This window comes from Paracoccus haeundaensis (genome assembly GCF_006239215.1).
Lineage (GTDB): Bacteria > Pseudomonadota > Alphaproteobacteria > Rhodobacterales > Rhodobacteraceae > Paracoccus > Paracoccus marcusii.
Genome location: NZ_VDDC01000008.1, coordinates 1 through 57671 on the forward strand (window position 1 = coordinate 1; position 57671 = coordinate 57671).

Sequence of the window (57671 nt, forward strand, 5' to 3'; positions counted from 1 at the left end):
TCAAAGTCCAAAGTCGCCGGCCCCGTCCCTACGGCCCTTGATGGAGAGAGCGGGCCGGGCCCGGCTCGCCGCCTCGCCGCCTCGCTGCACGGCAAGCGACATTTCTAAATGGCGGAACACGCGACATTTTAACTTGGTGACAACATGATAGTTCGGCTGTCCTGGTAGCGACCGGACAGCCTAGGCAGTTTCGCGGAATGTCCGTGCATCAAGCGTGACGTCAATATCAAGACCATTGAGTGCTTCGAGACAGGAGCTCCACAGGGTTCGGTCGGCGCTGCGGCGACTGAGCTGGGCATGATCCCCCGACCGTCAGACAGCAGATCCGTCTGTTGGAGGCGCCTTTCAGCATCCGGCTGTTCCCACGCGATCGACGCAAACGGATCCTGACGCATGATGCCGGGCAACTGGGCCAAGCGACGCTGAGCGATAGCGTCGAACCAACTACGCCCTGTCCCATACCTGGGGTCTACGGTCGGCACTGGACGGCACGGCAGAGGCTGCTCGGGCGGTGCACCCCCGCACAGCGAAGGTCGAAGATGGACACGGCAACTGGGCCAAGCTGGCTGCACGGTTCTTAATCCATGTCGATCCAGGCGCTGCATCTGCCCGTGTCATTCGTACCGCGATAGGACTGATCTTTTTGTTCAAGCGAGCCAGCGGCGAAAGGATTGCCTCGACGTGAAGACCAGGTGCGATTATCATCCGGCAGCCGTTAGATTGGTCGGATACCCGGCCCCCTGCCCTAATACGCAGAAATCATGCTCTTAGGCATCCTTTCCCCGGTGGCAAGACCAGCCTGACGTACCAGGTCGCCGTCGCCAGCATCCACGTTTTCGGCGCGCCTTGAACGAACTGTCGTAACTGTTAGAACGGTATGGCAAGTCCGGTCAGCAGGGACGTCTGCGGATCAAAGCTGTCCTTCACGATCATCTGTGCCGATCATCGGCGCATGGCATCAGGACCAAATCGACCGTCACCCAATCATGCCTGCCTTCATGCCATCTCAGGCGCTGTGCCGGATGACCAATTCGCCGGTGAACTTGCGGTCCAGGTTCCTTGAATCCGCGCTTTCCAGGACGTCGACAAGGTAACCGGCCATCTCGGCAAGCGGCTGACGGTATGTGGTCAACTGATAGTGCGGGCTGGCGGCCTGCGGTACGTCGTCGAAGCCGACGACCGCGATGTCCTGGGGAACGCGCAGTCCCAGCCTGTAGCGGATCGTGTCGATGGCACCCAAGGCCAGGGCATCGTTCTCGCAGACGATCACGTCGGGCAGATCGGCGCCCTTGCGGCCGTGCAATGTCCGGAACGCGATCTCGGCCGACAGGATGGGATCATAGCGCGGCACCGAAACCGTCTCGGGGACGTGGCCGAACCGGTCCTGCCAGACCAGGGCGAAGGTCTCCTTGCGCAACAGATGCGCCGACGCCGTATTGGGTCCGGCGACATACAGCGGGCGGCGATATCCCTTGGCAATCACGTAATGCGCAATCTCCTTGGTCGCGATCTCGTCGTCCACGGCAATGGAGATCGTGTCGGGGTTGCGGGAGGTCCGGGCAAAGATGATCAGCTTCTTGAAGCGATGCGCCCGATGGGCCGCTGCCAGCACGTCGTCGTCGAACTGGATGCCAATCAGGATCGTGGCGTCCACCCGCCGCTGGCTGGCATTGATCAGCGCCGGGGTCGTGTCCTCGCGGTCAAGCGTGTTGACCAGCAGCGTGTCCAGGCCCCGTCCCCGCAGCGCCCGGGTCAGGCAATCCATCATCACCAGCTTGTGCGGGTTGGCAAAGTCATCGACCAGCAGCGCCACAAGGTTCGACCGCGTCGATGCCAGGGCCGACGCGCTGAGATCGGGGATATAGCCAAGCGCCTGCGCGGCGGACATCACTTTCTCTCGGCTTTTGGCCGAGATCGAGGCGTCCTTCTTGAAGGCGCGGTTGACCGTCCAGCGCGACACGCCGGCGGCGATCGCGACATCGTCCGCGGTCACACTGTCGAACCGGTCGGGCTTGCTCATGGCTGGCTCCTGTCATGATCGGTGGCCTGTCCTGTCGATAGCTATACGGCAGCCAAAAGGCTACCACAGCAAGAAAAGCACGCGCGTGCAAAAAATGCTTGCACGCGCGTGCAATCAGTGTACCCATGATGACGCAGCGGCAGGGAGAGGCCGCGAACGCGATGGGGGGATTCGGATGCTGAAGGTGGGTTTGCTGGGTGCCGGCAGGATCGGACAGGTTCACGCGGTGAACATCGCGGGCCATACCCGCTCCACCCTGGTGGCGGTGTCGGACATCCACGCAGAGGCCGCCAGCACCCTTGCCGCCGCGCATGGCGCCGAGGCCCGCAGCTCCGACGCGATCCTGAACGATCCCGGGATCGACGCCGTGCTGATCGCGACCTCGACCGACACGCATTCGGATTTGATCGAGGCTGCGGCCCGGTCGGGCAAGGCCGTGCTGTGCGAAAAGCCCGTGGATCTGTCGCTGGACCGGGCACAGCGCTGTCTGGAGGCCGTGGCGGACCGGGCGGCAACCGTGATGATCGGTTTCAACCGCCGATTTGACCCGAATTTCGCGGCGCTCAAGGCGTCGCTGCTGAAGGGCGATATCGGCAAGCCGGAACTGCTGTCGATCACCTCCTTCGATCCGGCGCCGCCGCCGGTCGATTACATCAAGGTGTCCGGCGGGCTGTTCCGCGACATGATGATCCATGACTTCGACATGGCCAATTTCCTGATGGGCGATGCGCCCGTGTCCGTCAGCGCGGTGGGCAGCAGCATCGTCGACCCCCGCATCGGCGCGGCGGGCGACGTGGACACCGCAGTCGTGACGCTGCGCTATGGCGACGGGCGCATCGCGGTCATCAAGAACAGCCGCCGGGCCGTCTATGGATACGACCAGCGGGTCGAACTGCTGGGCTCGACGGGTCTGCTGCAGGCCGGGAACATGCTGGAGAACACGGTCGTCCGTTCGACGGTGGACGGGGTGGTGTCGGGAAAGCCCACCTATTTCTTCCTGGAACGCTACATGCCCGCCTATGCCGCGGAATGGGACGCCTTCGTCGGCGCCGTCCTGGACGGGCGGCCGCAGTCGGTGACGCTTGCCGACGGCATCGCCGCGCTGGCCCTGGCCGAGGCTGCCACCCGCGCCGCCCGGACCGGAGAGACCGTCCCCCTTCAGGGCTGACAGTTCCGGGCCCGCCGCGGCCGCGAGGACGGCGTGACGGGCCTTCAAGCGATCCGGCAGGGGAGATGCCGGGAATGACGGGGGGTCGCCTGCGTCCCTTCGAATGATCAACAGGGAGGAAAGACATGACCAAACTGACAGCCTCGGCCGCCGTGGCGGCGCTGCTGGCCCTTGCCGCGCCCGCGATGGCGCAGAACATCATCGTGGTGGCCCATGGCCAGGCCAACGACCCCTTCTGGTCGGTCGTCAAGAACGGTGCCGCCAAGGCGGGCGAACATACCGGCGCGACGGTCGATTTCCGGTCGCCCGAGGTCTTTGACATGGTCGCCATGGGCCAGCTGATCGATGCCGCCGTGAACCAGCAGCCCGACGGGCTGGTCGTGTCGATCCCCGATGCCGATGCGCTTGGGCCCTCGATCCAGCGCGCGGTCGAGGCGGGCATCCCGGTAATCTCGATGAACTCCGGCTCGGACGTGGCGGCCGATCTGGGCGCGCTGCTGCATGTGGGACAGTCGGAATACGACGCCGGCGTGGCCGCGGGGCAGCGGCTGGCCGAAATGGGCGGGACCAAGGGCATCTGTGTCAACCAAGAGGTCGGCAACGTCAGTCTGGACCAGCGCTGCGACGGCTTTGCCGAGGGCTTCGGCCATCCGGTGACGGTCGTGCCCACGGCCAACGACCCGACCGAGGTGCAGTCCAAGGTCCGCGCCGCGCTGGAATCCGACCCCGAGGTCGACACGGTCCTGGGCCTGGGCGCCAGCCTGGTCGGAGAGCCCGCCGTCGCCGCCGCCGAGGCGCTTGGCCGTGACGACGTGATGATCGCCAGCTTCGATCTGTCGGCGGGCTTCCTGCAGGCGGTGGCCGACGGCAAGGCCGCCTTCGCCATCGACCAGCAGCAGTTCCTGCAGGGGTATCTGCCGGTCGCCTTCCTGGCGCTGAATGCCCAGTACGGCCTGATGCCGGGCGGTGACGTGCCCTCGGGGCCGAACCTGGTGACCCAGGACAGCGCCGCCCAGGTGATCGAGCTGTCCGCCCAGGGCATCCGCTAAGCCTATCGGCGGGCGCGCCATCCGCGCCCGCCCCGCTTTGCCAGCAGGGGGACCCCCGATGACCGAGATCGCATCGCAAGACGAACGGATCGCCACGGAATCCATGATGACGCGCCTGATGAAGCGCCCCGAACTGGGGGCCATCGGCGGCCTGATCCTGGTGACGATCTTCTTTCTGACCACCGCCAGCCCGTCGATGTTCACGCTGGCGGGCATCATGAACTTCCTGACGCCCGCGGCCCAGCTGGGCATCCTTGGCATCGCCGCCGCACTGCTGATGATCGGGGGCGAATTCGACCTGTCGATCGGCTCGATGGTTGCCTTCGCGGGGATGATCTTCGGCGTGCTGGTCGTCAATCTGGGCCTGCCGCTGATCCTTGCGATCCCGCTGACGATAGCCTTCGCGGCCGCGACCGGCGCGGTGAACGGGGCCATCGTTCTGCGCACCGGGCTGCCCAGCTTCATCGTGACGCTGGCCTTCCTGTTCATCCTGCGCGGCGCGTCGCTGGTGGGACTGAAGCTCTTCACCAACGGCTCGACCCAGCTGCGTGGCGTGCGCGAGGCGGTGGCGGGCGACTGGCTGACGCCGATCTTCTCGGGCGACGCCTTTCCGGGCCTGTTCCGCTGGCTGGGCGATCGGGGGATCATCGCGACGCTGAACAACGGCGTGCCTTCGGTCCCCGGCATCCCGGTCGAGATCCTGTGGTTCCTGGGCGTGGCGGGGCTGGCGACCTTCGTGCTGCTGCGCACGGCGGCGGGGAACTGGATCTTCGCCACCGGCGGTGACAAGACCGCGGCCTCCAATTCCGGCGTGCCGGTGCGCCGCGTCAAGATCACGCTGTTCATCCTGACCGCCCTGGCCGCGACGCTGGTCGCCATCATCACCGTGATCGACACCGGATCGACCGACGCGCGCCGCGGCTTCATGAAGGAATTCGAGGCGATCATCGCCGCCGTCATCGGGGGCTGCCTGCTGACGGGGGGCTACGGCTCTGCCATCGGGGCGTTCTTCGGGGCGATCATCTTCGGCATGGTCACCATCGGGCTGACCTATACCGGGTTCGACCAGGACTGGTTCCAGGTCTTCCTGGGGGCGATGCTGCTGTTGGCCGTCGTCTTCAACAACGCCATCCGCAAGCGCGTGACGGGGGAACGCTGATGTCCGATCCGATCATCCACATGCAGGGCATCAAGAAGCGCTTCGGCAACGTGATCGCCCTGAACGGCGTCACCTTCGACGTGCGGCCCGGCGAATGCCACTGCCTTCTGGGCGACAACGGCGCGGGGAAATCGACCTTCATCAAGACCATGTCGGGCGTCCACAAGCCGACCGAGGGCACGATCACCTTCGAAGGCCGTCCGATGCAGTTCGACAGCCCCCGCGACGCGATGGAGGCGGGCATCGCCACCGTCTTCCAGGACCTGGCCATGATCCCGCTGATGAGCGTCACGCGCAACTTCTTCATGGGCCGCGAACCCACGAAGGGCCGCTTCATCAAGCGGTTCGACCTGGAGACCGCGAACCGCATCACCATGGAGAAGATGCGCCAGATGGGCATCAACCTGCGTGCGCCCGATCAGGCGGTGGGCACCCTGTCGGGCGGGGAACGCCAGACGGTCGCCATCGCGCGGGCCGTCCATTTCGGCGCCAAGGTGCTGATCCTGGACGAACCGACCAGCGCGCTTGGCGTGCGCCAGACCTCGAACGTGCTGGCGACCATCGCGCGGGTCAGGGCGCAGGGGGTGGGCGTGGTCTTCATCAGCCACAACGTGCGCCACGCGCTGGCGGTGGGCGACCGCTTCACGGTGCTGAACCGGGGCCAGACCCTGGGGACCGCCGACAAGGGCCAGATCGACGCCGCCGAACTGCAGGACCTGATGGCCGGCGGGCAGGAGCTCGCCAAGCTGGAAGGCAGCCTGGGGGGGACGGTCTGATGACGCTTGGCGTGGCCCTGATCGGCACCGGCTTCATGGGCAAGTGCCATGCGATGGCCTGGCGCAACGTGGCGACCGCCTTCGGTGGTACGCCCCCCCGGCTGCAGGTTCTGGCCGATGCGGCGGCGCCCGACGATCTGGCCCGGGCCTGGGGCTTTGCCCGCGCCACGGCCGATTGGCAGGCCGCTGTCGCCGACCCGGGCGTCGATGTGGTCAGCATCACCACGCCCAACGGTCTGCACCGCGCGATGGCGGAAGCGGCACTGCGCGCGGGCAAGCATGTCTGGCTGGAAAAGCCCATGGCCCTGACGCTGGCGGATGCGCAGGCCATGGCCGATCTGGCCGCCGCGCATCCGGGTCAGGTGACGCTGCTGGGCTACAACTATCTGCGCAGCCCGGCCTTTCAGGCGGCGCGCGCGTTGGTGGCGGATGGGGTGATCGGACAGCCATTGGCCTTCCGCGGCGTCTATGACGAGGATTATTCGGCCGACCCCACCCTGCCCTGGTCCTGGCGCATGACGCATCAGGGCGGGGGCTTGGGCGCGCTTGGCGATCTGGGCTGCCATCTGGTCAGCGTCATGGTCGCGCTGATGGGGCCCGTGGCCGAGCTGACCGCCATGACCCAGATCGCCGTGCCCACGCGTCCATCCCCCGAAGGCCCCCGCGCGGTCGAGAACGAGGACAGTGCCCTGGCGCTGATCCGCTTTGCCAGCGGCGCGCAGGGGTCATTCGCCACGTCCCGCGTGGCGCGGGGCCGCAAATGCCGCCTGCAATGGGAGATCCACGGATCAAACGGCACGCTGGTCTTCGACCAGGAGAACATGAACGAGCTGTGGGTCCACCGGGCGGGCGACGCGGGTTTCACCCGCCATCTGACCGGCCCGGACCAGCCTGATTTCGCGGCCTTCTGCCCCGCGCCCGGCCATGGGTTCGGCTTCAACGAACAGAAGGTCGTGGAATGCCGCGACCTGATCCGCGCGATCGGCGGCGGCGCGCCCTGCGGGCCCGACTTTGCGGCGGGTCTGACCATCGAACGCATCATACACGCCATGGCGACCAGCAACGGTCGCCCGGTGACGCTGGAGGCTGCGCATGAAGACGCTTGACGTGATTACCATCGGCCGTTCCTCGGTCGATCTCTATGGCCAGCAGATCGGCGGGCGTCTGGAGGACATGGGATCCTTTGCCAAATATATCGGCGGCTCGCCCACCAACATCGCCTGCGGGACGGCGCGGTTGGGGCTGCGGTCGGCGGTCATCACGCGCGTGGGCGACGAGCACATGGGCCGTTTCATCCGCGAACAGCTGGTCCGCGAGGGGGTCGATGTGCGCGGCGTGGCGACCGACCCCGCGCGGCTGACCGCGCTGGTGATCCTGGGCATCCGCGACGAGGACAGCTTTCCGCTGATCTTCTATCGCGAGAACTGCGCCGACATGGCGCTGTCCGAGGATGACATCGACGAGGACCTCATCGCCCAGGCCCGCTGCGTGCTGGCGACCGGAACCCACCTGTCGAACCCCAGGACCGAGGCCGCGGTGATGCGCGCGCTGGACATAGCGCGGGCCCATGGCGCAAGGACCGCGCTGGACATCGACTATCGCCCGAACCTGTGGGGCGTGGCGGGGCACGGCGAGGGCGAGAGCCGCTTTGTCGAAAGCGCCGCCGTGACGGCCAAGCTGGCGGCGACCCTGCACCTGTTCGACCTGATCGTCGGCACCGAGGAGGAATTTCACATCGCCGGCGGCACAACCGACACGCTTGCGGCGCTGCGCGCGGTCCGCGCGGTGTCCGACGCGACGCTGGTCTGCAAGCGCGGCGCCAAGGGGGCGGTGGCCTTCACCGGCGAGGTCCCCGACAGTCTGGATGACGGAGAGGCGGGACCGGGCTTCCCGATCGAGGTCTTCAACGTGCTGGGCGCGGGCGACGGGTTCTTTTCGGGCCTGCTGAAGGGATGGCTGGACGGCGAAAGCTGGCCCCGCGCATTGGAATACGCCAATGCCTGCGGCGCCTTCGCGGTCAGCCGCCACGGCTGCACCCCCGCCTATCCCAGCCTGGAGGAGCTGCAATTTTTCCTTCAGCGCGGGGTGACGCGGCCTGATCTGCGGAACGACGCGGCACTGGAACAGATCCACTGGGCCACGAACCGCCAGGGGCGGATGGGCGGCGACTGGTCCACGATGCGCGTGTTTGCCTTCGACCACCGGATGCAGCTGGAGGAGATGGACGGATACACCCCCGCCGGGGGCGGCGCCTTCAAGCGGCTGTGCCTTGACGCGGCGCTGCAGGTGCAGGACGGCCAAGGCGGCTATGGCATCCTGTGCGACGGTCGCATCGGGCGCGCGGCGCTGCATGCGGCCTCGGGCACCGGCCTCTGGATCGGGCGGCCCGCCGAATGGCCGGGCTCGCGCCCGCTGACGCTGGAGCCGGAACTGGGCCCGGATTGCGGGGGCCTGGGCGAATGGGCGCGCGAAAATGTCGTCAAGGTGCTGTGCTTCTGCCATCCCAATGACGATGCCGCCCTGCGGGCCGAGCAGGAGGCGACGGTCGGTCGGCTGTACGCCGCGGCGCGTCGCAACGGGCTGGAGTTCCTGCTGGAGATCATTCCGTCGAAGGTCGGTCCGGTCGATGACGCGACGACCGCGACGCTGATCGCACAATTCTATGCGGCGGGTATCTATCCCGACTGGTGGAAGCTGGAACCCCTGACCAGCCATGCGGCCTGGGCCAAGGCCATCGACGCCATCGAGGCGCATGACCGCCACACCCGCGGCATCGTGGTTCTGGGCCTGGACGCGCCCGAGGCCGAGCTGGCGGCAAGCTTCAGGATCGCGGCGGGCTTTGACCTGGTACGCGGATTTGCGGTCGGGCGGACGATCTTTGGCCAGGTGGCGCGTGACTGGTTCGCGGGGCGCATCGACGACGCGGCGGCCGTCACAGAGATGGCCGCCCGCTATCGGCGGCTGTGCACGGTCTGGGACCACGCCCGCGCCGCCGCGCAGGTGGCGGCATGAGCGTGGGTGCCGCGGGGGCGTTGGACAACATGGAAGGCAGGGGCGGGCGGATGCAGCAGACGGTTCGATTGACGGCGGCGCAGGCGATGGTGCGCTGGCTTTCGGTGCAGATGACCGAGGACGGAGAGCGGTTCATCGACGGTGTCTGGGCGATCTTCGGGCATGGCAACGTGGCCGGCCTGGGCGAGGCGCTGCATGGGATCGGCGACGATCTTCCGACCTGGCGCGGCCAGAACGAACAGACCATGGCCCATGCCGCCATCGCCTTTGCCAAGGGCCATGCCCGTCGGCGGGCGCAGGCGGTGACGGCCTCGATCGGGCCGGGGGCCACGAACATGGTGACCGCCGCGGCCCTGGCGCATGTGAACCGCCTGCCGCTGCTGCTGATCCCGGGCGACGTCTATGCCTCGCGCCGCCCCGACCCGGTGCTGCAGCAGGTCGAGGATTTCGGCGACGGCACGATCAGTGCGAATGACTGCTTTCGCCCGGTCGTGCGCTATTTCGATCGCATCACCCGGCCCGAGCACCTGCTGACCGCCCTGCCCCGCGCGCTGCAGGTGATGACCGATCCGGTCGACTGCGGACCGGTCTGCCTGGCCTTCTGCCAGGACGTGCAGGCCGAGGGCCATGACTGGCCCGAGGCGTTCTTTGCGCCCCGCGTCTGGCGCATCCGGCGCCCCGCGCCCGACGGGGCCGAGCTTGCCGATGCGGCGGCGATGATCCGGGCGGCCAAGGCACCGGTGATGATCTGCGGCGGGGGCGTGATCTATTCCGGCGCCGAGTATGCGCTGGACGCTTTTGCCACCCGGTTCAACATCCCGGTGGTCGAGACGCAGGCCGGCAAGTCGGCCCTGGCGCAGGATCATCCGATGAATTTCGGTGCCGCCGGGGTCGACGGTTCGGTCGCGGCGAATGCGGCCCTCCGCGCCGCGGACCTGGTCGTCGCCGTCGGCACGCGCCTGCAGGATTTCACCACGGGTTCGCGCACCCTGTTCCCGCAGGCGCGGCTGCTGGGGATCAATGTCGCGGCCCATGACGCGGCCAAGCAGGGCGGGGTCGGCCTGGTGGCCGATGCGCGCGTGGCGCTGCAGGCGCTGTCCTCCGAGCTGGGCGATCTACGCTTTGAGGCCGCCGATCCGCAGGCGCGTGCCGGCTGGCTGGCGGCGGTCGATGCCCATTGCGGCAGGCCGGCCGACGGGCTGCCGACCGACGCGCAGGTGATCGGCGCCGTGCAGGCGGCCGCGCCCGACGGCATCGCCATGTGCGCCGCCGGCACCATGCCCGGCGCGCTGAAGCTGCTGTGGCAGGCCAGCCGCCACGGGTATCACATGGAATACGGCTATTCCTGCATGGGCTACGAGATCGCCGGGGCGATGGGCCTCAAGCTGGCCCGCCCCGCACGCGAGGTGCTGTGTTTCGTCGGCGACGGCAGCTACATGATGGCCAACAGCGAGCTGGCCACGGCGGTCATGCGGCGCGTGCCCTTCACGGTGATCCTGACCGACAACTGCGGCTATGGCTGCATCAACCGCCTGCAGGCGCATACGGGCGGGGCGGCGTTCAACAACCTGTACGCCGATTGCCGGGTCGAGGCGCAGCCGCAGATCGACTATGTCGCCCATGCGGCCAGCATGGGGGCCCATGCGGTCAGGGCGCGCGATCTGGCCGATCTGCAGGATCAGATCGCGGCCGCGCGCGGTCGCGAGATTCCTACCGTCATCGTCATCGAGACCACCGCCCGGCCCGGCCCTGGCGACGGGCTGGAGGGCGCAGGCCAGTTCTGGGACGTGGCGGTCCCGGCGGTCGGGGGCACGGAGACGCTGAAACAGGCCCATGCGCGCTATCTGGAACAGATCGCGCATCAGGCCACGATCAACTGAAGGCAGGACCATGATCCTCTATGGCACCAACCCCATTGCCTGGGCGAATGACGACGACACGTCCATCGGCGCCCATATCCCGACCGAGCAGATCCTGCGCCAGGCGGGCCCCGAGATCGGCTTTGACGGGATCGAGAACGGTCACCGCTGGCCCGACGATCCGCAGGCGCTGAAATCACTGCTGGCGGAATACGGGCTGCGCTTCATCTCGGGGTGGTATTCGACCGAACTGCTGACGCGTTCGGTCGAGGACGAGATCGCCGCCGTCCAGCCGCATCTGGCCAAGCTGAAGGCGAACGGCTGCCGCGTCTGCATCGTCTGCGAATGCTCGAACACGGTGCATGGACGCGCCGATGTCGCGGTGAACGACCGCCCCCGGCTGAGTGCCGAGGAGATGGCGGCGTTCGGCGCACGGATCGAGGCCTTTGCCGCCTATCTGGCCGGCGAGGGCGTCACGCTGGCCTATCACCATCACATGGGCACCGTGGTCGAGAGCCCGGAGGAGATCGACGCCTTCATGGCCGCGACCGGTCCCGCGACGCATCTTTTGTTCGATGCCGGCCACTGCACCTTCGGCGGTGGCGACCCCGAGGCGGTGCTGCGCCGTCACGCCGCCCGCGTCGCGCATTTCCACGCCAAGAACATCCGCCGCCCGGTGACCGATCGCGTGCGGTCGGAAGGGCTGTCCTTTCTGCAGGCGGTGATGGCGGGGGCCTTCACCGTGCCGGGCGACCCCGAGGGGGCGATCGATTTCGTGCCGTTGCTGCGCATCCTGGCCGAGGCGAATTACGACGGCTGGCTGGTGATCGAGGCTGAGCAAGACCCCGTCAAGCGCGACCCGCTGCACTATCAGGCGATGGGGCTGAGGGCGCTGCGGGCGGCAGCGGCGGAGGCCGGGCTGGACCGGGGCGACAGCGCCGCGGGGCGCGGCTGAGGGGGCCAGCCCCCATCAAGTTCCGGGATTCCCCCGGGGTTTTTGGACAAAGAAGAAGCGGATGCGGACGCAGAAGGAGGCAAAGATGGCGGACCTGTTGAGGCGGCCGTTCGGGACGCATGGCGAGGTGCATCGCATCACGCCGGAGAGCGCCGGGTGGCGCTATGTCGGCTTTGCCCTGCACCGTCTGCGTGCCGGAGAGCGCGTGGCGGAGGCGACGCAGGCGCGCGAGGTGATCGTGGTTATGGTCGAGGGCCGCGCGTCCGTTCGGGCCGCGGGGCAGGACTGGGGCGTCCTGGGCGACCGGATGGATGTCTTCGAGAGGACGCCGCCGCATTGCTTCTACGTTCCGAACGGACAGGACTGGGCGGCCGAGGCGGTGACCGACTGCGTCATCGCGGTCTGTTCCGCGCCCGGTCATGGCGGACACGCGGCACGGCGGATCGGGCCGGACGGCATCACGCTGACGCAGCGGGGCGAGGGCAGCAACACCCGCTGGATCAACAACATCGCCATGGAGGCCGAGGACTGGTGCGACAGCCTGCTGGTCACCGAGGTCTTCACCCCCGCCGGCAACTGGTCGTCCTATCCCAGCCACCGTCACGACGAGGACGATTTCCCCCGCATCACCTATCTGGAGGAGACCTATTACCACCGCCTGAAGCCCGCCCAGGGCTGGGCGGTGCAGCGGGTCTATACCGACGACGGCAGCCTGGACGAGGTGATGGCGGTGCGTGACCATGACGTCGTCCTGGTCCCCCGCGGCCACCATCCCTGCGGCGCCCCCCACGGGTTCGAACTGTATTACCTGAATGTCATGGCCGGGCCCCGCCGCAACTGGCGTTTCGTCCCTGCCCCGGAAATGGAGCAGGTCGGATGACCGCCCCCCGCAGCGTTGATCCGCGCCCCCGCCCCTTTCAGCTGGCTGCCTGTGCCGAGATGCTGTGGCCGGACCGGCCCATCGAATGGCGCGCCGCACGCCTGACCGAAATGGGGCTGGGCGTCGGTCTGTGGAACTGGGACAGCCACGACCTGGACAAGCTGGCCGGGGTCGGGGCGCGCTATACCATCATGAACGGCTATCTGCGCGGCCGTCTTGCGGATGCCGAAGGGGCGGCGATGCTGCTGGCATCGGCCGGGGAGGCGATAGAGGTCGGCAAGCGGCTTGGCGTGGCGCGGCTGAACCTGCACGGGACGGGCCTGGGCGATCACGGCATCCCCCTGTCCCGGCACGAGGTCGTCAGCGGCGCGATGTGGCTGCAGGCGCGCGACACGTTGAACCGCATCTGCGATCTGGCCGAACGGGAGGGTGTCGTCTTCACGCTGGAGAACCTGAACCAGCGCGACCATCCGGGCTGCCCGTTCGCATCGACGGGCGACGTGCTTGCGCTGGTCTCGTCCATCGACCGGCCCCAGCTGCGCATCAACCTGGATCTGTATCACACCCAGATCGGAGAGGGCGACCTGATCCGCTGGTGCGAACGCTGCCTGCCCTGGATCGGAGAGATCCAGGTCGCCGACAATCCGGGCCGCTTCGAACCCGGCACCGGAGAGATTGGCTTTGCTGCGATCGCGTCCGCGCTGGTGCGGATGGGCTATGACGGGCCCATCGGGATGGAGGCGTTCGCGCAAGGCGACAGCGACGCCGCCGTCGCAGCCTTTGTCAGCGCGTTCACGCCCGCACCCGCCGTATCCGTGGCCTGACGATCGTCGGGATCGAACTTGGTCGGGGACGCGCCGGCCTGGCCTAGGCCGGCGGTCTGCACCCACTCGTCCGGCGAAGCCAGCCGACCGTGACGTTCGCTTCGATCAGCGTGACCAGTGGCCCTGGGGCGACGTGCAGGTCCTTGAGCAATCATGTACCGATACGCTTGGACAGCGGCTCGCCCCTGGCGCCGGTTGGCAAGGCCCGCGGGCGCGGGCCTCGTGGATGGACGACAGCGCGTCCGGGTCAGGTCAGTGCGACAGGTCGATCAGGATCTTCAGCTGCGTGCCGGCCGGGTCCAGAAGCCGGTCGAACCCTTCGGTGATCGCCTCGTCCAGGCCGATCCGCCGTGTCACCACCTTGGCGGCGGGAAGCGCGCCGGACGCGATCATGCCCGCCACGCGCGGCCAGTAATGCTTGGGATAGGCCCAGCTGCCCCGCAGGTCGACATCCTTGAAGGTGACCGCGAACCAGTCCAGCGGGTTGTCATGCGGATGCAGGCCGGTCTGCACGACCACCCCCTGCTTGCGCACCGCGTCCAGGCAGGCCTTCAGCGCATGTTCGTTGCCCACGCATTCGATCGCCACGTCACAGCCCACGCCGCCCTCGGTCGCCGCGCGGACCGCGTCGCCGACCGACGCCTTGGTCGGGTTCAGCGTGACCACGTCGGGCAGCAGGTCGCGCACCAGCGCCAGCCGCGTCTCGTTCGGATCGGACACGAACAGCCGCACGGCGCCCGCCGCCCGCGCGGCCATCAGCGTCAGCACACCGATGGGCCCCGCCCCCGTCACCAGAACGGACGACCCGGCAAAGACCCCGCCCCGGTCGCAGGCATAGACCGCGACGGCCGTGGGCTCGATCAGGGCCACGGCCTCGTCGGGCAGATCGTCGGGGATCCTGACCACGTTGTAGTCGTTCAGCAGCGCCCGTTCCGCCATGCCGCCCGAATGCCAGGACAGACCCGCCAGGGCCAGCTGGTCGGACAGGTGGAACAGCCCACGATCGGCATAGTAATCGCCCGACCGGGGCATGATCAGCGGCTGGACGGACACGCGGTCGCCGGGGGCGACGTGGGTGACGCCCGCACCTACGGCCTCGACCACGCCGCCGAATTCGTGGCCCAGAACCTGCGGGCCGTGGGCGCCGGTGAAGGCATGCGGCTCTTTCGGGACGAAGATCGGGCCATAGGCGTATTCGTGCAGGTCGGTGCCGCAGATGCCGCAAAAGGTGTTGCGGATCACGACCTGACCCGCGGCGGGGTCGGCAGGGGCGTCGATCTCCTCGATGCGCAGGTCGCGGGCGGCGTGGAAACGCAGGGCTTTCATGGGATGCTCCGTTGAGAAAGGGGATCAGCGATAGACCAGGCCGCCGTCCATGATGACGCATTGACCGGTCATGTAGTCGCTGTCGGGGCTGGCCAGATAGGATACCAGGCGGGCCACGTCCTCGGCGGTCTGCGACCGGCCCAGGGCGATGCCGCCCACGAAGGCGTCGAAGGTCTCGCCAACCTTGGCGCCGGTGACTTCGGCAAAGCGGGCGTCGATCTGGGTCCACATGTCGGTGCCCACGACGCCGGGGCAATAGGCGTTCACGGTGATGCCCTGGGCCGCGAATTCCTTGGCCGCCACCTGGGTCAGGGCACGGACCGCGAACTTGGTCCCGCAATAGGCGCCCAGCATGGCATAGCCCTCGTGTGCCGCGATGGAGGCGGCCGAGACGATCTTGCCCGTCCGCCCCTTGGCCTTGAACTGCGCGGCGGCGGCCTGGATGCCCCACAGGACACCCTTGACGTTGACGGCGTGGATGCGGTCCATCTCGGCCTCGGTGATGTCGGCGATGGGCTGGACCTGCGCGATGCCCGCATTGTTGATCATCACGTCGAATCCGCCCAGATCGGCCTCGGTGCGGGCGACGGCGTCGATGACGGCGGCGCGGTCGGTGACATCCAATCGGATCGTCGCCACGGGGCCGTCGATGGTGGCTGCGGCACGGTCCAGCGCGTCCTGGTCCAGATCGGCCAGCGCCACGGCCAGCCCGTCGCGCGACAGGCGCTGTGCGATGGCCAGCCCGATCCCTCTGGCGGCGCCGGTGACCAGCGCCACCCTGTTGTCGGTGGTCATGATGTCTCTCCTTGGGAAAAGGCGGCCCGGCCGGGTGCCGGGCCGGCGCCGGTCAGGACAGGTGGTGAACCTGCTGCAGCCCGTGGACGGGGGTCTCGATCCCCTCGGCCCGCGCCTTCAGCTGCAGCGCCAGATACAGCGAGTAATGCCGCGACTGGTGCAGGTTTCCGCCATGGAACCACAGGCCGGGCTGTTGGGTCGGCTTCCACATGTTGCGCTGTTCGCCCTCCCAGGGACCGGGGTCCTTGGTGGTGCCCGAGCCCAGGCCCCAGACCTTGCCCACCTTGTCGGCCACGTCCTGCCCGATCAGGTCTGCGGCCCACCCGTTCATCGACCCGTATCCGGTCGCATAGACGATCAGGTCGGCGGGCAACTCCTCTCCGGTGTCCAGCAGGACGCCGTTCTCGGTGATCTCGACCAATTGGCCGTGGGCCAGCTTGATCTTGCCGTCGATGATCAGCTGGCTGGCGCCCACGTCGATGTAGTATCCCGATCCGCGGCGCAGGTATTTCATGAACAGGCCGCTGTCATCGTCGCCGAAGTCCAGCTTGAACCCCGCCTTCTCCAGCCCCGCATAGAAATCGGCGTCGCGTTCGCGGATCTGGTTGTACAGCGGGATCTGCCACTGGTGCATGATCCTGTAGGGCAGCGACGCAAAGATCAGGTCGGCCTTTTCGGTCGTCATGCCGCCCGCGACGGCCTCCTCGGAGTAAAGCGCGCCCAGACCGATCTCCATCAGGCTGTCGGATTTCACGATATGGGTCGAGGATCGCTGGATCATCGTGACATCGGCGTCATGTTCCCAAAGCGCAGCGGCGATGTCATGGGCAGAATTGTTCGACCCCACGATGACGACCTTCTTGCCGGCATAGGCATCGGGGCCGGGATGCTTGGACGAATGGTGCTGTTCGCCCTTGAAGCGGTCCATGCCGGGAAAGTTCGGGACGTTCGCCTTGCCCGACATGCCGGTGGCCAGGACCAGCTCCTTCGGGTGCAGGGTGACCTGTTCCCCGTCGCGGTCCACCACGACCGTCCATTCGCCCCTGGCCTCGTCATAGCGGGCCGACCTGCAGGTGCTGCGGGTCCAGTAGTTCAGCTCCATCACCCGCGTGTACATCTCCAGCCAGTCGCCGATCTTGTCCTTGGGGGCAAAGACGGGCCAGGTGTCGGGGAACTTCAGATAGGGCAGATGGTCGTACCAGACCGGGTCGTGCAGGCACAGCGACTTGTAGCGGCGCCGCCAGCTGTCGCCGGGCCGGTCGTTGGTGTCGATGATGATCGCGGGCACACCCAGATGCCGCAGCCGCGCGCCAAGCGCGATGCCCCCTTGCCCGCCGCCGATGATCAGCGTGTGGGGCTGGCGCGAATATCCCAGCTCGGCCGCCTCGGCCTCGCGCTCCTCGCGCCAGCTGGGGCGGTTCTTGCCGGCGCCGTGCTTGGCGCCCATCGGGCGGGACGGGCCCTTGGCCTCCTCATGGCCCTTCAGCTCCTGCAGGGCGGTCAGCAGCGTCCAGATGCGCCCGTCGCGCAGGCGGACCAGGCCATAGCCGCGGCCCACCTTCGTCTCGAAGGTGAACCAGGCGGTGACGACGCCGTCCTCCTCTCCGACGGGCTCGGCGGGATCGACCCGCCAGCCGGTCGGGGCAATGTGGCCCAGTTGCGCCCGCAGCATGTCTGCCACCTGGTCCGGCCCCTCCAGCGTGCGGATGTTCCAGGTAAAGCTGACCAGGTCGCGCCAGTGGCAATCGGTTACGAACAGCGCCTTGGCGCGGTCGATGTCGCCCGACTCCAGCGCCTGGCCCAGATCGTCCAGCACCGCCTGCGCGCGCTGTTCGGCTGTGGTGTCCAGCATGATGGTTCCTCCCTCAAATCGGTCTCCCGAAGCGGAGGGTGCAGGCCGTCACCCGGTCCCGCACAGCAAAATCGACCGCCGCGGCGCGGCAATCGCATGCCGCGGTGCAACACCGTTGCATGCGCAACGCGCGCGCAACATCACCCCAGGGCGCGCAACCGGCGCAGGACCGTGGACCGGTTGACCCCCAGCCTGCGTGCCGCCAGCGCCATGTTCCCCCCGCAGGCCGCCAGCACCTGTTGCAGGTCATCCTCCGGCACCCCGGCGGATGCCGCGGCCTCCAGCAGCGGCGGCGGCAGATCGTGGCTGTCGATCACCCGCCCCTCGGCCAGCAGGGCCGCGGCCTGAAGGGTGGACGCCAGCTCGCGCAGGTTGCCGGGCCAGCGCCGCGCCTTGAGGTCGGCCCGCGCCCGCGCCGACAGCCGCAGCCCGTCGGCGGATGCCGCGCGCAGCAGGCGGTCCAGCAACCAGTCCAGATCCTGGCGCAGATGCAGCGGCGGCAGGTCCAGCGCGGCCCCCGCGATGCGGAAGAACAGGTCCGCTCGGAACCGCCCGTCGCGCACATGCTGGCCCAGATCGCAGCGCGTCGTGGCGATCACGCGCAGCTTGCACCCGGCCAGCGACCGCAGCAGCACCGCCTGCGCGGCCGTATCCAGATCCTCGACCCCCTTGAGGAACAGCGTGCCCTGCCCGTCCGCGGGCAGCGGCGCATGCCCCTGTCCGCAGCCCGCACAGTCGAAGACGTGAAAGGGCGCGGCATCCGTTCGGCACATGTGGATGGCGCGGGCCAGCCGCTCCTTGCCTGTGCCGGTCTCGCCGCGGATCAGCAGCGGCACCGCGCTGTCCGCCAGGCGCGCGGCACGTTCCAGCAGCGCCTGCATCGCGGGGTCGGGACCGGCAAGGCTGGACAGCCCGCCGGGCAGCAGCGGCTGGCCGCGCGGCTTGCGGGCGGCCTGGGGCGCGATGGCATGACCGAACAGCGCCCGGCCGTCGCGCAGGCGGATCACCCGATCCTCGGTCGGGCGGCCGCGCATCAGGTCGGGCAGGTCGTCCACCGACAGGTCAGTCACCTGGTCCAGCCGCTGGCCCAGCAGCGCGGTTCCCGGCGACAGCGCGGCTTGGGCCGCATGGGTCAGGCCGATGATCCGCCCCGCCCCGTCCAGCGCGATCGCGGCCTCGGGGTCCACCTCCAGGAATTCCGGGCTGGAGGACAGGCGCAGCACCCAATCGCTGCGCGTCATCGCCATCAGGTTCGCCATCTCGACCCGCCGGGCCGAGGTGCGCACCAGGTTCATCGCCAGGTTCTGGCTGGCCTTGGGCTGGGGCGACCGCAGCAGCGACACGTCCAGCACCGCCGCCAGCTGACCCGAGGTGTCAAAGATCGGCGCCGCCGTGCAGGACAGCGGCGTGTGATGCAGGTCGAAATGGTCGCTTTGATGGATCGTCACCGCCTCTCCGGTATAAAGGCAGGCCCCGACGCCGCAGGTCCCGGCCAGATGCTCGGACCAGTCCGACCCCAGATACAGGCCCGCCGCGCGCAGGTCGTCCTGGAACCGCGTGTCGCCGAAGAAGTCCACCGTCACGCCCTTGGCATCGGCCAGCAGCAGGACATAGTTCTGCCCCGCCACTTGCCGGAACAGCGCGCCCAGTCCCGACCGTGCGATGGCGATCAGGCGTTCGGACTGTTCGCGATGGCTGCGCAGCTCCGTCTCGGTGACGATATGCGCCGGAGAGGGCTTGGACGGGTCCAGGCCGTAACGTTCGATGCAGCGTCGCCAGCTGGCCTGCACGACGCTGTCGCGCCCGGTCGCTTGTCCCTGCAGCACGCGGTCGATCTCGTCGACATGGTCGATGTCGCGCATGGCCCTCCCTCGCCTTGCGGCAGCCCTCCCGATCAACGCACAGCACGGCCGCGCTGTCCATACGACCTAAGACAGGCGCGCGACTGCCGCCGGACGATTTTGTTCTCGGCTGCAGTTGCGGTCGAACCGACTAAGGATGCATCAGTGTGGAACTTTGATTCAACAAAGACCCCCGTGACACAAGTCACGTGTCCCTCCAGGCCCTGCCCGGCGTCCTGAACAAGACCGTCAAGTTGACCGCAGCCATTACGTTGCTTCCGGCGTATGCGGCCTGCAGCTTTGCGATGGCGGGCACGGGGATCCCGGCGACGGCGACCCCGAACATCCTCGCCATCTTCGAGGATGCGATTATGGCCCCGTTGATCATCTGCGCGCTGCTGCTCGTCGACTGCTTCGAGGACACAGAACCGGCGATCCTGATCCTTCCCCATCCTACAGTTCACCGCGCAGAAGGTCAGCCAAGACGCCTTGGACCTCAGCGTTATCGTGGTATTCCATTACGACATGACCACGCCGACCAAATCGGCCTGCTTGTCGGCGCCAGCGTTGTCTGCGTCTAGGGGGATACTGCCGTTCACGCACGTGTGCTGTCGCATCTGCCGCTTTTGACGGTGCTGGCGCTGGTCAACTATCTGCCTAGGTGCCCGTCTTCCAAAGCGACAATGGTGCTGCCGCCCCGACCCAGGACCTGACCGACCGATCACCCGCAGGGTGACCGATGACCGGCTGCACCGACACGGCCCCCAGCCCCCTTAGGCATCCTGCTGCGCGGCGAAGTCCAGGACATAGCACGTGCCCGGCTGCGCGTCCCGCCATTCGGACCGGCCGCGCAGCTGGCGCCCCATTCCCGCGATCAGCGTCATGCCCAGGCTGCTGGCCTCGGCCGCGTCGAAACCGGCCGGCAGGCCCCGGCCCCGGTCGCAGACCGTCAGCCGCAGCTGGCCCGGATCGATGACGCGGATGGTGACCTGAACGGACCCACCAGCCTTGGAATAGGCATATTTGAACGCGTTCGTCACCAGCTCGTTCGCCAGCAGGGCCAACGGGATCGCCTGGTCGGTGACCAGCTTGACCGGCGCAAAGTCGCATTCCAGGGACAGCCCCGGCGCGGCCGACTCGCGCAGCTGGGTGCACAGCGCGCCCATGAACGGGGCAAGGTCGACCATGTGGACCTCGTTGGCGCGCCACAGTTGGTCGTGCACCTGCGCGATGGTCATGACGCGCCCCTGGGCGTCGTCCAGAACCCGCGCCAGCCCCGGGTCCGAGATCGCGTGACGCTGCATGCCCAGCAGGCCCGCGACCATCGCAAGGCTGTTCTTGACGCGGTGGCTGATCTCTCGGGTCAGGATCTCCTGATGGGTCAGGGCGTCCTGCAGCCGGGCTTCGCTGGCGCGCAGCGCCTCCTCGACCCGGTGCCGTTCCAGCGCCACCCCGATCAGGTTGGCGAAACCCTGCAGGAAGGCCAGGTCGGCCGGGCTGAACCACCCCTCGTTCGGGCTGTCCACCTCCAGAACGCCGTACCGGTCGCCGTCGCCCTGGATCAGCACGTTGATCGCGCGCCGGATGCCGTGTTCCGCCAGCAGGCTGGGCGTGCGGAACCGCGTTTCCTTGGACAGGTGGTTCGAGATGACCGGCTCTCCGGTCTGGAAGGCATAGCCCGTCGGGCTTTCCGCGTCGGCACCGACGCGGGCATGCCCCACGACCCCGTCCCTCCAGCCGACGCCGGACTTGACCAGAAAGCGGCCCTCGGCAGGCAGGTATTCCATCACCTTGCAGAACTGGCTGTTCAGGCCAAGCGCGCAGACGCGCGACGCCTCCTGCAGCATATCGGTCACGTCGCGGGCGCGCAGCGCGTATTCCCCGAAGGCGGCCGTCAGCTTCTGCTGGCGCAGGCGATAGGCCAACTCCTCGGCGACATCGCCGCATTTGGCAGGCGCGGCGGCCCGGGAGATCCGGTGGTCCTCGTCCATGGCGTTCCCTCTCTCTGTTCCGGCCCGATCTGCTGAACGGTCCGGCAGCGCATGCGGTGAACAGGGCGGTCATGCAGGCTGATGGCCCTGCCCCGCCGGTGCAACGCATCAAGGCATAACACCCTGCCGCCCAAATGGCTGCATCCGATCGTCCCCGGCCCGGTCGCTGGACACCTCAGGACCCCGGCGCGTCCTGTCCGGTCAGGACCTCTGCCAGCAGCGGGTTGGGAAAGCGGCGCTGCAGCGTCACGGCATAGAACGTCTCGCTGATGCCTCCCAGCTGCGCGGCCTCGATCAGGGTGCCGGCCTGCAATTCGTCCCGCACGACGATGGGCGGGATCACGGCCAGACCGGCACCGTCGCGCGCCAGAAGACGCAGCATCGCCATGTCGTCCGCTTCGGCGGCGATCAGCGGCACGATGCCCGACCGGGCCATCAGCGCGTCGAAATCGGCACGCAGGGCGGTTTCCGGCACCGGCAGGACCAGCGGTTCCGACCGCAGCAATTCGTCCGGCGACCGGCCGCTGCCCACCAGGCGGGGCAGTCCGATCAGGCCGACGGGCTGGTCGGCAAGCCGGTGCACCAGCCACAGGCTGGCCGCATCGCGCGCCGGGGCGTGGTTCGTCAGCACCACGTCCAGCGACAGGCCCTCCAAGCCGCGCAGCAGCTCGGCCTGCATCCCTGACCGCAGCACCACCTCGACATCCGGGCGTCCGATCAGCGGGCGCAGGAACTGCATCTGGAAATTCCGCGACAGCGTCGCAAGCGCCCCGATCCGCAGCGCGCGGCGACCGCGCCCCGTCTCGCGCAGGGTGGCGGACAGGTCGTCCGCGGTCCGAAAGATCGCTTCGGCATGATCCAGCGCGATGCGGCCGGCCTCGGTCAGGACCAAGCCGCGGCCGCGCCGTTCGAACAGGTCGTGGCCCAGGGCCGCTTCCAGCACGCGCACCTGAGATGACAGGGCCGATTGCGACAGGTTCAGCCGCCGCGCGGCGCCCGTCAGCGTGCCGTCCAGCGCGACGGCCCGGAACAAGCGCAGGTGATGAAGGTTCAGCATTGTTCTACCTGACAGAACGTTTTGCCGCAGAATATGTAATTTTCAGAAGCATGGCCAGAAGCTATCCGACAGGGACCCTTCCATCGGAGCCCGCGCCATGATCCTGCCGCTAACATTCTTCGGACCCCTCATGCTTGTTGCCGCCGCGGTGCCGACCCGTACCCGATCCGTTCCCCGCCTGGCCGAGGCCGCGGGCCTTGCCGCCCTGGCGCTGGCGCTGATCGGCACGGTGCAGCTTCTGCTGACCGGGCCGCAATCGCTGACGCTGGCGCCGGGCATCCGCCTTGGGCTAGACGCGGTCGGTGCGACAATTTCCGTGCTGGTCGCCTTCGTGGGCTGGATCGTCCTGCGCTATTGCCGCAGCTATCTGGTGGGCGAGGCACGCGCCGCGCGGGCGCAGGGCGGCATCCTGGTCGCGTTGGCCGCCGTGCTTGTCCTGGCGATGGCGGGCGATCTGATCCTGATCGCGCTGTGCCTTGGCGCCATCGGCATCGCGATGCGCGACCTGCTGCTGTTCTATCCGGACCGTCCGGCCGCACGACGCGCCGCGGCCAAGTTCACCTGGGTGTGGTGCGCGGGCGATGCGGTGCTGGTCGTGGCGGTGGTCCTGACCTGGGTGGCGTTCGGCACGACCGATCTGGCATCGATCAATGCGGCCGCGACGGCCGGCCCGCTGCCCCTGGCCGCGAAGGGCGCGGTGGCCGCCCTGGTCCTGGTCGCGCTGCTCAAGACGGCGGCCTTTCCCGTGCAGGGCTGGCTGACCGAGGTGATGGAGGCGCCGACCCCCGTCTCGGCGCTGCTGCACGCGGGGATCATCAACGCCGGCGGTCTGCTGCTGATCCGCACCGCCGATCTGGTACAGGCGGTCCCCGGCGCCATGGCGGCGCTGGTCCTGCTGGGCGGCCTGTCGGCGCTGTTGGGCGCGATGGTCATGCTGACGCAAAGCGCGGTCAAGACGGCGCTGGCCTGGTCCACCGTCGCCCAGATGGGGTTCCTGCTGCTGCAATGCGGGCTGGGCCTGTGGACACTTGCGCTGCTGCATGTCGTGGCCCATTCGCTGTACAAGGCCCATGCCTTCCTGGCGTCGGGACAGGCGGTCCGGGCGGTGGCGGCGGCCCGGCGGCCCGGACCGGTCGCGGTGCCCGGCGCGGGTGCGGTGGCGCGCGCCTTCGGGATGGCGCTGGTCCTCTACGCGGTCGTCGCGTTGGTCTTCTGGGCGATCGGCGCGACCAAGTCGGCGCAGGCGCTGGCCCTTGGCGCGATCCTGATCTTCGGCACGGCCTATCTGGTGGCCCAGGGCCTGGCCGATGCCGCACCACGCGCGCTGACGCAGCGCACGGCGGTGGCCTCGCTTGCGACGGCCACGGGATATTTCGGCTTTCACCTTCTGGCGGACAGGCTGTGGGGGTCGTCTCTGCCGCTGCCGCCGGTTCCTGGCGCGTTGGAATGGGCTCTGATCGCGCTGGTGCTGGTCTCGTTCGGGCTGATCGCGGTCGCACAGGCCCTGTTCCCGCTGTGGATGCACCATCCGGCGACGGCCGCCCTGCGCGTCCACCTGGCCAACGGGCTGTACATCAACGCCCTCTTCGACCGGATGATCGGCGGATTTCGCATCGCCCGGCCCAACTGATCCCCGACATCGTCCCCTGCGGAGGCTTTCATGTTCCTTGACCGTTCCAACCTGATGACCGATCACGCCGCCGGCCTGCTGGGCGCCGCGACGGCCGCCGCGGCCGCGATCCCGCCGGCCTTTCCCCTGGCGGCGACCGTGGCCGTCAGCCCGTTCCTGGGCCAGACCGACGACGACCTGCCCCAGGCCGCCGCCCGGCTGACCCGCGTCGCGGGCCTGTCGCCGATCCGTCCGCGCGAAGACTTCTGCGCCCTGGTCGCCGCCGGTCGCATCAGCGACGACGACCTGGCGGCGGCGTTGATCGCCTGCGCCTCGCCGCTGAAGCCGGTGGATCTGGCCACGCTAAAGCTGCGCCTGAACGCCCCGGCCCCCGCGCCCAGGGCGCTGCCGACGCTGGCCGATCTGGCCGCACGCCGCCACGGCATCGACTGGCCCCAGATCATCGCCCGCAGCATCGGGCTGTGGGCCGCGGGCCGGTTCGATCAGGGGCAGGCGCTGTGGACGCCCGCCCCCGGCCTGGGCGCTTTTGCGGCGTGGCGGGAATGGGCGGTCAACGACCTGACCCCCGAAATTGCCGGATTGCGGGGGTTCTGCGCGCATGTCGCCGCCGCGCCCGACACGCCCGACCGGGCCATCCTGCGCGCCGCGGCCAGCCTGGGCCTGACGCCCGATGCCGCCCCGACGGCGTTTCACCGGCTGCTGGTCGATCTGGGGGGCTGGGCGCAGCATGCGCGCTGGCTGTCCTGGCAGGCCGAACAGGCGGGCGGCACCGACACCACGCTGACCGACCTGCTGGCGATCCGCCTGATCTGGGAGGAGGCGCTGTTGGCCCATGCCCCCGATCTGGCCGAGGGCTGGGCAGGCATCGTCCGGGACCATGCCCGGCCCCTGGAACCGTCGCCCGACCAGGTGGTCGACGCGATCCTGCAGGAGGCATCCGAACGCGCCTATCAGCGCGGGCTGATCGCGCAACTGTCCGCACCGCGCCCGGCCGCCGCACGTCCCGCCCTGCAGGCGGTGTTCTGCATCGACGTGCGGTCCGAGGTGTTCCGGCGCGCGCTGGAACGGGTCGCCCCCGATGCGGAAACCTTGGGCTTTGCCGGGTTCTTCGGCCTGCCGCTGGCCTATCGGCCGCGGGGCAGCGACCTGGCCGAGGCGCATCTGCCCGTGCTGCTGGCCCCGTCGCTGTCGGCCCGCGACCGCACCACCGACGACGCCGAGGCGCATGCCCGCATCGTGGCCCGCACCGCCCGGGCCTGGGGCCGGTTCCGGCAGGCGGCCGTGTCCTCCTTTGCCTTCGTCGAGGCGGCCGGCCCGCTATACGGGATGAAGCTGCTGCAGGGCGCGCTTGGCCGGGCCAAGACACCCACCGCCACCGCGGCACCGCACCTGTCCGCGCCGATGGACCCCGCCGAAAAGGGGGCAATGGTGGCCGGCGTGCTACGCGCGATGGGGTTGGTGGGGGGGCAGGCGCGGGTCGTCCTGCTGGTCGGGCATGGTGCGTCGGTGACGAACAATCCCCATGAAAGCGCCTATCACTGCGGCGCCTGCGGCGGGCGCAGTGGAGAGGTCTCGGCCCGTGTGCTGGCGGGTCTGCTGAACGATCCCGACACCCGTGCCGCCCTGCCCGCCCACGGCATCGCGCTGCCCGACGACACGCTGTTCGTGGCCGCCCTGCACGACACCACGACCGACCGCGTGACGCTTTTTGCCGACGACGCCCCGGCCGGCCACGCGCCCGACCTGGCCCGCACGACGGACTGGCTGGCCGCCGCAGGCGCCCTGACCCGGGCCGAGCGGGCGCAGCGCCTGCCCGGCGCGACGCCCGCGACCATCGCCGCCCGCGCGACCAATTGGGCCGAAACACGCCCCGAATGGGGGCTTGCCGGCTGCGCGGCCTTCATCGCCGCACCGCGCGCCACCACGCGCGGCCTGGACCTTGGCGGGCGCGTCTTCCTGCACAGCTATGACCGAGCGCTGGACCCTGACTTCAAGGTGCTGGAGCTGGTCCTGACGGCCCCGGTCGTCGTGGCCAGCTGGATCAGCCTGCAATATTACGGATCGACCGTGGCGGCCCCGCTGTTCGGCGGCGGCAACAAGCTGATCCACAACGTGACCGGCGGCATCGGCGTCGTCGAGGGCAATGGCGGGCGGCTGCGCGCGGGTCTGCCATGGCAGGCGGTCCATGACGGCACCCGCCCCGTGCACGATCCCCTGCGGCTGACGGTGATGCTGGACGCGCCGACATCGGCCATCGATGCGGTCCTGGCCCGCCATCCACAGGTCGCCGCGCTGTTTGACAACGGCTGGCTGCATCTTCTGACGCTGGAGGCCGGGCGCATCGACGCGCGCTATCACCCCCGGAACGGTTGGCGCAGGGAGGGCGCATGACGGTCCCCTCGGCCGCGAACCAGGGCGGCGCATAACGCTGTTCCTCCCGGCCGCAGCGATGATCACCGCGGTCAGCGTGCCGCACCAGCGATGGCGGACGTTCCATGGACGACGTGCCGACGCCTGGTATTGCGGCGGCCCGTCCTGCCCTTTTGCCATCAGCTTCGGTGCGGATTGCCGGTGGCGGGAATGATCGGCGCGCGAATGACCCTTTCGGGCGTCAGTTCAAAAAAACTTATCGACGCATCATCGGGTCGAATGCGGGCTTTGGCTCCGGATCGGCCGACAGCTCGCGCCGCTACACGCGGGCGGACGGCGGCAGCGGGGGACAAGGGTCGGGCATTCCGACGGACCTTTGCGTTTCCCCGTACCGGACCTTGGTACGATCCGCAGGGGTGGGGGATATGGTTTCATGCAGGGGTGTTCAACGGCCGCAGGACGGCCCCCGTTGCGGAGAGATACGATGTTCCCCAAGATTCACATGACGAACCGCCCCCTTTGGATGCGGCTGGCGGTGCTGCTGCTGGCGGGCGCGGCGATTGCCGCCCCCGTATCGGTCCGGCTGGACCCGGATGCGGGCCTGCGGCTGACATCCGCGATGGCCTTCGCCAAGGACGGCGACCGGGGCGGTGACGACAGTGGCGGGCGTGGGGGCGATGATCGCGGCGGTGACGACCACGGTGGTCGCGGTGGCGACGATCGCGGTGGTGACGATCACGGTGGTCGCGGCGGCGACGACCATGGCGGGCGCGGCGGCGACGATCGCGGGGGTGACGACCACGGCGGGCGCGGCGGCGATGATCGTGGGGGTGATGACCACGGCGGCCGGGGGCGGGGTCGCGATGACGGGCATTCGGACGATCACGGCGGGCATGGCCGTGGCCGCGACGACCGTCCGTCGGGCACGGCGGGGGGCGGCACGGTCGGCGGGGGTGCCGCGGGGTCGCGCCCGACCGAGATCGAACGATCTGCCCGCGGGATCGAGGTCTCCTATGCCGACGGCTGGCGCGAGGAGCTGGAGAACGGGCGATACGAGCTGAAGGACGCCCAGGGCCGCACCGTCGTCGAACGGCGCGCCACGACCGAGGACATGCAGCGTCTGTCCGCGTTCAGCCGCTGATCCCGGCCACCCCACCGAGTGGCGCAACGCTAGCCGTTGCGCCACTCTTTTTGCGCCAGAAGCGCGGCCTCGGTCCGGTTGCGCAGGTGCAGCTTCTGCAGGATCTGCGTCATGTGGTGCTTGACCGTGCGTTCCTGCACGTCGGTGCGCCGCGCGATCTCCTTGTTGGACAGGCCTTCGGACACCAGCCGCAGGACCTCCTCCTCTCGCGGGGTCAGCAGGTCCAGGCCATCGCGGGACGAGGGCACGGGGCTGCGCATCCGCGCCAGCATCCGCGCCGCCAGCGACGGGGCGACGTGGCTTTCGCCCTGCATCACCCGTTCCAGCGTGGCGACCAGTTCGGCCCCGCCGATGCCCTTCAGCAGATAGCCCCGCGCGCCCCCCTCCAGGGCGGCAAAGACCGCGTCGCCGTCCTCTGACACGGTCAGCAGGACCATCACCGGCGCGGGCTGCAGCAGGGCGATGCGTTCCAGCGCCCAAAGCCCGCCCTGCGGCATCGACAGGTCCAGCAGCACCAGGTCCGGCGCATGGCTGCGCGCCGCCTCGACCGCCTCGGCGCCCGAGGCGGCGGTGGCCACCACGGCAAAGCGGCCGCTTTCCTGCAGCGTGCGCGCGACGCCTTCGCGGAACAGCGGATGATCGTCCGCCACCACAACCCGATGCCCGCTCATGTCTCGACCTCCATCCACAATTCCGTGCGCCCGCAGCGCCGCTCCAGTCCAAAGCGGCCGCCAAGCGATTCGACCCTGTCGCGCAATCCCTGCAGGCCCAGCCCCGGCGCGTGATCCGCGGTAGGACCCGCACCCGCATCCGCGACCGTCAGGCGCAGCATCCCCGCCCCGCCCTGCAGGCGCACCGCGACATCCGCGCCGCCGGCATGGCGGGCGGCGTTGTTCAGCCCCTCCTGAACAAAGCGATAAAGGCAGATGCGCATGCCCGGCGTCAGGGGCGGCGCGCCGTCCGTCTCAAGCTCAACCGCGACCGGGGCCGGAACGCGGGCCTGATGCGCCTCGACCGCCAGGCGCACGATCGCCGCGGCGGGCAGATGCGCCAGTTCCGGCAGGACCAGGCCCTTGGAGATCTGGCGGATCTCGGCCATCGCACGGTCCAGCGCCTGCTGGATCGCGGCCATCTCCTCCGGCGCCGGGGTGGGGGTGCGCGCAAGCGCGTCCAGCCGCAACCGGGCATAGGCCAGGTCCTGGGCCGGCCCGTCATGCAGATCGGCGCCGATCCGGCGCAGGCCGCCCTCGGTCGTGGCGGCGGCGCGCCCGGCGGCCTCTTGGACCTGCAGGCGCAGCAGGTCGTTGCGCTCGGACAGGCGGCGCATGTCGGCCAGCCGGCGGTCCAGGTCGCGGCGCTGGCGGTCGATGGTCCGGCTGCCCTGGCGCACGATGGCGTAGAGCACCAGCCCCAGGGACAGCCCGCCCCCGCCCACGCCCGCAAGCGCCGTCAGACGCGCGGCCTGCAGGTCCGCCTTGAGCGCGGGATCGGCGACGTAAAGTTCGGCGACCGCGATGATCTCTCCGGTCCAGTCGGCGCGGATGGGGCTGTAGATCTCCAGCAGCGGCATCCCAAGCGCGTGTTCGGCGCGGTCCTCCTCCTCGGCGTCATCCTCGAAGATGGCGGCGATGCGTCCGGCCCAGGCCTGGGACAGCTCCTCGGACAGGGGGAACGTGCGGCCGATCAGGTCGGGGTCGGATGCCGCGATGATCAGCCCGCCCTGCGTCCAGACCTTGTAGGACAGGATGCGGCCGCCCATCTCGGTCGCCGGCAGAACTTCGGACAGGGCGCGGCGCATGGCGGGGGACGGGGCGGTTCCGGCGACGTGATCCTCGACCAGCGGGTGCAGGAAACTGTCCATGTAAAGCGCCGCCGCCGTCGCCGTATTGCGGACCACCACCTGCCGGATCCGGTCCGTCAGAAGCCACGCGGCCAGCGCCATGAACACCGCCAGGACCAGCCCGCCCACGACGGCAAAGCGCGTGGCCAGGCTGGCCTTGGTCCAGAATGCAGGGGTCGCGTCGCGAATGGTCATGCCGGACCATCGCCGGTTTGCCGCGCCGTGACTACTGGACGCAGGTACAGGTCGGATGACGGGGCGGCATCGGATCGTCGGGCATGGCAGGACGGCAACACCCGTGGTCCGCAACCCCGTCAGGCCGCCTCCGACGACGGGTCGCCCTGTTCCGGCATGATCCGCAGGGCGCGCAGGGCGTTCAGGATCACGGCCACGTCGATCACCTCCTGCAGGATCGCGCCCTGCACCGGGGACAGATGGCCCAGGGCAGCGGCGATCATGCCCAGACTCGACAGCCCGATCCCCGCCACGACGCTTTGCAGCGCGATGCGGCGCGCGCGCTGCGCGATCTCGATGCCGGGCAGCAGCGGGTCCAGCCGATCGACCAGCAGCACGACATCCGCCGCCTCCGCCGAGGCGGCGGCCCCGCGTGCGCCCATCGCAACCCCGATATCGGCGGCGGCCAGCGCGGGCGCGTCGTTCACCCCGTCGCCCACCATCATCACCGGGCCCGATCCGCGTGCGGACAGCACCAGCCGGACCTTGTCGTCCGGGCTTAGCCCGGCCTGCACATCGTCCAGCCCAAGCCCGCGCGTGACCGCCATCGCGACCGCGCGTCGGTCGCCCGTGGCCAGTAGGATGCGCCCGATCCCGCGGCGGCGCAGCCCGGCCAGCAACGCGGGCATGCCCGGCCGCAACGCGTCCGCCAGGACCAGGTGCCCCGCCAGGACGCCATCGACGCCCAGGGACACGACCACCGCGCCTTCGTCGCGCAGGGGCGCGTCCGTGGGCGCAAGGCCCAGCTGCGCCAAGACGAAATCGGTGCCGCCCACGACGACCGCATGACCGTCCACGATGCCCGCCACGCCTTCGCCCGGGGTTTCCACCACTGCCGCAGGCACCGGCAACGGCGTCCCCGCCGCTGCCGCGACGATGGCCTGCGCGATCGGATGGCCCGAGGCCTGGTTCAGCGCCGCGGCAAGACGGATCATCTGGTCGGGGGACAGGCTGCCCGTCGGCTGCACAGACACGATCCGGGGGCGACCCTGGGTCAGGGTGCCGGTCTTGTCCAGGATCAGCGTGCGGATGCCGGCCAGCGCCTCCAGCGGCTTTGCGCCCTTGATCAGCACGCCGAAATGCGCCGCCCGCGACATCCCCGCGACCAGGGCCACCGGCACGGCCATGATCAGTGGACAGGGCGTTGCCACGACCAGGACCGCCACCGCCCGGATCGGATCGCCCGTGACCCACCACGCGGCGGTCGCCAGCGTCACCGTGACCGCCAGGAACAGCATCGCGTACCGGTCGGCCAGACGCGCCATCGGCGCCTTGGACGCCTGCGCGGTCTCCATCAGGCGGACGATGCCGGCATAGGTGCTGTCGGCAGCCCGACGGGTGGCGCGCAGGTCGAACGCGTCGCCCAGATTAGTCGACCCGCTCATCACCTCCTGGTCCTGCGTCCGGCGCAGGGGCATGGATTCGCCGGTCAGCGCCGACTGGTCCAGCAACGCGCCCGGACCCGCCACCGTCCCGTCCACTGGGGCGACCGCGCCCTGCCGGATCAGCAGCAGGTCGCCGGGCCCGATCCGGTCCAGCGCGACCTCGACCAGGCCATCGCCCCGATGCAGGGTGGCCGTGCGGGGGACGCGGGACAGCAGGTCGGTCATCTCGCGCCGGGCGCGGCCTGCGGCAAAACCCTCAAGGAACGTGCCGCCCGAATACATCAGCGCGACCACCGCAGCCGCCAGCGTCTCTCCGAAGATCAGTGCGGCCGACATGGACAGCGCAGCCACGATGTCCAATCCGACCTCTCGGCGCGCCAGGCTGAGCAGGATCTGGGCCAGCAGGGCCGCCAGTACGGGGATCACGCCGGCGCCGAAGGCAAGCGCCGCCGCATCGGGCCAACCCGCCGCCATCAGGCCCAGCCCGGACAGCAGGCCCAGCACCGCAACCGCCAGCAGGGCGACGTCGGCGCGGTCCGCAAGCATCGCCTTCATCATCGACACGCCCCGTTGATCGCGCCCCTACCCCGGATGCTACGCCCGAACGCGGCCCCGTCAAAGCGTTCGCGCAGGCACCGCCTGCCCGCCGGGGTTGTAAGGTTGCTGCAAGGTCCGCCGTTCATTGCGGTGCGCATCGAAACACCGATGACGGAGAGATCCATGCGTACCCCCCTTATTGCCCTGATGCTGGCCGGACTGGCCTTTCCCGCCCTGGCCGCCGATCGCTGCGACGTGGTCCAGGCCGACTGGCGCCCGGTCGAGGAGCTGACCGCCGCGCTGACCGCGAAAGGCTGGACCGTCAGCAACGTCAAGACCGAGGACGGCTGCTATGAGGTCTATGGCCACGACCAGGACGGCAAGCGCGTCGAGACGTTCTTCGACCCCGCCACCTTCGAGGCGGTGGGCGATGACGACTGACAGGGTGCGCGTGTGGGATGGCTTCGTGCGGCTGTTTCACTGGTCGCTGGTCGCGTTGATCGCGGGGGTCTGGCTGACCGCCGAGGGGCCCAAGGTCGTGCACGAGCGCATGGGCTATGTCATCGCGGCGCTGATCGCGGCGCGCGTGGTCTGGGGGCTGATCGGCCCCCGCCATGCCCGCTTCACGGATTTCGTCCGCGGGCCGCGCCCGGTGCTGGCCCATCTGCGCGACCTGCGGGCGGGCCGCGAACGCCGCTATCTGGGCCACAACCCGGCGGGCGGCGCGATGATCGTGGCGCTGCTGCTGACGGTGGCGGGCACCGCGCTGACAGGCTGGCTGCAGACGACCGACGCGTTCTGGGGATCGTCCACGATGGAGGAGGTCCACGAGGTTCTGGCCACGCTGATCCTGGTGCTGGCGTCGCTGCATGTCGCGGGCGTCCTGGTCGAGAGCCTGCGCCACCACGAGAACCTGGTCCTGTCGATGCTGACCGGCACAAAACGCCCCCTTTCCGACAGGGACCGCGGCTGAGGCGTGGCGCGCCCCGGCCGCGGCCACCGTGCCCCGCAGCATCGTCGCGCGATCCACACCGATTTGATTGTGGCCGGCTTTGTACCGGCCAACCACCCGGTCGGCCGGGGGGCCTCGTGCAAATGGCCCCTGTCGCTGCATCCTTGGAGCACAGTCGAGATGTGAATTTCGTGCAGCATTCTCGCTGCGTGCCGACAAAAGGCAAAGCAAAGCTGCACTCCGGCGCTGACCGGTGAGATGCGGCGTCCGAGGCGATGACATCCTTGCTGATCCTCGCACCCGACACAGGGCATCGAACCATTGCCGCACGCTATTGCCCGTTACCCCTGCCCTGCGCGTGATCCGCGGCGATGATGACGTCGCGATCCCGAATGCAGGCTATCTCCACTGCGGTTCGCGTCGCCCGGATGACCTCGCATCGCGATTGATCGCGGCCATCGTGCGCCACCGATGCCCGTCAGAGGACGGCAGCACGTAGCCCGTTGCAAATGGCAAAGGTGGCCCTCCGGGCCAATCCCAATTCCGCTGCGGCCAAGCACAGACGGCATTCCGCCGGGAACCGAGATGCGGCCGATTCAAAAACCATCGCGTGCATGGCGTTCGCAACCGGCGCCAAGGCGATGCTCCCGCCCTATAGAGCAAAACGTCACGTTGGAGACGAGACCACCACACCCGTGCGGTCAGGGCAGGACCGCACCCTGGGTGGCATTCCGCGTCATCATGTCGGCGATCAGGCCCGACTGCCGGGCATCCGCAAGGAACGCGTTCAGTGCGGCGACCACGGACGCATCGCGGCCGGCCGGCACGCCCAGGGCCTGGGGGATCACCATGAACCGTTCGGGCAGCAGGCGCAGGCCGGGGTGACGGCGCTGGTCGAATTCAAGCTGCTGGCGGATGCCGGCGGCGACCTCGAACCCTTCGCGCAGGGCGAAATCGACGACTTCCTGCGAGGTCGTGACGCGTTCCAGACTTGCCTGCGCGATTGTACGGGAGAGGTGCAGGTCATAGGCGCTGCCCCGCCCGACCGCGATGCGGATGCCGGGACGGTCGACCTGATCCAGCGCGGTGACGGGCGATCCGTCGCGCACCAGATACCACCCCTCGATCAGCACCCAGGGGTCGGTGAAGGCCACGGTCGCGGCACGCGCCGGATCGACCGCGAAGAACCCCAGATCGGCGCGCCCCTCCGACACCATCGCGACCGAGGCGGCGGCATTCGGCACGGTCGCCAGATCCAGCGGCAGCCCGCGCCGCGCGGCCAGGGCGCGGGCCAGATCGACCGAGATGCCCGCGGGCTGCCCGTCCGCCGTGGGGCGGGTCAGGATCGCGTTCCCGGTGTTGATCACCACGCGCAGCGTGCCGGTGGGTGCCAGGGCGGCGTTGAGGTCGTCATCGGTCATGGGTGGCTCCGGGGTTGCGGATGGTGTCGACGATGCGCGCGGCAAAGGCGGCGGTGCCAAGCGGCCCGCCCAGGTCGCCGGTCCGCCAGGCAGGCACGGCGATGACGCGGGCCACGGCATCCTCGATCAGGTCGGCCGCGGCCCCCAGGGCGGAGTCGCCGCGCCGATCGCCCAGCCAGCGCAGAAGCATCGCGGTCGAATTGATCAGCGATGCCGGGTTCGCGCGGTCCTGGCCCGCGATCGACGGCGCCGATCCGTGCTGGGCCTGCGCCATGGCATGGGACTCTCCGGCGTTCAGCGATGCGGCAAGGCCGATGCTGCCCGCGATCTCGGTCGCCTGGTCAGAGAGGATGTCGCCGAACATGTTGGTGGTCACGATGGTGTCGAAGGCCGACGCGTCGCGCACCAGCAGGGCCGCCATGGCGTCGACCAGCACCTCCTCGACCGCGACATCGGGATAGGACTGTGCCACGGCGCGCGTGCAGGACAGGAACAGGCCGTCGCTGATGCGCAGGACGTTGGCCTTGTGGACGACGGTCAGCCGGCCGCCCCGCTGGCGCGCGATCCGGAACCCCGCCTCGGCGATGCGGGTCGAACCCTGGCGCGTCACCTTGCGCATGGCGATGGCCACGTCCTCGGTCGGCATGAACTCTCCGGTGCCGGCGAACATCGTGCGGTCGGCGTAAAAGCCCTCGGTGTTCTCGCGCACGATCACCAGGTCGACGGGTACGCCGCAGCGGGCCGGAAAATCGGGGTGGGACCGGGCCGGGCGGATGTTGGCGAACAGGTCCAGGTGCTTGCGCAGATGCCCCGACGGATTGACGCCGCCCTGTGCCTCGGGGGGATAGTCGTTGTGCGACACCGGCCCCAGGATCACCCCGTCCGCCGCGCGGGCCCGGTCCAGCAGGCCCGTGGGAAAGGTCGTGCCCTGCGCCGCAAGCGGCCGCAGCCCGACCTGGGCGCGGTCCAGGCGGAACCGCAGGCCGGTCCGGTCCTGCACCGCGTCCAGGACGTCCAGCGTCGCCGCGGTGATTTCGGGGCTGATGCCGTCGCCGTCCAGGACCAGAAGCGTGACAGGGTCGGATGGGGTCATGAAGGATCTCCGTTCTAGGAAGGGTCAATGCGGCGGGCGTTGTCCGGCAAGGTGCCAAGCCAGCATCTGTTGCCGGCGCGGCACGTGCTCAGACAGTCGCCGCGGTCGCTCACCAGCGGCAAGTCGTGCCAGCAGGCAGGGATCGCGCTAGGCCGTCCGCACCGCAGATCGCGGATGCAGGTGATGGTCGCGCTGCGGACTGGTTTGTACCGGTGCTCAATCCACCACCGGACAAATTGCGGATGAAGACCGCCAGCTGGCCTGGCAGATAGCGGCATAAACAGGGGGCGGAGAGCCGAGCCAAGGCATCGGTTCGCCCGCGCCAAGGGGGATTACCCATCCCATCTGCTGCCCGGCAAGGTCAACCTTGTGCGCGCGGGGGCGGCGGGAATGGCCATCGTGGCCAGCAGCGCAGTCGCCAGGTTCCGTCGTCTGGTTGATCTCATGTCGTGGTTCCTTCGTCGGGAAATGCCCGCTGCGGCCCCGAGGCGGGCGCCTGTCACGGCTTCAGTGTGACACCCGCGCGCGCCGCCTCCTGCGCCAGCAGGCGCAGGTCCTCGCCGTCAAGGCGGATGCCGTCGCGCCTGCGGATCTGGGTCGCGCGCGCCTCGATCTCTCCGGGCATCATGATCCGGTCCACGCCGGCGGCGCGGGGCTGGTCCCTGGCGCGGCGGATCAGCTCCTCGATCCGCGCCTCGTACTGGCCGGTTTCCAGGAACAGGTCCGGGCGGAAGGCCAGGAAGACGTGGCCCACATTCTGGGGGGCGTCGAAATCGCTGTACTGATTGCCCACCGCCCCCCCGAAGGCTGCGCCTGACATCACCCCCGCCATGATCTCCATCATCAGGGACAGCCCCGACCCCTTGGCGCCGGCCAGCGGCAGCACGACGCCCTCGTATCCCTTCTGCGCATCCGTGGTGGGGTTTCCGTCGGCATCCAGCGCCCAGCCAAGCGGGATCGGTTCGTTGCGGGCGGCGGCGCGGCGCACCTTGCCGCGGGCCACGACCGACAGCGCCATGTCCAGGACGATCGGACGATCACCCGCCGGCGCGGCAAAGGCGAAGGGGCTGGTTCCCAGAAACGGCGCCCGCCCGCCCCAGATCGGCATCGCCCGGGACGCGTTGGTGAAGACGAAGGCCGCCATTCCCGCATCCGTCGCCTGCAGCAGATAGCTTGCCGCCATACCGAAATGCGTCGACCGCCGCACCGCGCACATGCCCATGCCATGGTCGCGCGCAATGCCGACCGCTTCGGCCATGGCACGGGTCGCGGCGACAAAGCCAAGCGCGTCATCCGCATCCAGCCGTGCCGCGACCGAGGCCGGGCGGTCCAGCACCATACAGGGCCTGGCCTTGACCAGCCCACGACGCAGCCGATCCAGATAGATCGGGACGCGCGACACGCCATGTGACGACACCCCGCGAAGATCTGCCAGCACCAGGCATTCGGCAACCCGCCGCGCGTCGGCCTGGGGCACGTCATGGGCCGCGAAGATCGCGGCGACCGCAGACGTCAGACCGGCTTCGGTGAAGACTTGGCTTTCCTGCAGCATGCGCGGTCCTTTCGCTGTCGCGCAATTTATCCATTTGCGGTCGTTAAAATGCAATAGTGAAGACGACGACCGCGTGTGTTAGATCGGGCGAACCCAAACAAAGGCCCCGCATTTGTCCCCCACGCCCCCGTCACGCAGCCGCATCGGCCCACATCTAGCCGCCGACATCGCGGCGCATATCACCGCCGAATCTCTGACCGAGGGCACGCATCTGCGCACTGCCGATCTGGCCCGAAGGTTCGCGGTGTCGCGCTGGCCGGTCGAGCAGGCCCTGAAGGAACTGGCAGAGAGCGGCCATGTCCGGCACGAACCGAACCGCGGCTTCTTCGTGCGCGGAAACGGGCCCGCGGCACCGGCCGCGCCGCCCGATCCGGTCCATGCGGCCTATCTGCGCCTGGCGGTCCTGTTGACGGAACAGGCCATCGGTCCGCAGGTTACCGAGCAGCAGATCCGCGACCGCTTTGCGCTGACACGGCGGCAGACCTCGGACCTGATGGGGCGGCTGATCCGCGAGGGGATCGCGGAGAAGCGCGCGGGCTATGGCTGGAACATCAACACCGAACTGACCGCGCCAGACGCGCTGGACCATACCACGCAGATGCGGCTGATCCTGGAACCCGCGGCGCTGCGCCTGCCCCGCTATCACCTGCCCCAAGGCGACATCGCCCGCCTGCGCCGGGTCGAGCACGACCTGCTGGACGGCACGATCGACCGCGCGCCGCCCGACGCCCTGTACCTGCGCGGTGCGCAGTTCCATGAGGCGGTCATGGCCGGGGCGGGCAATCCCTTCATGCTTCAGGCGCTGATGCGGGTAAATCGGGTCCGCCGGCTGCTGACCTATCGTGCGATGGACGACCGCGAACGCTATTACCGGCAGTCGCGGGAACATCTGGCGATCCTGGACCTGATCGAGGCGGGCGACCATGCCGGCGCCGCCCTGCAGATGGAGGCGCATCTGAACAAGGTGCGCCACAGCCTGTCGGCGCTTGGCTTCATCGTCACGCAGGACGTGGCGGGGACGACGCCCGGCTAGGGTCGGCGCCGGACCGGCCGCGGCACGCCCATATAGCGCGCCATCAGCGGCGCGCCGGTGATGACCACGACGATCCGCGTCAGATGGTGCAGCACGACAAAGCCCAGGTCGGCACCCACGACGATGGCCAGCACCGTCAGTTCGGCCTGCCCGCCGGGGGCAAAGGCCAGGAACCCCTCCAGCGGGCGGGCCAGGCCGGTTAGGACCACGAATTCGGTGAAGGCCGCGGCCAGCACCGCCAGCACCATCACGAAGGCCAGCCCCGACAGCACGAACATCCGCAGCTCGCGCAGCGTGACGCCGACATACTGCACGCCGATGCCGATGCCGATGAACAGCTGCGCCAGCATGATCGCCTCGGCCGGGGGGCGCTGCGTGATGATGCCGGCCATCGACAGGGCGGCGGTGGTGATCATCGGACCCAGGATCGAGGCGCCGAACAGCCCCAGGTACTCGCCGCCCTTCCAGCCGACGATCGCGGATACCGCCATCCAGCCCAGCTGCCCCGCGCCGAAATCGCGCAGCGGCGCGCCCATCGCCCCGGTCAGCGGCGCATCGTACAGCCAGACCAGGATCGCCGGCGCGATGGTGACCAGCACCGCGACGCGGGTGGCGTGGATCAGGGACAGCGCCCGGACGTCGGCCCCGGCCTCCTGCCCGAAGATGACCATGTCCTGCAGCCCGCCGGGCATGGCGGCGTAATAGGACGTGGCCGGGTCAAACCCCAGCCTGCGAAAGAACGGCACCCCGATCAGGCCGATCAGCAGCACATAGACCGGGACCAGCGCCACGCTGAGTGCCATCTGCGGGATCTGCGCGACGACCTGGGGGGTGATCGACGCGCCGACGGCGACCCCCAGGATGGTCCGCGCCCCGACCGAGACCGGTCCCATCCCGCGCAGCCGCGCGCCCGTCAGCGCCGCCGCCAGGCAGAACGACATCGGCCCGAACAGGAACGGCAGCGGCAGTCCCAGCAGGTGGAATGTCGCCGCGCCCGCCAGCGCCAGCATCAGGGTGCCGGCCCGCGGGACCAGCAACGACAACATGGAACGGTCGGGCTGCGTCATGGCATTCTCCTTGTTGACGCTTTATGTATCCAACTGTATGCAGCAGGATGCAACAAGGATCTGCAGGCCCATGACCGACGACACCGACGGCCCCCAGGGGCAATCCGCCTATCGCCGCCTGCTGGCCGACATCAAGTCGGGGCAGCTGCTGCCCGGCGCCCGACTGCGCGAGACCGAACTGGCCGAGCGTTTGGGCATCTCGCGCACGCCGGTGCGCGAGGCGATCCGGCAGCTGGAGGCCGACGGCCTGGTCACCCACCAGGCGCGCCAGGGGGCCACGATCCGCAACCTGGACTATGCCGAGGTGATCGAGCTGTACGAGATGCGGTCGGTCCTCGAGGGCACGGCCTCGCGCCTGGCCGCGCGGATGGCGCAGCGCGTCGAGGTGGTCGAGCTGACCGAGCTGAACGACGCCTTGGCCGCCAGCGAACCGGGCGCCGCCGCGCAGGAGCTGAACCGCCAGTTCCACCGCACCCTGCTGGACGCCGCGCGCAACCGGTTCCTGGTCAAGACCATGAGCGCGCTGCAAAAGACGCTGCTGATCCTGGGGCCCACGACGCTGGCCGATCCGACCCGCCCCGAGGCCGCGGCGGCCGAGCATGCCGCCGTGATCCGCGCAATCGCCGCCCATGACGGCGACGCGGCCGAGGCCGCGATGCGCGCCCATGTCGAGGCCGCCCTGAACGCGCGCATCCGCGCCATGCGCGGCCGTGAAATACCGATGGAGGACGAATGACCCGATACAGCGACCTTTACGACATCGCGGTGGTCGGCGGCGGCAATGCCGCGCTGTGCGCCGCGATCACCGCGGCCGAGGCCGGTGCCCGGGTCATCATCCTGGAGGGCGCGCCCCTGCCCTATCGTGGCGGCAATTCGCGGCACACGCGCAACTTCCGCTGCATGCATCGCGGCCCGATGTCGCCGCTGACCGGCGCCTATGAAGAGGACGAATACTTCAACGACCTGATGCTGGTCACCAAGGGCAAGACCGACGAACACCTGGCGCGCATGACCATCCGCACCTCCGAGGAGTGCCTGCCCTGGATGCAGGACCACGGGGTCCGCTTTCAGCCGTCCCTGTCGGGCACCCTGTCGCTGTCGCGCACCAACGCCTTCTTCCTGGGCGGGGGCAAGGCGCTGGTGAACGCCTATTACAACACCGCCGCCGACCTGGGCGTCACCATCGTCTATGAGGCGCAGGTCCGCCATGTCCACCGCGAGGGCCAGGCCATCAGCCATCTGGACGTCGAGATCGCCGAGGCCCCGCCGGTCACCATCCGCGCGCGGGCCTTCGTGCTGGCATCGGGCGGGTTCCAGGCGGATCTGGACTGGCTGGCGCGGGCCTGGGGGCCGTCGGCGCGCAACTTCCTGATCCGGGGCACGCCCTATAACCGCGGCGTCGTGCTGAAGGACATGCTGGACCAGGGCGCCGACAGCGTGGGCGACCCAACGCAGTGCCACGCCGTGGCCATCGACGGGCGCGCACCGAAATACGACGGCGGCATCGTCACGCGCCTGGACTGCGTGCCCTTCTCGATCGTGGTGAACCGCGACGGCCAGCGCTTTTATGACGAGGGCGAGGATACCTGGCCCAAGCGCTATGCGATCTGGGGCCGCCTGGTCGCGGCCCAGCCCGACCAGGTCGGCTATGCGCTGATCGATGCCAAGTCGATCAACCTGTTCATGCCGTCGGTCTTTCCCCCCATCGTGGCCGACACGATCCCCGAACTGGCCGCCAAGATGGGGCTGGACCCCGCCGCGGTGCAGACCACCGTTTCGGCCTTCAACGCCGCCTGCCGCCCCGGCACGTTCCACCCGACAGAGCTGGACGGGATGGCGACCGAGGGGCTGGACATCCAGAAGACGAACTGGGCCCGCCCGTTGGATACGCCGCCCTATTATGGCTATCAGCTGCGCCCCGGCGTGACCTTCACCTATCTGGGCCTGAAGGTGTCCGACAGCGCGCAGGTCCATACGCCCGACGGGCCGATCACCAACCTGTGGGCCGCCGGAGAGATCATGGCGGGCTCGATCCTGGGCCAGGGCTATCTAGCAGGCTTTGGAATGACCATCGGAACCGTCTTCGGACGCATCGCCGGCAAGGAGGCCGCCGCCCATGTCGCTTGATTTCGCCGCAACCACCCCGCTGACCGCCACCGAGGAGGCCCGCCGCCAGATCGAGATCTGCAACGCCTGCCGTTACTGCGAGGGGTTCTGTTCGGTCTTTCCCGCCATGACGCGCAGCAAGGCCTTTGCCGACGGCGACCTGACGCATCTGTCGAACCTGTGCCACAACTGCCGCGGCTGCCATTACGCCTGCCAGTACACCGCGCCCCATGAATTCGACCTGAACATCCCCGCCGCCCTGGCCGAGGTCCGCCAGGACAGCTGGGAACGCCTGGCGCGCCCGCAGGCGCTGGCCCGGATGTTCCATGAACGCGGCGTCGCCATGGCGGGCCTGCTGGTCGTCGCGCTGACGCTGTTCTTCGCGCTGATCGCGGCGACGCGCCCGACCGGGGGCGAGGGGTTCTATGCCTACATGGCGCACAATATGATGATCGCGATCTTCATCCCCGCCTTCGTCGCGCCCCTGGCGCTGATCGGGCTGTCGCTGCGCGACTATTGGCGCGAGGTCGGCGGCGGGCGGGTCCGGCTGCGCCACCTGGCCAAGGCGAGCGACATGGCCGGGCGGATGAAGAACCTGAACGGCGGCCATGGCGACGGCTGCAACTTCGAGGATGGCGACCGCTTCAGCCAGAAACGCCGCATCGCGCATCAGCTGATGATGTGGGGGTTCCTGGCCTGCTTTGCCGCAACATCGTCGGGCACGATCCTGCATTACGTCTTCGGCTGGTACGCCCCCTATCCGCTTTGGGCGCCGCCCAAGCTGCTGGGCGTGCCGGGCGGCATCGCGATGGTCGCGGGCGCGATCGGGCTGGCCGCGCTGAAGCTACGCGCCGATCCCGACCTGGGCGCGCGCCGGGTCTGGGGCGGAGAGATGGCCTTCATCGTGCTGCTGGGCGCGGTGGCGGCGACGGGGCTTGCGCTCTATGCGGCCACGGGCACGGGCGCGGTCGGCCCGTTGCTGGCGGTCCACCTGGCGACGGTCATGACGCTGTTCCTGCTGATGCCCTTCTCCAAGATGATCCACGGCTTCTTCCGCTTCACCGCGCTGGTGGCCGAGGCCGGGAAGCTGGAAAAGACCCGCTGATCCGTCATCCCCGCGCATGAAAAAGGCCCCGGCTGCGATGCCGGGGCCTTTGTCGTCTAGGGGCGGGCCTATGCCCCGGCCAAGGCGGCCGCGGGGACGAAGACCTCTCCGGTGACCAGCTTGCGCGCGGTGCGGATCGCGCCGGCGCTGACCACCTGCAGGTCGTGGCCCCGGCCGCTGGTGCGCAGGGCCACGTCGATCATGCCGCTTGGATGCTCGATCAGGATCTCGCGGTCCTCTCCCTCCGGGCGCTGCGCCAGCCCGTCCGAGACCGACCCCTCCAGGACCGACACCGTCGCCACGCACAGCGCGCCGGTCACCGCGAAGGCGGCATGCGCCTTGTGCGGCACGAAATAGCGCGCGGCGACATGGCCGCCGTCGCGCGGCGCGGCCAGGATCGCGACCTTGGGGATGACCTTTCCGGTCACGTCGCCCAGGCCCATGCGGCGCCCGGCCTCCAGCCGCATCGCCTCCAGCCGGGCAAAGAAGTCGCGGTCGGCGTCCAGTTCGGCGGGGGTCTCATAGCCGGTCTTGCCCAGGTCCGCCGCGCGCAGGATCATCATCGGCACCGCCACGTCGATCAGCGTGACGTCGATTCCGTCGATCTGTTCCAGCAGATGGCCCGAAGGCAGCAGCCCGCTGGTCTTGGACCCGACGATGTCCATGAAGTTCAGCCGCACCGCGGCGGCCGTGCCGGGCACCCCGGCGATGGCCTGATCGCCGTCGTAATCGACCGCACCGTCATCGGTGCTGACCACGGCCTCGATCCGGCTGGCGGTGTTCTCGTTATAGATGACGACGCGCGTCTCGCGGCCGGTCGCCGCGACCATGCCGCGTTCGATGGCAAAGGGACCGACGCCGGCCAGGATGTTGCCGCAGGACGGCCCGGTATCCACCACCGCCTCGGTCACCGAGACCTGGGCGAACAGATAGTCGACATCCACCCCCTCGCGCGCGGAGGGACGCACCATCGCAACCTTGGAGGTCAGCGTGTCCGCGCCCCCGATACCGTCGATCTGGCGCGCATCGGGCGATCCCATCGCCGCCAGCAGCACGCGGTCGCGCGCGGCGGTGTCGGCAGGCAGGTCGTCGGTGCGGAAATACGGCCCCTTCGAGGTGCCGCCGCGCATGATGATGACGGGAATGCCGTGCTGTTTGGCCATGTTGTTCCTCCGTTCGTTCAACAGGAATGGCCCGCGCCTTTCGGTGCGGGCCAAGCTTTCGTCAAGAGACCAGCGGCCAGGGCAGCCGGTCGTAGAAGTGGTTCTGAAGCAGCCCCTCGGGCAGGATCAGATTCAGCGCCGATGTCAGGATCAGCAGGATAATCGCCCCCATCAGCGTCAAGAGCAGGGTCTGCACCCAGCCAGACCTGGCGACGATGCGCAGGAACGCCACGAAGAACAGCACGACCGCCAGGAAATAGCCGACCAGCGCGATGGTGGCGACAAAGCCCACCAGCCAGCCGATGTATTTCAGCGGCGTCATCGGGCCCAGCTGGTCCGACACCTCCTTGGATTCCGCGTCGAAGACCGCCCCACTGGACCGGTTGCCGCGGATCTGCGGCCACAGGACCATGGCCGCCGTGGCCATGCCCACGACCGCGATGCTGACCGGGAAGATGCGGCCCAGCTGCGACAGGTTGATCGTCTCCATAAAGGTGAAGACGAACAGCGCCATGATGCCCAGGGTGAAGGCGATCTGCGGCCACATGGGCTGGGTCAGGGTCGCGGCGGACTTGCCCTCGACCTCGATCTTGCTGCCGCTCTTCTTCTGGGAATACATGCTGAAGCCGACGGACAGCAGGATGATCGCGCCGATGATCAGCACGATGGGACGCTGGAACGCGTTCCACCCCGAGAACTGCAGCGCCTGGTACAGATAGCGTTCGGCCTGCGTGGCCAGAACGAAGCCGATCAGGAAGGCCGGGCGCGGCCAGCCGAACCGGCGCAGCATCATGCCGACGACGCCCAGCACCACCAGCGCCACCAGATCATAGAGCGAGCGGTTGGGCTGGAACGCGGCAAAGGTGATGACCAGGATCATGAACGGCGCGACCAGGGGATAGCGCACGACCGTGACCTTGGCGATGGCGGGCGCCAGCAGGATGCACAGCGCCGTGCCCAGGACGTTGGCGATCGCCAGCGACCAGACGATCGTGTAGGTCACGTCCAGGTTGGTGCTGACCATCGACGGGCCGGGCTGCAGGCCGATCAGGATCATGCCGGCCAGGAAGATCGCCATGGACCCCGACCCGGGAATGCCGAACAGCAGGGTCGGCACCAGGCCGCCGCCATCCTTGGAGGCGGTGGTCGATTCCACCGCGATGACGCCGCGGATGTCGCCCTTGCCGAACTGGCTCTTGTCGCGCGAGGTCTGCACGACGTGGCCATAGGCGATCCAGTCGACGACCGATCCGCCCAGGCCCGGGATCATGCCCAGCATCGCGCCAAGCGCCGCCAGCCGCAGCGTCAGCCAGCGGTACATCCAGGTGTCCTTCAGCCCCTGCGACCAGCCGGCGCCGATGGCAGAGCCTTCCTGCGCGATCGAGCTGTTGCGGCGCAGAAGGTCACCGATCTCGGGGATGGCGAACAGCGCCAAGCCCACGATGACCAGCGGGACGCCGTTCATCAGATACAGCGAGCCGAACTCCATCCGGTATTCGCCGGTGGCGGGCGCCGCGCCGACCGCGCCAAGCGCAAGCCCCGCCGCGCAGGCGGCGACGCCCTTGGCCAGGCTGGAGCCGGACAGCGCGCCGACCATCGACAGGCCGAACATGGTCAGCATGAACAGTTCGGCCGCGCCGAAGGACAGGATCAGCGGGCGCGCGATCAGCACGCAGACCGTCAGGACCAGCGCCCCGAACAGACCGCCGATGAACGAGGCCGAGAATGCCGCGCTGAGCGCGCGGGCCGCCTGGCCCTTCTTGGCCAGCGGAAAGCCGTCCAGGATCGTCGCCTGCGAGGCCGACGACCCCGGGATCCCCATGAGGATCGAGGCGAAGGTGTCCGATGTGGACAGGACCGGCAGGATGCCGATCAGCATCGCCAGCGCCAGCGTCGGTTCCATGCCATAGACGAAGGGCAGCAGCAGCGACATCCCGACGATGCCGCCAAGGCCGGGCAGGACGCCCACGACCAGGCCGGTCAGGACGCCGATCATCAGGTACTGGATATGTTGGAACGTCAGCACAGTGCCGAGCGCAGAAAGTATCGCGTCAGTGACCATGGTAAGCCCTTGGACCTTCTGATGGGGTGATGGCGCCGTGCAGCACGCGCGTCGCATGACGCGGCGGCATGCCGCCGGGGGCGATCACCCGGTTTGCGGGGAACCGGCCGCACCCGGGCCCGGACTGCGTGTCGCAGCGGCATCGTGGCGCGGTCGGAACGGGGGGCGGGCGGCGCGCGTGTCGCGTGCCGCCCGCGGGTCAGGTCAGTCCAGCATCACGCTGTGGTTCTCGCTCAGATAGGTGCGGACCCATTCGCGGGCCTCGGGGTCGATGGTGGTCGCGACCTTGTACAGATCAACGACCTCGTCGCCCACGGCCTGGTCATAGTCGCCCAGCACCTCGCCCGAACTGGCGATCAGCTCCGGATCCTGGACCGCGGCGGCGAATGCGTCGCGATAGGCCTGCACGATGTTCTCGGGCGTGCCGCCGGGCAGCATCGCGGGCTTCTGCGCGGCAAAGCCCGAGCTGAAGAACGCCTTGTACGCCTCGAAGGCCACGCCCGAGGGCGGCTCTCCGTGCATCATCTCGTAGGCTTCGACGAAATGCGGGATGTCCGGGAAGGACGGGTCGCGCTGCACGTTGCCTTCCGCGTCCAGCACCCCGTAGGAGAACAGCGGCACGGCCGAGCCTTCCTCGACCAGGGGTGCCACGTTCGTCAGATAGGCCGACGAGGTCTGATAGTCGATCGTGGCTTCGCCACGCTCGAACGCCAGGCGGCCGTCGCCGCGCCCGGTCATGCCGAAGACGTGGCGCACGTTCAGGCCCATCACCTCGAAGGCCAGCATCGGCACCAGGTCCAGCGAGGTCGCGCCCTGGCTGGCATAGACCAGCTCGGTGTCGGCCAGCTTGCCCAGTTCGGACGCGTCGGCCACGCCGGCGCTGGCCGGGATGTAGACCACGCCACCCGTAGGCGAGACCAGCACCGGCTCGAAATCGGCATAGTCATAGCGGACGCGCGTGTCGCCCAGCAGGAACGGGAACTGCGTCGAACCCGACGTGCCCAGCAGCTGCAGGCCGTTCGGACGCGCGCGGGCCGCGAATTCGTTGGTTCCGGTGATCGAGCCGCCGCCGGGGACGTTGCGGATGATCACGTTGGGATTGCCGGGCAGATGCCGCGACAGGTAGGGGGCGAAGAAACGCGCCCAGACATCCGAACCGCCGCCTTCCGAAAAGGGAACCCACCATTCGACGGTCTGGCCCGAGAAATCGACGTCCTGCGCGGTGGCGGGGGCTGCGGTCAGGCTGGCGGCCACGAATGCGGCGGCGACGGCGCCCTTGAGGCGACGCAGTGTTGCTTGCATGTTTTTATTCCTCCCATTGGTCCGGCACCTGGGGCGCCGGGCGAACGGGACAGTCATCGCACATGAAGCTGTCCAAAGACTGTCAGGATGCCGCCGCGTTAACTTTTTCTGCCCGTTGGGGCATCAGCCGCTGCCAAGGGAAGCGTCAGCAGGATGACGCAGCCGCGGTCGGACGGTTCGACCCGCGCGTCGCCGCCCGCGCGCCGGGCGATGGCGCGCACGATGGGCAGGCCCAGCCCCGATCCGCCGTCATCCGCCGTGCTGACGCGAAAGAATCGCTCGAACACCGCGTCGTGCAGTTGGGCGGGGATGCCGTCGCCCTGGTCGCGCACGCGCAGCGCGGCCATGCCCCCGTCGCGCGACAGTTCCAGCCGCAGCGCGCTGCCCTGGGGGGTGCCGTATTTCAGGGCATTGTCGATCAGGTTGTCGACCGCCTCCTCCAGCAGGACGGGGTTCGCGGCCACGGGCAGCGACCCCTCGACCCCGTCCAGGGACAGGTCGACGTCGCGGCGCAGGGCCGCAGGAACATGGCGGCGCGCGACCTCGGCCACGATCTGCGCCAGATCGGCGGGGGCGCCGCCCTGCGCGTCCAGCGCGTCGCTGGCCGCGTCCAGCCGCAGCATCTGCTGGGTCAGGCGCGACAGGCGGCGGGACAGTTCGTGCAGGTCGGTCAGCCGCTGCTGGCGGTCGGCATCCGATCGCGCGTGCAGCGCGGATTCCGCCTGCGCCTGGATCGCGGCCACGGGGTTGCGCAACTGATGCGCCGCGTTCGAGATGAACGCCCGCCGCCGGTCCAGTTCCGCGCCAAGCCGCTGGAACAGCCCGTTGATCGTCGCGACCAGCGGCACGACCTCGCGCGGGACGCGGCGGCGGATCGGGCGCAGCTCCTGGGGATTGCGCAGGGCGACCGCGTCGCGCAGGTCGGTCAGCGGCGACAGGCCGCGATTGATGCCGAACCAGACCAGCGCCGCCCCCAGGGCCACCATCAGCGCCACGACTGCTGCCGCCTGTCCCAGCATCTGCAGGGTCAGCGCCTCGCGCCGGGTCACGGTCTGCCAGACGCGCACGGTCGTCCAGCCGTCCAGTTCGGGATCGGTGATGTATTCGCGCAGCACCACCGCGCGGACCGGCTGGTCGTTGTAGACGGCGTTGTAGAAGACGGGCACGGCCTCGGGGTATTCGCGGCCCGCCGGGATGGGCGGCGCATCGGTGCGCCCCACGATGAAGCGCCCGCCCGCCGCGTGCACCTGATAGAACAGCGGGTCCCCGATCGCGCCCTGCAGCGATGTCAGCAGCGATTCCGCAATCAGGTCGCCCTTGGTCACCATGACCTCGCGCGCGACGGCATGGGCCACCACCTTCAGCGTGTCGTCATAGAGATTGCGCGACATGTCTCGCGCCATCCAGTGCAGCACCACGCTGGCCAGGACCGCCAGCACGAACTGCGGCACCACGATCAGCACGAACAGCCGCGTCCGCAGGCTGACCGCGCGACCGTCGGGCGCGGTCATGCGGGCCCGTCCTGCTGCAGGATATAGCCCAGCCCGCGGATCGACCGGATCTGCACCGCGCCGCCGTCGATCTTGCGGCGCAGCCGCGAGACCAGCAGTTCGACCGCGTTCACGTCCACGTCCGCGCCGGTGCCGTAGATGCTGTCGCACAGGGCCGATTTCGCGACAACGCGTTCGGCGTTGTCGAACAGCGCCTCCCACAGGGCCAGCTCCCGGCGGGACAGCTCGATCACCCCGTCGGGCCCGCTGAGGCGGCGCCCCGCGCGGTCGAAGGACAGCCCGCCGATCGTCTCGACCATCTGACCGCGCTTGCCGCGGCGCCGGCCCAAGGCACGGACGCGTGCGCACAGCTCTGCCATCTCGAAGGGCTTGGTCATGTAGTCGTCGGCCCCGGCATCCAGCCCCGCCACCCGGTCCTCCAGCCTGTCGCGTGCGGTCAGGACCAGCACCGGGATGTCCAGGTCCATTGCGATGGTGCGGCGGATCACGTCCAAGCCGCCAAGCCGCGGCAGGTTCATGTCGACGATGGCCAGATCGGCGCCGTCATGGGTCAGGAAGTCCAGCCCATCCTGCCCGTCGGCCAGCCAGTCGACGGAATGGCCCTGCTCGCGCAGCGCCTGCTCGACCGCGCGGGCCAGCATCTGGTTGTCTTCGATCAGGACGATCCGCATGGCCTTCGCCTCGGCTCGGGGGACTTTTCCCTCTTAGGGGGTGGATCGGCGAAGATACAGCCCCTAAACATGACGCAGCAGGGAGAGACGGCCGCAAGGTCGCCACGCCAGGGAGGCAAGCCATGCGACACGCACCGACCGCGCACGGCTTTGCCGGCGCGCTGATGATCTGCGTCACCGCCGCGATGGCGATTTTGTCGCCGCGCGCGGCCACGGCTCAGGATGTCGACTTTGCCGGCCAGACGGTCGAACTGGTCATCCCGTTCTCTCAGGGCGGGGGGTCGGATGTCTGGGCGCGGTTCCACGCGCCGCTGCTGGCGCGTCACCTGCCGGGGCAGCCCTCGATCGTGGTGCGCAACGAACCGGGCAGCGGCGGCACGCGCGGCTCGAACGCCTTCGCCGAAGACGCGTCGGCCGACGGGCTCAGCCTGCTGGGCACGTCGGGATCGTCGCTGTTCGCCTATCTGCTGGGCGATTTCCGCGTGCGGTACGATTTCGACGACTGGTCGGTGCTGATGGCATCGCCCACGGGCGGCGTGGTCTATGTGGCGGGCGATCTGGGGGTCGCATCCTGGCGCGACATCGCGGCGCTTCAGGACCACCAGCTGGTCTTTGCCAGCCAGGGGATCACCTCGTTGGACCTCGTGCCGATGCTGGCCTTCCGGGTGCTGGGCCTGGATGCGAACTATGTCTTCGGTTATACCGGCCGGCACGACGGGCTGGAGGCGATGCGCCTTCACGAGGTCAATATCGACTATCAGACCACCTCGGCCTATCTGCAGAACGTGGCGCCGATGGTCGCCGCAGGCGATGCGGTGCCGCTGTTCAGCTGGGGAATCGTGGACGCCGATGGCAGCGTCCGGCGCGACCCGACCTTCCCCGACCTGCCCACGCTGGAGGAGCTGTACGAGCACCTGCACGGCACGCAGCCGTCAGGGCCGGAATACGACGCCTATCGCGTCTTTGCATCGGCAGGGTTCGCGGCGCAGAAGATGCTGGTCCTGCCCGGCGACACCCCGCCCGCGATCCGCGAGACCTGGCTGCAGGCGATCCGCGCGGCGCGCAGCGACCCCGAATACATCGCGCGCGCGCCGGCGATCCTGGGCGCCTATCAGTCGCTGGTCGGCGACGATGCCCAGCACCTGGCCGCCAGCGTGACGCGCATCGACGATGCCACCCGCCGCTTCGTGCTGGAATGGCTGGCCGACGAATATTCGATCAGGTTGACGGAGTAGCCTGCGGCCCGCCCCCGATGACGCGGATCGGCCCGCCGGCCTTCCAGGCCTCGACCGCCTCGACGGTCTGGCGGTAGAACATCCGGAACGTCTGGTCGCTGACATAGCCCAGATGCGGCGTGACCAGCAGCTGCCCGCTGTCGATCAGGTCGCGATCCAGGACCGGCGCCCCGTCGGGCAGCGGCTCGACGTCATGCACGTCCAGCGCGGCACCGCCCAAGCGTCCCGCGCGCAGCGCTGCCAGCAGCGGATCCACCTGCACGATCGGCCCGCGCGAGGTGTTCAGCAGCAGCGCGTCCGGACGCATCAGCGCCAGTTCCCGCGCCCCGAACAGGCCGCGCGTCGTGTCGGACAGCACCAGGTTGATCGACACGATGTCCGATCCTTGCAGCAGCGCATCAAGATCGGGCGCGTGGCGCACCCCGTCGGCCGCGGCCCGGTCCGCCGTCAGGCTGCGCGACCAGGCCAGGATCTCGACCCCGAAGGGCCGCGCCAGCGTGGCGACCTGGCGCCCGATGCGGCCAAAGCCCGCGATGCCAAGCGTCAGCCCGGACAGGTCGCGGCCCATGCCCGTCTGCCAGCCCCCGGCGGCGGCGGAATTGGCCTCGGGGACGATGCGCCGGGTCAGGGCCAGCATCAGCGCCATCACGAATTCGGCGGTGGTCGTCCCCCGTGATTGCGTGCCGCAGACGGTGATGCCGCGTTCCTGCGCGGCGGCCACATCGATCGACAGGTTGCGGGCCCCGGTGGTCACGATCAGCTTGAGGTTCGGAAGGGCGCGGATCAGCGCGCCGTCCAGCGGCGTCCGTTCCCGCATGACGCACAGCACGTCGAAGGGCGCCAGCGTCGCGGCCAGTTCGGCGGGGTCGGTCATCGTACGGTGAAAGACCGTGACATCGTCGCCCTGCGGCCAGTCGGCATATCGGCGCGCCACGTCGGCGTAGTCGTCAAGAACCGCTATCTTCAGTGCCATGGAGTGCCTTCCGGGATCGGGTCGGACCGACTGTCGGCAACCCCGGCGGCACCGTCAAGCCTGCACGACCCGTCAGACCGCCTGGCCCTGGTTCACCCGCCGCGACAGCGCCTCGTGGCTTTCGACGCGTTCCGAGTAGCGGTCGACCAGTTGATCGCGGATGTCGCGGGTCAGCAGGGTAAAGCGCACCAGTTCCTCCATCACGTCCACGATGCGGTCGTGATAGGGGGACGGCTTCATGCGGCCGTCGTCGTCGAATTCATCCCATGCCTTGGCGACCGAGGACTGGTTCGGGATTGTCAGCAGCCGCATCCAGCGGCCCAGAATGCGCAGCTGGTTCACGGTGTTGAAGCTTTGGCTGCCACCGCAGACCTGCATCACCGCCAGCGTCTTGCCCTGCGTGGGGCGCACGCCGCCCAGGGACAGCGGGATCCAGTCGATCTGCGTCTTGATCACCCCGGTCATCGCGCCGTGGCGTTCGGGCGAACACCAGACCATCCCCTCGGACCAGCCGACCAGGTCGCGCAGTTCGGCCACCTTGGGATGGTCGGCCTCGGTCGCATCGGCCAAGGGCAGGCCGCGGGGATCGAAGATGCGCGGTTCGGCCCCCAGGGCGGTCAGCATGCGGGCGGCCTCCTCTGTCGCGAAGCGAGAGAAACTGCGCTCGCGCAGCGATCCATACAGCATCAGGATCCGTGGCGGATGGCTGCTGCGGGCGGCGGGCACGAGGTCGGCGGCCCGGACCGGGCGAAAGGCATCGGGGTTCAGGGTCGCGGCATCGCTCATCGGGCAGGTCCTTTCGGTGCGGGGGCTGAAGAGAGGTCCGGGAACCGACCCCGCGTACGGTTGGCGAAGGCGACCAGGGACAGCATCACCGGCACCTCGACCAGCACGCCGACCACCGTGGCCAGCGCGGCACCGGAATTCAGGCCGAACAGGCTGATGGCGACCGCGACTGCCAGTTCGAAGAAATTGGACGTGCCGATCATCGCGCAGGGGGCCGCGATGCGGTGCGGCACGCGCATCAGCCAGGCCGCGCCATAGCCGATGGCAAAGATCAGATAGCTTTGGATCAGGATCGGCACGGCGATCAGCGCGATGATGGCCGGGCGGTCCAGGATGGTCCGGCCCTGCAGGCCGAACAGGATCGCGACCGTCGCGATCAGCCCCAGGACCGACAGGGGCTTGACCCGCGCCGAGAACGCCTCGATCCGGGCGGGGTCGCGCAGGAAGTGCCGCGTCAGCAGGCCCGCCGCCAGCGGCAGCACCACATAGAGGACGGTTGCAAGGACCAGCGTCTGCCACGGCACCGCGATGTCGGTCACGCCCAGCAGCAGGGCCACGATGGGGGCAAAGGCCACGACCATGATCAGGTCGTTCACCGACACCTGCACCAGGGTATAGGTCGCGTCCCCCCGTGTCAGCTGGGACCAGACAAAGACCATCGCCGTGCAGGGCGCGGCGCCCAGCAGGATCAGACCGGCGATATATTGCTGCGCATCCTGCGGCGCGATCCAGGGGGCGAAGACGTGATCGAAGAACAGCACCGCCAGCAGCGCCATCGTGAAGGGCTTGACCAGCCAGTTCACCACCAGCGTGATCAGCAGGCCCTTGGGCTGCCGGGCGACGCCGCCGATGGCCGCGAAATCGACGCTGACCATCATCGGATAGACCATCGCCCAGATCAGCACCGCGACGACGAGGTTGATCGAGGCGACCTCGGCCGCGGCGATGGTCTGCACGGCGCCGGGTGCCAGTGCGCCCAAGGCCAGCCCGGCGATCATCGCCAGCGCGACCCACAGGGTCAGCCAGCGTTCGAACACGCCCAGGGGGCTGGGCTGTGCGGGGGACGGTTCGGTCATGGGGCGGCATCCGTGCGTGTCATGGGCCCGCAAGTGCAGGCGATCTGGTCCAGTACCGGCTGGCACAGGTCGGGGCGACCGCCGCAGCAGTCCTGCAGCAGAAAGCCCAGCAGGCCGCCCATCGTGTCCATTCGCGCGAAATAGCGGATCGAGCGCCCCTCGCGGACCGACCGGACCAGGGCCGCGGCGGTCAGGATGGTCAGGTTGTTCGACAGCGTGTTCGGGCGAATGTCCAGCCGCGTGGCGATGTCGCCGGCCGCCATGCCCGCGGGCCCCGCCTGCACCAGCAGACGAAAGACATCCAGGCGGATGTCATGGGCCAGCGCGGACAGGACGTCCAGGGTGCGATTCTTTTCCATACTTCATGTTATACAGAAACGTCATGGCCCCGCAAGGATCAGACCGTCAGCGGAAATCGCGGGTCTTCACGGTGATCCCGTCACGCGGCAGGTCGCGGACATAGATCTGACGGGGCTTGGGGCCCTGGCTGCGCGGATCGGGGGGCGGCGCGCCGCGGTGGAATTCGTCGCCGCGGCCGTGCGGCAGCGGAAAGGCGCCCTGCCGGCCAACGGAGGCAAGCTCTGCCGACATGTCGGTCAGGCGGTGGGCGACCAGATGGACCACCTCTCCGGCGCGCTGGACGCGGCCCTCGACCCCGATCATGCTGGCACCCAGGACGATGCGCCGGTGCCGGTCAAAGACCTTGGGCCACAGCACCAGGTTCGCGATGCCGCTTTCATCCTCCAGCGTGATGAACATCACGCCCTTGGCCGATCCGGGGCGCTGACGGACCAGCACCAACCCCGCGACATGCATCCAGCGACGGTCGGCGCTGGCCATCGCCTCGGCACAGGGGCGGATGCGGCGGCGGGTCAGGCTGTCGCGCAGGAAGGACAGCGGGTGGCGGCGCAGGGTGACGCCGGTATGGGCGTAATCCTGGACCACCTCGCGTCCGGCGGGCATGGGGGACAGGGCGACGGCGGGTTCCGGGGCGGGGATGGCGGCGAACAGCGGCAGGTCCGGCTGATGGCCGCGAATGGCCCACAACGCCTCGCGACGCGCCAGGCCATAGGTCGGGCGAAAGCCGTCGGCCTCGGCGATGCGGGTCAGGGCGGCGGCGGGCACGCCCGCGCGGCGGCACAGGTCCTGGGCCGTGGCGGCGGGCCGGGCGGCCACGATGGCGCGGGCATGGGTTTCGGCCAGCCCCCTGACCATGCGCAGACCCAAGCGGACGGCGAACCCCTGCCCCGCCGGTTCCAGCGTGCAGTCCCAATCCGACAGCGCGATGCAGACGGGGCGGATCGCCACGCCGTGATCGCGCGCATCGCGCACGATCTGGGCCGGGGCATAGAACCCCATCGGCTGGCTGTTCAGAAGCGCCGCGCAGAACACGTCGGGATGCCAGCATTTCAGCCAGGCCGAGGCATAGGCGATCAACGCAAAGCTGGCCGCATGGCTTTCGGGAAAGCCGTAGCTGCCGAACCCCTCCAGCTGGCGAAAGATCTTTTCCGAGAATTCGGGATCATAGCCGTTGGCGATCATCCCCTCGATGACGCGGTCGCGAAAGGCCGACACTCCGCCGCTCAGCTTGAAGGTCGCCATCGACTTGCGCAGCATGTCGGCCTGGCCGGGGGTAAAGCCCGCGCATTCGATGGCGATGCGCATCGCCTGTTCCTGAAACAGCGGCACGCCATAGGTGCGGCCCAGCACCTGTTCCAGTTCCGGCTTGGGATAGACCACCGCCTCCAGCCCGGCGCGGCGGCGCAGATAGGGATGGACCATGTCGCCCTGGATCGGGCCGGGCCGGACGATGGCCACCTGGATGGTCAGGTCCGCGATGCTGCGCGGCTTCAGCCGGGGCAGCATCGACATCTGCGCCCGGCTTTCGATCTGGAAGGTGCCAAGCGTGTCGGCCCGACAGATCATGTCGAATGTCGCCTCGTCGTCGGCCGGGATCGTGGCCAGGTCCAGCCGCAGACCCTTGTGGCGGTTCAAAAGGGCGAAGCAGCGCGCGATGCAGGTCAGCATCCCCAGGGCCAGCACGTCCAGCTTCATGAACCTCAGCGCGTCGATGTCGTCCTTGTCCCATTCGATGATCTGGCGGTCCTGCATCGCGGCCGGTTCGATCGGGACCAGTTCGTCCAGCCGGTCCTGCGTCAGGACGAAGCCGCCGGGATGCTGGGACAGGTGCCGGGGCGTGCCGCGCAGCCGCGCCGCCAGGTCCCGCGTCAGCCGCAGGCGGCGGTCGGCGGGGTTCAGGTTCAGCTCGCGCAGCAGGGTTTCGGGCACGCCGTCCTCGGACCAGGCCCAGATCTGGCCCGAGATGGCGCGGATCACGTCCTCGGGCAGGCCCAAGGCCTTGCCCACGTCGCGCAGCGCGCCCTTGGTGCGGTAGCGGATCACGGTGGCGGTCAGCGCGGCGCGATCGCGGCCATAGGTGCGATAGATCCACTGGATGACCTCCTCGCGCCGCTCGTGTTCGAAATCCACGTCGATGTCGGGGGGTTCGTGGCGTTCCTCGCTGATGAAGCGCTCGAACAGCAGGTTGCCGCCCTGGGGGTCGATCGCCGTGATGCCCAGCACGAAGCAGACCGCAGAATTGGCCGCCGACCCCCGCCCCTGACACAGGATGCCCTGGCTGCGGGCGTGGCGGACGATGTTGTTTACGGTCAGGAAATAGGGCGCGTATTCCAGCTTGGCGATCAGGGCCAGTTCGTGGCGCAGAGTCGCCGCGACCTTGGGCGGGGTCCCGTCCGGATAGCGGACGGCCGCGCCCTGCCAGGTCAGCGCCTCCAGCGTCTGCTGCGGGCTGACCGAGGGGTCGGGGCGTTCCTCGGGGTACTGATAGCGCAGCTCCTTGAGCGAGAATCGGCAGCGGTCGGCGATCTGAGCGCTGCGGGCCAGCGCATCGGGATAGCGGGCGAACAGGCGCGCCATCTCGGCCGGGGTCTTCAGGTGGCGGTCGGCATGGCGTTCGCGGCGAAAGCCCAAGGCGTCGACGGTCGTGTTGTGGCGGATCGCCGTCATCACGTCCTGCAGGATGCGGCAGTCGGGGTCATGAAACAGCACGTCGTTGGTGACCACCGTCGGCACCCCGGCCCGCGCGGCCAGCAGGGACAGCCGATGCAGGCGCAGCGGATCGTTGGGCCGCCGCCGCAGGGTCAGCGCCAGATAGGCGCGATCGCCGAAGACCTCGCGCATCCGGCGCAGGCGCAGCGCACAGTCGTCATCGGCCATGTCGGGGACCAGGACCGCCAGAAGGCCCTGGGCGTGGTCCGCCACATCGGCCCAGTCCAGGTGGCACGCCCCCTTGCCCGCCCGCGCCTTGCCCAGGGACAGCAGACGGCACAGTCGGCCATAGCCCGCGCGGTCCATCGGATAGACCAGCACCGACATGCCGCAGCGCAGGTCCAGGCGGCAGCCGACGATCAGCCGCACGCCGGTGTCGTTGGACGCCTCGAACGCGCGGACGATGCCCGCCAGGCTGTTGCGGTCCGTGACGGCCAGCGCCCGCATGCCCATCAGCGCCGCGGTGGCGAACAGCTCCTGCGCGGAGGACGCCCCGCGCAGGAACGAGAAATGCGAGGTCACCTGCAGTTCGACATAGCTCATCCGAAGACACCGTGCAGGAACCAGTTGTGGGACCCGGTGGTCACGTCCTCTCCGTCGCCCTGGCGAAAGATCCAGAACCGGCGCCCGGCCTGGTCCTCGATGCGGAAATAGTCGCGCACCGCGCGGGTTTCGGCATCGCGCTTCCACCATTCGCCGAAGATGCGTTCCGGCCCGTCGGCGCCCTCGACGTCGTGGCGGGCGCCGCGCCAGACGATCCAGCGGGGCGGGTGGTCGGGCAGCAGGGCCATGGTGTCGATCGGTTCGGGCCGCGCCAGCAGCCGCGAGGGGCGCGGCCAGTGGTCGGGCCAGCCCTCGGCGATGACGCTCATCGGCGCCACGCGGATGACCGACCGTTCGGGCACGTCGCTGGCCACCGGCGCCAGGCGATAGACGGCACGCGCGCCGACCCGGTTCGTCAGGCTGTCGATCAGGCTGGACATGTCGGGGGCCGCGGGTTCCAGCAGGCTGTCGGTCTGGCGCGGGGCCAGGGGTTCGGCAAGGGTCGCGGTCAGGGACATGATCTCGATCCCGAAGCCCGGATCGATGGTGGGGATCCTGTCGCACAGCAGGCGCACCAGGCGTGCGGGGTCACGCAGGGGCGCGGCCAGGCCCACGCGCACGGGTTGGGCGCGGCTGTCCACGCGCCAGCAGATCAGGTCCAGCCGCCGCGCGCCCAGGCCCCGCGCCTCCAGCTGGCGGCACAGGTCGCGGACCAGCTTGTCGATATAGCGGGCGATGGTTTCGGCCGCGCCGATCGGTTCGGCAAAGGCACGGCGTGCGGTCACCAGGTCGGCAGGGCGCAGCGGGTCCACAGGTTCGCCCAGGGTGCCCAGGGCCTGGTCCAGGCGGCGCATCACTTGGGGTCCGAACCGGCGGGTCAGCGGCGCGCGCGGCACCGCGATCAGATCCGCGATGGTCGCAAGGCCCAGATCCTGCAGCCCGCCGACGATGGCGGGCGGCAGGCGCAACGCGGACAAAGGCAGCGGCGCCAGCGCCGCCTGCATGTCGCCGGTCGCGACGATGGGCAGGTTCGTGCCGTGGCGGGCCAGGGCATGGGCCGCGCCCCACGTGTCGGCCATGGCCAGCCGCGCGACGATGCCCGACAGGGTCAGCCGGCCCAGGATCGCCTGCAGCATCGCGTCCTCTCCGCCGTGCAGATGGTCGGTGCCGGTCGCCTCGATCACCACCCCGTCGGGCGGATCGACCGCGACGATGGGCGCGAAGCGCTGCATCAGCCACAGGGCCAGCCG

At 69.2% G+C, this 57671-nt stretch carries 46 protein-coding genes (1 of these 46 running past the window's edge); 21 read left to right on the top strand and 25 right to left on the bottom strand.

Annotated features, from left to right (window positions below; translation table 11 throughout):
* Positions 1-1006 precede the first annotated feature (1006 nt).
* The gene (locus tag FHD67_RS04055; RefSeq protein WP_046001570.1) at positions 1007-2020 is read right to left on the bottom strand and encodes a LacI family DNA-binding transcriptional regulator; all 1014 of its coding nucleotides are present in this window, start codon (positions 2018-2020) and stop codon (positions 1007-1009) included.
* A gap of 175 nt (positions 2021-2195) precedes the next feature.
* Here FHD67_RS04055 and iolG point away from each other — a divergent pair, with 175 nt between their 5' ends.
* The 10 genes from iolG to FHD67_RS04105 all read left to right on the top strand — a co-directional run bounded on the left by iolG (position 2196) and on the right by FHD67_RS04105 (position 13702).
* Complete coding sequence (gene iolG, locus FHD67_RS04060; RefSeq protein ID WP_139597907.1) at positions 2196-3188, top strand: inositol 2-dehydrogenase; 993 nt, start codon at positions 2196-2198, stop codon at positions 3186-3188.
* A 125-nt stretch (positions 3189-3313) separates the two neighbouring features.
* A complete protein-coding gene (locus tag FHD67_RS04065; protein WP_139597908.1) occupies positions 3314-4237 on the top strand; it encodes a sugar ABC transporter substrate-binding protein in 924 nt (307 codons plus the stop codon).
* A 58-nt stretch (positions 4238-4295) separates the two neighbouring features.
* Positions 4296-5396 (top strand): ABC transporter permease, encoded by a 1101-nt coding sequence (locus FHD67_RS04070; RefSeq protein WP_139597909.1) that lies wholly within the window; start codon positions 4296-4298, stop codon positions 5394-5396.
* Complete coding sequence (locus FHD67_RS04075; protein ID WP_139597910.1) at positions 5396-6172, top strand: ATP-binding cassette domain-containing protein; 777 nt, start codon at positions 5396-5398, stop codon at positions 6170-6172. Before FHD67_RS04070 ends, FHD67_RS04075 begins: the two co-directional genes overlap by 1 nt.
* Positions 6172-7278, top strand: a complete 1107-nt coding sequence (locus tag FHD67_RS04080) for a Gfo/Idh/MocA family protein (RefSeq protein ID WP_139597911.1) — start codon at positions 6172-6174, stop codon at positions 7276-7278. Before FHD67_RS04075 ends, FHD67_RS04080 begins: the two co-directional genes overlap by 1 nt.
* On the top strand, positions 7265-9184 hold the full coding sequence (locus FHD67_RS04085) for a bifunctional 5-dehydro-2-deoxygluconokinase/5-dehydro-2-deoxyphosphogluconate aldolase (RefSeq protein WP_046001564.1): 1920 nt from the start codon (positions 7265-7267) through the stop codon (positions 9182-9184). Before FHD67_RS04080 ends, FHD67_RS04085 begins: the two co-directional genes overlap by 14 nt.
* Positions 9185-9234: 50 nt before the next feature.
* On the top strand, positions 9235-11064 hold the full coding sequence (gene iolD, locus FHD67_RS04090) for a 3D-(3,5/4)-trihydroxycyclohexane-1,2-dione acylhydrolase (decyclizing) (protein WP_139598027.1): 1830 nt from the start codon (positions 9235-9237) through the stop codon (positions 11062-11064).
* 10 nt (positions 11065-11074) lie between these two features.
* A complete protein-coding gene (gene iolE / locus FHD67_RS04095; RefSeq protein ID WP_139597912.1) occupies positions 11075-11998 on the top strand; it encodes a myo-inosose-2 dehydratase in 924 nt (307 codons plus the stop codon).
* Positions 11999-12083: 85 nt separating this feature from the next.
* Complete coding sequence (gene iolB / locus FHD67_RS04100; RefSeq protein WP_139597913.1) at positions 12084-12878, top strand: 5-deoxy-glucuronate isomerase; 795 nt, start codon at positions 12084-12086, stop codon at positions 12876-12878.
* Entirely contained in the window at positions 12875-13702 is an 828-nt protein-coding gene (locus tag FHD67_RS04105) for a TIM barrel protein (RefSeq protein ID WP_139597914.1), read from the top strand. The genes iolB and FHD67_RS04105 overlap by 4 nt, the downstream gene beginning before the upstream one ends.
* Positions 13703-13954: 252 nt before the next feature.
* Here FHD67_RS04105 and FHD67_RS04110 read toward each other — a convergent pair whose 3' ends face one another.
* The 4 genes from FHD67_RS04110 to FHD67_RS04125 all read right to left on the bottom strand — a co-directional run bounded on the left by FHD67_RS04110 (position 13955) and on the right by FHD67_RS04125 (position 19537).
* Positions 13955-15028 carry a 2,3-butanediol dehydrogenase gene (locus tag FHD67_RS04110; RefSeq protein WP_139597915.1) on the bottom strand — a complete coding sequence of 358 codons (1074 nt, stop codon included), beginning with the start codon at positions 15026-15028 and terminating at the stop codon, positions 13955-13957.
* A gap of 24 nt (positions 15029-15052) precedes the next feature.
* A complete protein-coding gene (locus FHD67_RS04115) occupies positions 15053-15823 on the bottom strand; it encodes an acetoin reductase (protein ID WP_046001559.1) in 771 nt (256 codons plus the stop codon).
* Positions 15824-15875: 52 nt separating this feature from the next.
* A complete protein-coding gene (locus tag FHD67_RS04120) occupies positions 15876-17675 on the bottom strand; it encodes an NAD(P)/FAD-dependent oxidoreductase (RefSeq protein ID WP_046001558.1) in 1800 nt (599 codons plus the stop codon).
* 140 nt (positions 17676-17815) lie between these two features.
* Positions 17816-19537, bottom strand: coding sequence for a sigma-54-dependent Fis family transcriptional regulator (locus FHD67_RS04125; protein ID WP_139597916.1), 1722 nt, complete (start codon positions 19535-19537; stop codon positions 17816-17818).
* Positions 19538-19770: 233 nt separating this feature from the next.
* Between FHD67_RS04125 and FHD67_RS04130 the strand changes: the two genes are divergently transcribed.
* Complete coding sequence (locus FHD67_RS04130) at positions 19771-20097, top strand: hypothetical protein (RefSeq protein ID WP_176695050.1); 327 nt, start codon at positions 19771-19773, stop codon at positions 20095-20097.
* 192 nt (positions 20098-20289) lie between these two features.
* Here FHD67_RS04130 and FHD67_RS04135 read toward each other — a convergent pair whose 3' ends face one another.
* Both FHD67_RS04135 and FHD67_RS04140 read right to left on the bottom strand, forming a co-directional pair.
* A complete protein-coding gene (locus tag FHD67_RS04135) occupies positions 20290-21507 on the bottom strand; it encodes a sensor histidine kinase (protein ID WP_139597918.1) in 1218 nt (405 codons plus the stop codon).
* A 175-nt stretch (positions 21508-21682) separates the two neighbouring features.
* A complete protein-coding gene (locus FHD67_RS04140; protein ID WP_139597919.1) occupies positions 21683-22564 on the bottom strand; it encodes a LysR family transcriptional regulator in 882 nt (293 codons plus the stop codon).
* A gap of 130 nt (positions 22565-22694) precedes the next feature.
* Here FHD67_RS04140 and FHD67_RS04145 point away from each other — a divergent pair, with 130 nt between their 5' ends.
* The 3 genes from FHD67_RS04145 (at position 22695) to FHD67_RS04155 (ending at position 27705) form a co-directional block, all read left to right on the top strand.
* The gene (locus FHD67_RS04145) at positions 22695-24194 is read left to right on the top strand and encodes a proton-conducting transporter transmembrane domain-containing protein (RefSeq protein ID WP_246071220.1); all 1500 of its coding nucleotides are present in this window, start codon (positions 22695-22697) and stop codon (positions 24192-24194) included.
* Between the two features lie 54 nt (positions 24195-24248).
* Positions 24249-26585: a YbcC family protein gene (locus FHD67_RS04150; RefSeq protein ID WP_139598028.1), complete on the top strand. Its 2337-nt coding sequence runs from the start codon at positions 24249-24251 to the stop codon at positions 26583-26585.
* Between the two features lie 481 nt (positions 26586-27066).
* Entirely contained in the window at positions 27067-27705 is a 639-nt protein-coding gene (locus tag FHD67_RS04155) for a hypothetical protein (protein ID WP_139597921.1), read from the top strand.
* Between the two features lie 29 nt (positions 27706-27734).
* Here FHD67_RS04155 and FHD67_RS04160 read toward each other — a convergent pair whose 3' ends face one another.
* The 3 genes from FHD67_RS04160 to FHD67_RS04170 all read right to left on the bottom strand — a co-directional run bounded on the left by FHD67_RS04160 (position 27735) and on the right by FHD67_RS04170 (position 31719).
* A complete protein-coding gene (locus FHD67_RS04160) occupies positions 27735-28376 on the bottom strand; it encodes a response regulator (protein ID WP_046001552.1) in 642 nt (213 codons plus the stop codon).
* Complete coding sequence (locus tag FHD67_RS04165) at positions 28373-29740, bottom strand: sensor histidine kinase (protein ID WP_139597922.1); 1368 nt, start codon at positions 29738-29740, stop codon at positions 28373-28375. The genes FHD67_RS04160 and FHD67_RS04165 overlap by 4 nt, the downstream gene beginning before the upstream one ends.
* A 119-nt stretch (positions 29741-29859) precedes the next feature.
* Positions 29860-31719: a heavy metal translocating P-type ATPase gene (locus tag FHD67_RS04170; RefSeq protein WP_246071230.1), complete on the bottom strand. Its 1860-nt coding sequence runs from the start codon at positions 31717-31719 to the stop codon at positions 29860-29862.
* Between the two features lie 165 nt (positions 31720-31884).
* Between FHD67_RS04170 and FHD67_RS04175 the strand changes: the two genes are divergently transcribed.
* Positions 31885-32142 carry a PepSY domain-containing protein gene (locus tag FHD67_RS04175; protein ID WP_218062269.1) on the top strand — a complete coding sequence of 86 codons (258 nt, stop codon included), beginning with the start codon at positions 31885-31887 and terminating at the stop codon, positions 32140-32142.
* Complete coding sequence (locus FHD67_RS04180) at positions 32132-32674, top strand: cytochrome b/b6 domain-containing protein (RefSeq protein ID WP_046001550.1); 543 nt, start codon at positions 32132-32134, stop codon at positions 32672-32674. Before FHD67_RS04175 ends, FHD67_RS04180 begins: the two co-directional genes overlap by 11 nt.
* A gap of 680 nt (positions 32675-33354) precedes the next feature.
* On the opposite strand, the gene FHD67_RS04185 is transcribed toward FHD67_RS04180, so the two are convergent.
* From FHD67_RS04185 to FHD67_RS04195, 3 genes are all read right to left on the bottom strand, one after another.
* Positions 33355-34074 carry a transporter substrate-binding domain-containing protein gene (locus tag FHD67_RS04185; RefSeq protein ID WP_046001549.1) on the bottom strand — a complete coding sequence of 240 codons (720 nt, stop codon included), beginning with the start codon at positions 34072-34074 and terminating at the stop codon, positions 33355-33357.
* Positions 34064-35167, bottom strand: a complete 1104-nt coding sequence (locus FHD67_RS04190; protein ID WP_046001548.1) for an isocitrate/isopropylmalate dehydrogenase family protein — start codon at positions 35165-35167, stop codon at positions 34064-34066. The genes FHD67_RS04185 and FHD67_RS04190 overlap by 11 nt, the downstream gene beginning before the upstream one ends.
* A gap of 499 nt (positions 35168-35666) precedes the next feature.
* Complete coding sequence (locus FHD67_RS04195; RefSeq protein ID WP_139597924.1) at positions 35667-36719, bottom strand: Ldh family oxidoreductase; 1053 nt, start codon at positions 36717-36719, stop codon at positions 35667-35669.
* A gap of 112 nt (positions 36720-36831) precedes the next feature.
* Here FHD67_RS04195 and FHD67_RS20680 point away from each other — a divergent pair, with 112 nt between their 5' ends.
* Complete coding sequence (locus FHD67_RS20680) at positions 36832-37752, top strand: GntR family transcriptional regulator (RefSeq protein WP_052715346.1); 921 nt, start codon at positions 36832-36834, stop codon at positions 37750-37752.
* Here FHD67_RS20680 and FHD67_RS04205 read toward each other — a convergent pair.
* Positions 37749-38819, bottom strand: a complete 1071-nt coding sequence (locus tag FHD67_RS04205) for an AbrB family transcriptional regulator (RefSeq protein WP_246071222.1) — start codon at positions 38817-38819, stop codon at positions 37749-37751. The two genes, FHD67_RS20680 and FHD67_RS04205, sit on opposite strands and share 4 nt — an antisense overlap.
* 70 nt (positions 38820-38889) lie before the next feature.
* On the opposite strand from FHD67_RS04205, the gene FHD67_RS04210 reads away from it, so the two are divergent.
* From FHD67_RS04210 to tcuB, 3 genes are read left to right on the top strand one after another with little or no spacing between them, the layout of a single operon-like run.
* Complete coding sequence (locus tag FHD67_RS04210; RefSeq protein WP_045982523.1) at positions 38890-39555, top strand: GntR family transcriptional regulator; 666 nt, start codon at positions 38890-38892, stop codon at positions 39553-39555.
* On the top strand, positions 39552-40946 hold the full coding sequence (gene tcuA / locus FHD67_RS04215) for an FAD-dependent tricarballylate dehydrogenase TcuA (protein ID WP_139597925.1): 1395 nt from the start codon (positions 39552-39554) through the stop codon (positions 40944-40946). Before FHD67_RS04210 ends, tcuA begins: the two co-directional genes overlap by 4 nt.
* Complete coding sequence (tcuB, locus tag FHD67_RS04220) at positions 40936-42030, top strand: tricarballylate utilization 4Fe-4S protein TcuB (RefSeq protein WP_139597926.1); 1095 nt, start codon at positions 40936-40938, stop codon at positions 42028-42030. The genes tcuA and tcuB overlap by 11 nt, the downstream gene beginning before the upstream one ends.
* 68 nt (positions 42031-42098) lie before the next feature.
* Here the strand turns inward: tcuB and FHD67_RS04225 are convergent, their stop codons facing one another.
* From FHD67_RS04225 to FHD67_RS04245, 5 genes are all read right to left on the bottom strand, one after another.
* Positions 42099-43193 carry a 4-oxalomesaconate tautomerase gene (locus tag FHD67_RS04225; RefSeq protein WP_139597927.1) on the bottom strand — a complete coding sequence of 365 codons (1095 nt, stop codon included), beginning with the start codon at positions 43191-43193 and terminating at the stop codon, positions 42099-42101.
* Between the two features lie 61 nt (positions 43194-43254).
* Complete coding sequence (locus FHD67_RS04230; protein WP_046001543.1) at positions 43255-45255, bottom strand: tripartite tricarboxylate transporter permease; 2001 nt, start codon at positions 45253-45255, stop codon at positions 43255-43257.
* Between the two features lie 204 nt (positions 45256-45459).
* On the bottom strand, positions 45460-46557 hold the full coding sequence (locus FHD67_RS04235) for a Bug family tripartite tricarboxylate transporter substrate binding protein (RefSeq protein ID WP_046001542.1): 1098 nt from the start codon (positions 46555-46557) through the stop codon (positions 45460-45462).
* 98 nt (positions 46558-46655) lie between these two features.
* Positions 46656-48068 carry a sensor histidine kinase gene (locus tag FHD67_RS04240; RefSeq protein WP_139597928.1) on the bottom strand — a complete coding sequence of 471 codons (1413 nt, stop codon included), beginning with the start codon at positions 48066-48068 and terminating at the stop codon, positions 46656-46658.
* Positions 48065-48739, bottom strand: a complete 675-nt coding sequence (locus FHD67_RS04245; RefSeq protein ID WP_139597929.1) for a response regulator transcription factor — start codon at positions 48737-48739, stop codon at positions 48065-48067. The genes FHD67_RS04240 and FHD67_RS04245 overlap by 4 nt, the downstream gene beginning before the upstream one ends.
* 122 nt (positions 48740-48861) lie before the next feature.
* On the opposite strand from FHD67_RS04245, the gene FHD67_RS04250 reads away from it, so the two are divergent.
* Positions 48862-49974, top strand: a complete 1113-nt coding sequence (locus tag FHD67_RS04250) for a Bug family tripartite tricarboxylate transporter substrate binding protein (RefSeq protein ID WP_052715345.1) — start codon at positions 48862-48864, stop codon at positions 49972-49974.
* Here the strand turns inward: FHD67_RS04250 and FHD67_RS04255 are convergent.
* The 6 genes from FHD67_RS04255 to FHD67_RS04280 form a co-directional block, all read right to left on the bottom strand.
* Positions 49958-50947, bottom strand: coding sequence for a D-2-hydroxyacid dehydrogenase family protein (locus FHD67_RS04255; protein ID WP_046001539.1), 990 nt, complete (start codon positions 50945-50947; stop codon positions 49958-49960). The genes FHD67_RS04250 and FHD67_RS04255 overlap by 17 nt on opposite strands.
* 72 nt (positions 50948-51019) lie before the next feature.
* On the bottom strand, positions 51020-51733 hold the full coding sequence (arsH, locus tag FHD67_RS04260; protein ID WP_046001538.1) for an arsenical resistance protein ArsH: 714 nt from the start codon (positions 51731-51733) through the stop codon (positions 51020-51022).
* Entirely contained in the window at positions 51730-52809 is a 1080-nt protein-coding gene (arsB, locus tag FHD67_RS04265; protein ID WP_139597930.1) for an ACR3 family arsenite efflux transporter, read from the bottom strand. Before arsB ends, arsH begins: the two co-directional genes overlap by 4 nt.
* On the bottom strand, positions 52806-53168 hold the full coding sequence (locus tag FHD67_RS04270) for an ArsR/SmtB family transcription factor (RefSeq protein ID WP_139597931.1): 363 nt from the start codon (positions 53166-53168) through the stop codon (positions 52806-52808). The genes arsB and FHD67_RS04270 overlap by 4 nt, the downstream gene beginning before the upstream one ends.
* A 46-nt stretch (positions 53169-53214) precedes the next feature.
* Positions 53215-56421, bottom strand: coding sequence for an error-prone DNA polymerase (locus FHD67_RS04275; protein WP_139597932.1), 3207 nt, complete (start codon positions 56419-56421; stop codon positions 53215-53217).
* Positions 56418-57671, bottom strand: partial view of a Y-family DNA polymerase gene (locus FHD67_RS04280; protein WP_046001534.1) — the 3' portion only. Its footprint extends 255 nt past the window's final position; only the last 1254 of its 1509 coding nucleotides appear in the window; its start codon lies off the right edge, out of view — the gene reads right to left on this strand; the stop codon is at positions 56418-56420. Before FHD67_RS04280 ends, FHD67_RS04275 begins: the two co-directional genes overlap by 4 nt.

Excerpts from the sequence above, each read along its gene's own strand:
- FHD67_RS04080 (WP_139597911.1), top strand. The coding sequence starts at position 6,172 with ATGACGCTTGGCGTGGCCCTGATCGGCACCGGCTTCATGGGCAAGTGC.
- FHD67_RS04055 (WP_046001570.1), bottom strand. The coding sequence starts at position 2,020 with ATGAGCAAGCCCGACCGGTTCGACAGTGTGACCGCGGACGATGTCGCG.
- FHD67_RS04170 (WP_246071230.1), bottom strand. The coding sequence starts at position 31,719 with ATGAAGGCGATGCTTGCGGACCGCGCCGACGTCGCCCTGCTGGCGGTT.
- iolD (WP_139598027.1), top strand. The coding sequence starts at position 9,235 with ATGCAGCAGACGGTTCGATTGACGGCGGCGCAGGCGATGGTGCGCTGG.
- FHD67_RS04070 (WP_139597909.1), top strand. The coding sequence starts at position 4,296 with ATGACCGAGATCGCATCGCAAGACGAACGGATCGCCACGGAATCCATG.
- FHD67_RS04150 (WP_139598028.1), top strand. The coding sequence starts at position 24,249 with ATGACCGATCACGCCGCCGGCCTGCTGGGCGCCGCGACGGCCGCCGCG.
- FHD67_RS04105 (WP_139597914.1), top strand. The coding sequence starts at position 12,875 with ATGACCGCCCCCCGCAGCGTTGATCCGCGCCCCCGCCCCTTTCAGCTG.
- FHD67_RS04190 (WP_046001548.1), bottom strand. The coding sequence starts at position 35,167 with ATGACCCCATCCGACCCTGTCACGCTTCTGGTCCTGGACGGCGACGGC.
- FHD67_RS04225 (WP_139597927.1), bottom strand. The coding sequence starts at position 43,193 with ATGGCCAAACAGCACGGCATTCCCGTCATCATCATGCGCGGCGGCACC.
- FHD67_RS04180 (WP_046001550.1), top strand. The coding sequence starts at position 32,132 with ATGACGACTGACAGGGTGCGCGTGTGGGATGGCTTCGTGCGGCTGTTT.
- FHD67_RS04205 (WP_246071222.1), bottom strand. The coding sequence starts at position 38,819 with ATGACGCAGCCCGACCGTTCCATGTTGTCGTTGCTGGTCCCGCGGGCC.
- FHD67_RS04175 (WP_218062269.1), top strand. The coding sequence starts at position 31,885 with ATGCGTACCCCCCTTATTGCCCTGATGCTGGCCGGACTGGCCTTTCCC.
- FHD67_RS04235 (WP_046001542.1), bottom strand. The coding sequence starts at position 46,557 with ATGCAAGCAACACTGCGTCGCCTCAAGGGCGCCGTCGCCGCCGCATTC.
- FHD67_RS04145 (WP_246071220.1), top strand. The coding sequence starts at position 22,695 with ATGCTTGTTGCCGCCGCGGTGCCGACCCGTACCCGATCCGTTCCCCGC.
- FHD67_RS04185 (WP_046001549.1), bottom strand. The coding sequence starts at position 34,074 with ATGACCGATGACGACCTCAACGCCGCCCTGGCACCCACCGGCACGCTG.
- FHD67_RS04075 (WP_139597910.1), top strand. The coding sequence starts at position 5,396 with ATGTCCGATCCGATCATCCACATGCAGGGCATCAAGAAGCGCTTCGGC.
- FHD67_RS04270 (WP_139597931.1), bottom strand. The coding sequence starts at position 53,168 with ATGGAAAAGAATCGCACCCTGGACGTCCTGTCCGCGCTGGCCCATGAC.
- FHD67_RS04195 (WP_139597924.1), bottom strand. The coding sequence starts at position 36,719 with ATGCTGCAGGAAAGCCAAGTCTTCACCGAAGCCGGTCTGACGTCTGCG.
- FHD67_RS04125 (WP_139597916.1), bottom strand. The coding sequence starts at position 19,537 with ATGCGCGACATCGACCATGTCGACGAGATCGACCGCGTGCTGCAGGGA.
- FHD67_RS04110 (WP_139597915.1), bottom strand. The coding sequence starts at position 15,028 with ATGAAAGCCCTGCGTTTCCACGCCGCCCGCGACCTGCGCATCGAGGAG.
- arsH (WP_046001538.1), bottom strand. The coding sequence starts at position 51,733 with ATGAGCGATGCCGCGACCCTGAACCCCGATGCCTTTCGCCCGGTCCGG.
- arsB (WP_139597930.1), bottom strand. The coding sequence starts at position 52,809 with ATGACCGAACCGTCCCCCGCACAGCCCAGCCCCCTGGGCGTGTTCGAA.
- FHD67_RS04140 (WP_139597919.1), bottom strand. The coding sequence starts at position 22,564 with ATGCTGAACCTTCATCACCTGCGCTTGTTCCGGGCCGTCGCGCTGGAC.
- FHD67_RS04230 (WP_046001543.1), bottom strand. The coding sequence starts at position 45,255 with ATGGTCACTGACGCGATACTTTCTGCGCTCGGCACTGTGCTGACGTTC.
- FHD67_RS04065 (WP_139597908.1), top strand. The coding sequence starts at position 3,314 with ATGACCAAACTGACAGCCTCGGCCGCCGTGGCGGCGCTGCTGGCCCTT.
- FHD67_RS04120 (WP_046001558.1), bottom strand. The coding sequence starts at position 17,675 with ATGCTGGACACCACAGCCGAACAGCGCGCGCAGGCGGTGCTGGACGAT.
- FHD67_RS04275 (WP_139597932.1), bottom strand. The coding sequence starts at position 56,421 with ATGAGCTATGTCGAACTGCAGGTGACCTCGCATTTCTCGTTCCTGCGC.
- FHD67_RS04135 (WP_139597918.1), bottom strand. The coding sequence starts at position 21,507 with ATGGACGAGGACCACCGGATCTCCCGGGCCGCCGCGCCTGCCAAATGC.
- FHD67_RS04255 (WP_046001539.1), bottom strand. The coding sequence starts at position 50,947 with ATGGCACTGAAGATAGCGGTTCTTGACGACTACGCCGACGTGGCGCGC.
- FHD67_RS04250 (WP_052715345.1), top strand. The coding sequence starts at position 48,862 with ATGCGACACGCACCGACCGCGCACGGCTTTGCCGGCGCGCTGATGATC.
- iolB (WP_139597913.1), top strand. The coding sequence starts at position 12,084 with ATGGCGGACCTGTTGAGGCGGCCGTTCGGGACGCATGGCGAGGTGCAT.
- iolG (WP_139597907.1), top strand. The coding sequence starts at position 2,196 with ATGCTGAAGGTGGGTTTGCTGGGTGCCGGCAGGATCGGACAGGTTCAC.
- tcuA (WP_139597925.1), top strand. The coding sequence starts at position 39,552 with ATGACCCGATACAGCGACCTTTACGACATCGCGGTGGTCGGCGGCGGC.
- iolE (WP_139597912.1), top strand. The coding sequence starts at position 11,075 with ATGATCCTCTATGGCACCAACCCCATTGCCTGGGCGAATGACGACGAC.
- FHD67_RS04240 (WP_139597928.1), bottom strand. The coding sequence starts at position 48,068 with ATGACCGCGCCCGACGGTCGCGCGGTCAGCCTGCGGACGCGGCTGTTC.
- FHD67_RS04115 (WP_046001559.1), bottom strand. The coding sequence starts at position 15,823 with ATGACCACCGACAACAGGGTGGCGCTGGTCACCGGCGCCGCCAGAGGG.
- FHD67_RS04160 (WP_046001552.1), bottom strand. The coding sequence starts at position 28,376 with ATGAGCGGGCATCGGGTTGTGGTGGCGGACGATCATCCGCTGTTCCGC.
- FHD67_RS04165 (WP_139597922.1), bottom strand. The coding sequence starts at position 29,740 with ATGACCATTCGCGACGCGACCCCTGCATTCTGGACCAAGGCCAGCCTG.
- tcuB (WP_139597926.1), top strand. The coding sequence starts at position 40,936 with ATGTCGCTTGATTTCGCCGCAACCACCCCGCTGACCGCCACCGAGGAG.
- FHD67_RS04210 (WP_045982523.1), top strand. The coding sequence starts at position 38,890 with ATGACCGACGACACCGACGGCCCCCAGGGGCAATCCGCCTATCGCCGC.
- FHD67_RS04245 (WP_139597929.1), bottom strand. The coding sequence starts at position 48,739 with ATGCGGATCGTCCTGATCGAAGACAACCAGATGCTGGCCCGCGCGGTC.
- FHD67_RS04155 (WP_139597921.1), top strand. The coding sequence starts at position 27,067 with ATGACGAACCGCCCCCTTTGGATGCGGCTGGCGGTGCTGCTGCTGGCG.
- FHD67_RS04085 (WP_046001564.1), top strand. The coding sequence starts at position 7,265 with ATGAAGACGCTTGACGTGATTACCATCGGCCGTTCCTCGGTCGATCTC.